The organism is Paenibacillus sp. FSL H8-0261, assembly GCF_045040645.1.
In the GTDB taxonomy this organism is placed as follows: domain Bacteria; phylum Bacillota; class Bacilli; order Paenibacillales; family Paenibacillaceae; genus Paenibacillus_AQ.
This window is the reverse complement of sequence record NZ_CP150297.1, coordinates 2,191,512-2,249,182: the sequence shown is the minus strand read 5'-3', so window position 1 is coordinate 2,249,182 and position 57,671 is coordinate 2,191,512. Positions and strand designations below refer to the sequence as shown.

Here is a 57,671-nt window from a genome sequence, read left to right as displayed (position 1 = left end):
CAGTGGCCTACCGCATAGAAGAGGGTCATCACCGCCAGAACCGGCATGGAGAGCGGAAGTACGATCCGCAGTAAAATTCTGAAATCGTGGGCGCCGTCTATCTTGGCAGACTCTATCAAACTATCAGGGATAGACTGAAAAAAGGTCCGCATCACTATCAAATTGAAGGCACTAACCGCTCCAGGCAACAGCAGCGCCCACCGCGTATCATACAAGCCAAGCTCACGGACATTCAGATACGCAGGAATTAGACCACCACTGAAAAACATCGTGAACACTATGAAAGCCATAATGACATTTCTCCCCTCCAGATTCTTTCTGGACAGAGGATAAGCACCAAGTGTAGTTAGTACCAGATTAATTAACGTACCAACAATTACATAAAAGAAAGTATTTCCGTAAGCCGTCCATATTCGCGTATCCTCAAATACCAGCTTGTAAGCATCCAGATTAAAGCCGATCGGAAAGAAGCTTACCTTCCCCGCAGCAATAGCATGAGCATCGCTGAATGAGGAGACCAGCACGTACCACATCGGGTACAGGAACAGGAAAGAACACAAGATTAGAAACAGCACATTGCAGCTGTCGAAAATGATTTCACCCATACTCCGTTTCACAACCATTGTCTACCCTCCTAAAAATCGTACAAAACTCGTATCGGAAGCTTATGCTCACCATAGGCTGCTCTCAGTTGTTTTCCGGCTGATACGGTTGGCTAGAACGAGTAATGTGAAGTTAATTATGGAATTGAATAATCCTACCGCGGCAGAAAAACTGTAATTCGCCTCCATCACACCTCGTCTATAAACAAATGTTGAAATAACATCCGCAGTGACGTACGTTCCAGGATTGTAAAGCAATATAATTTTGTCCCAGCCCACATTCAGCAGGGTACCCACATTCAGAATCAAGAGGATTAACACCGTAGGCAAAATCCCAGGCAGCGTTATATTCGTTAGCTGCTTCCATCGCCCTGCACCATCTACAACTGCAGCCTCGTACAGGCTCGGATTGATGCCAGATAATGCTGCTAAGTAGATAATTGAGTTCCAGCCTAGGCTCTGCCACATGCCAGAACCTACATAGATCGTTCGAAACCATTCCGGCAGAATCAGGAACTGAATAGGCTCCGAGATCAGGCCGATGCCAAGCAACAGGCTGTTAATAATACCTCCGGGCTTGGTGAAATCAATAATCATCCCGCAGATGACGATCAGCGAAATAAAATGCGGCAAATAAGACACGGTCTGCAGAAAGGACTTCAGCTTTTTGAGCCGCAACTCATTGAGCAGCAGTGCAAAAGCAAGTGAAGCAGGAAAAATGAAGATGAGTGAGTAGAAACTCATTAAGAAGGTATTTTTAAGCAGTCTGAGAAAATAATAGCTTTCGAAAAACTTTTCAAAATTCTTGAAGCCCACCCAAGGACTATCCGTGATCCCCAAGTAGGGGTTGAAATTCTTAAAGGCAATGATCGCCCCATACATCGGCTTGTATTCAAAAATCAGAAAATACAAAACCGTAGGAAGGAGCATAAGATAAAGATAGCGATTGGAGGCTATCTGCTTCCAGGGAATCGGACTCCTCTTGACCGGAAGCTTCCTGCTTTCAACTTTAGCGACTTTTACAGGTACAGCCATATAGTTCTCCTCTCCCGGACACTGGCGTTAGTCATAGCTATCATGTGGCGAGCGGTCACAAAGCACTCTCTGAACCGCTCGGCCCACGACAACCTCCTCACAAGCTGAATCATTTCCCTTTAAATCGCTCGTATGCAACCTGATACTCTTTTAATACATCGTTAATTCCCATCTTCTCAAGTTGCTTCATTACTTTGTCATAGTCCTCAATCTTTAGGCGCCCCATGATCATGGCATTGATTGTTTCGGCTACATAGGTCTGAATATCGGCCATCAAAGGAACAACTACATCGTTTTCCTCTGTTGTGAATTGGACTGGAGGCAACTTGCTATCAAAATCGATATAGTCACTATATAACTCGAGCGGATTCTCCGTTTGCCCGTTAGCTTCTCGGATTTGTTCAGCATATCTGGTATCTGCTACCGTAGCCCAGCTTCCGCCCCCGATCGTATGGTTCAGCAGCTCTTGCGTATTCGTGAGGCCATTGGTCGGATGAGTTACTTCTTTCTTATAAATCGGTTCTCCGTTTACCAGATCATATGACTTGCCTTCAACCCCAAAGTTGTTCAGCAGAATGCCTTCTTCTGAGTATTGATAATCCAGCCATTTCATCACTTCCTCAGGATGATCCGTCCGCGAGGAAACCGCTAATCCGTGTGCTGCTGCCTGCCAGCGGAAGGAGACATGACGTTGATCACCGTTCGGTCCTTTAGGTGGAATGGCTGGTGCAATTTTGAAGGTTGGATGTTTGCCCTCCATTAGGGTAGTGAAGTTCCCCATGTAGGAGCCAGACCAACCAAACCATGCCCCTGCCACATCGGTAGTCACCTTCTCAGTCAGCGTCTGGAATGTAGTATCTACCAGATAGTTCGGGTCAAGCAATTGTTCATCGTAAAGACGATGCAGATAGGTTACGACATCCTTGAATTTAGGATCATTCGGGCCATATTTTACTTGGCCATTATCCACGAAGAATCCGTAATCAACGCCAAAGGCAGGCGCGAATAACATCATGATATTTTCCAAGTTGACTGTGACTAGTGGAATTTCATCCTTCTTGCCGTTTCCGTTGGCATCCTGCTCCCTAAAAGCCTTGAGCATGTTATACCAATCTTCGGTAGTTTCCGGCATAGACAGACCCAGCTTATCAATCCAGTCTTTCCGTACTTGCGGGAACATTTGAGTGAGATCCTGTGAATCAAGAACGAGATTAGGCAGATAAAAAATGTGGCCTTCAGGCGAAGTAATTTGTCCCCGGATATCCGGGTTGTCGTCGAGGATTTTCTTGAAGTTTGGCGCGTTTTTCTCAATTAAATCTTCCAGGGGAAGCAGCGCGCCTTGTGTACCATATTTTCCGGAATCCGTGCCCCATAGATCATTGTAGATAATGTCCGGCAGCTTACCAGATGACATCAATAGGCTAAAGGCTTCCGCACTGGCTTCCGTACTATGCTGAAAGTCAATATGAATGTTAGTGTTCTCTTCCATTTGCTGAAAGGATAATTTCTCATTAAAATTAGTTCCTCTGAAATTGCCGCCGCTGGGTGACCAAAGTGACAGTTCAAGCTTATCTGAAACAATCGGGAGCTGCAGACCACCTACTATTTTACCTTCCTTAGCGGGAGCTTGCGTAGCCTTCTGAACTTCCGCAGTAGGATCTGCGGTATTGCCAGTCTTAGTATTCGAACCGCCGCAAGCAGATACGAGTGTAACTAATGACAACAGGACAGGCAGCAGCAGAACTAATTTCCTTTTAGCAACATTCATAATTCAACCCCCTATTAATAACTAAAAAATAAGATAATCATTATGATATATTCACTAACATCAATCAGAAGGAATCAAAGATACATTAATAAATTTTTAAATGAGTCATCACTCTGAAAATCACCTTTTATAGGGGATATCCTCCTTTCAACTGCCTTTTTTCTACTTTAATTAGAGGAAAACATCTGTTCTGACTTCTTTTTGATTTACATTTCAGAGTATCAGATCTCTTATTTCGCTAATCTGATATATATCTGATGTATTTCATTATATTTTCCAGCCTACATGATGTCAATATAATAATAAGAAATATCTCTAATAAGTGTAATCTTATATAACATGTACCTGTCGCAAAATGTTGAAATCCCTCAAATTTAATAGAAAACGCTTACATAATCACTCGTATTTAACCACTTTAAATAAACCATCTCTCATCTCATACAGATTAGGCACAATATACAACTTCTGCTTGCTTTTATTTAAAAAAATGCGTAATAATGGCCCACCAGCACCATTATCACGCTTTACTGATATTCTAAAGAGAACAGCCTTCGCAGAAAAACACCTTTTAAACCTTCTGATCGGCAGCATCCTGTTCCGAGATTAAGAGACTCAATTCCTCATGAAGCGTTTCCTCATCAATCATCTTTGACCAATAAGCGTTCAACAATTTACGAAAGCTTTTTAGAACGGCTATAGAAAGTCCTAAATCTTTAAGGTAGGAGAAAGTTGGAAATAGCTCTCTGTACATCAGATATCTCGAAGGACGATTCAAATGATCCGCCGTACTCATCTCAGCGATCCGCTTTCGAGCTGGAATACTTACTGTGCGTTCCCGAATAATTTTCTGCGCTTCTACGGAAGCAAGGAAGTTAACGAATTGACGAGCAGCTTCCTTTTGTCGTGAATTCCCGACCACAGCCGCTCCGATCGTGACCAGTAATGTCTTCTGCGGATCTTTTGTTTTCAGCCTAGGTAACGGAGCAAGATCATAGTCCAGCGTTAAGGCCTTGAATTCATTTAAATTGAAAAAGGTCGTCAGAATCATAGAAACTTGTTCTTGGACAAACAAAGAAATCGTCTCATCCTCATGATTGCCAGCAAGATATTTAGGGAAAATCTGATGGTTGTTCACGAGACGGCTATACACACTGAGACTATTTGCCGTCTCCGGACTAAGTGTACGGTGCTCGGTCCCGTCTACCACGGTTTGAATCCCGCTCTGCAGCAGGAATACAGAATAACGGTTCTCGGAAGCAGGCACAAAATAAATGGCATGGCGTCCACGTTTCTCTGCCAACTGACGAGCCGCCTCAATCAAGTCATCCCAGGTCCAATAGCTATCCGGCTCAGGAAGATCTGCTTCCCGAAAATGCGCCTTGTTGTAGCACAGCACCACGGGGGAGAAGGAAATCGGATAAGCATACAACTGTTCTTCATGATAGAAAGCTTCTGTCGCGATTGGATATAATTCAGGATCAGGATCAAGCGATTCCAGCAGCTCAGCCGAGCCATTTTCAGCCATTTCCTGAAATTGCGTGCTATTCAGCGATACGGCATCAAGCATCCCATTATTGATCATCTCTACGGCAGAATTCACATGGTCAAAATCATTTAGCGCCAGCGGAAGAATATGAATACCGGGATGCAGTCGATGAAATTCACCAATTAGATCATCCAGCAGAAAGTCCTTGGACAGCGAGGCACTGCAGCCAAAATGAATACGAATTCTCTCCTGCACGGACTCCATAACCTTGCTTCCGACACGGTCGATTTTGACGATAAGGCCTTCTTGGACTAACACATCCAGCCCTCTTCTGACCGATTTATTGCTTAACTCAAACTGCTTGGCTAGCATACTCTCTGCTGGCAGATAAGCACCTGGCTGTAGCACTCCACTTAGGATATCCGTACGAATCTTACCCACCATATGATCCAGTCGCTCTCGGAAGGAATGACGACCTGATTTATTATTCATGTACAATTCTCCCCGAAAAATTCAAATTTACATCATCTCCCTCTTATTTTGCGTCAACTCTGAATTGAAGTCAAATGGAAATTCCAGCAAATGCCATAAGAAAAGCCACCTGATTAGAGGTGGCAAACTTCCAAATTATCTATACGTAGGAGATTTCGCTATGCTAATTGTGTAATAACGAGATGAGCTGAAACAGATCTTGTTCCTCCAGCGAGAGGAGTGATCGTTAGTGCCGTTGAATTTCCTGCAGGATTTCGTACAGTGAGTATTGAGTTGATGACTGTTGTAGTCACAAGGCCCATCCCAGCGATCTGAGAAGTTCCTGTCGCTCGTCCGGCCACCGTATTAGCCAGATCAGCACCATTCAGCGTTAATATCCATTGCCCCGCTTCGGATACACTGACCTGGAACATCACCTGATAAGTCCCTATTGCCGCTAAATTAAAAGAGCTAGGACCGGTTCTGGTAATAGTAGTTCCACTAGTAGGACCATCTTGAGGAAAACTCACGTCTGTGCCCGGTGCTACAGTTGCTGCATTATCAGGGGGCATCAGGGCGAAGAAATCAGCAAATCCTAATACACTTCCTGCTGCTCCGGTCGCTCCCGTTGCTCCTGCGACTCCTGTCGCACCGGTTGCTCCGGCCGCTCCTGGTGCCCCGGTTGCTCCTGCTGCCCCTGCTGCTCCTGGTGCTCCGGTTGCTCCTGCTGCTCCTGCTGCTCCTGGTGCCCCGGTTGCTCCTGCTGCTCCGGCCGCTCCTGGTGCCCCGGTTGCTCCGGTTGCTCCTGCTGCTCCCGCGGCTCCCGGCGCTCCTGCCGCTCCAGTTGCTCCTGTCGCTCCCGCTGCTCCCGGTGCTCCTGCTGCTCCGGTTGCTCCCGCTACCCCTGGCGCTCCGGCTGCTCCTGGTGCCCCGGTTGCTCCGGTTGCTCCTGGTGCTCCTGCCGCTCCGGGTGCTCCTGCCGCTCCGGTTGCTCCTGGTGCTCCTGCCGCTCCGGGTGCTCCCGGTACCCCAGGTGCTCCAGCCGCTCCCACAAAACCTTGTAGTCCTATTGCTCCTGCAGGACCAGGTAAACCTTGCGGTCCCTGAGGACCTACGGCTCCTTGTGCACCCGGCACTCCTTGCGCACCCTGAGGACCAACGGGTCCCGCTACACCCTGTGGACCTATTGCTCCCGCTGGACCAGGTTGACCTTGCGGTCCTTGGGGTCCTGGGGGCCCACCGGCGGGACCTTGAGGTCCTTCTGCTCCTTGGATTCCTCGTGCTCCTTGGGGTCCTGGTACTCCTTGGGCCCCTTGTACTCCTTGGATTCCTTGTGCTCCTTGAGGTCCTGTAGCACCAACGACTGTTGGAGTGGTAACATTTACTTCGGGCGGAGGACATGTGACTTTTACAATCTTCTTAATAACTTTTCGACGATGTTCTTTTCTTTTTCTTTTCGAAGGAAATACAGTGGCGATTTTTTTCTTATGACACTTTTTATCATCTGGACAACTCAATACGTACACCTCCCTATAAAGATAGTTCAGTGTACGCATCTTATTAATTTTGGACATGGACCAATAACTAGTTTCTATTAGACTGGAACCTATTTCTATAAAAAAGGGCTATAAAAATAGGGGCTGGCCCTTGAGTAGATTACAATGTCCACACCAATTTGTATTGCTTTTCGTATTTTATTACTAGGACAACTGACACTTCCCTATTAGACCCATATCTATGATTTGGGTCTTTTTTTATTTTTACAAATCATCCCTCAAACTCAGTTTATATCGCTTAATTCGCTTTCTGATTTCATAAAAAACAGCCCCCAAATCCTGGGGGCTTCTAACCATTAATTATTATATTTTATCAGCAGGCTTACGAATCGCATTGCCCACCTTCACAAGAATATCAGACATCGAAGTCTCATCATTTACATCATAATCATCAATGTTCAAACGAAGCACTGGACAAGCTGTAAACTCGTTGATCCATTTCGAATATCTGCCATGCATATGTTCCCAGTAGGAAACATCCGTTTGAATTTCCATCTCGCGGCCACGTTCATTAATTCGAGTCAGGATGGAAGGCAGGCTGCCTTCGATATAAATCAGCACATCAGGGTGCGGGAAGTATGGCGTCATAACCATAGCTTCATACAAGCTAGTGTAGGTTTCATAATCTGTTTTGGACATTGTACCTTGATCTGCATGCATTTTCGCAAAAATACCGGTATCTTCATAGATGGAACGGTCCTGAACAAAACCACCGCCGAGTTCGAACATCTTCTTCTGCTCTTTGAAACGTTCAGCAAGAAAATAGATTTGCAAATGAAAACTCCATCTCTCAAAGTCATGATAGAACTTTTCGAGATAAGGATTGTGATCGACCTGCTCTAGCGAGGTTTGAAAATTAAGTCTTTTGGCCAAGGCGCCTGTTAAAGTGGATTTCCCCACCCCGACAGTTCCAGCCACGGTAATTATGGCATTTTCCGGGATATGATATGAATTCATTTCATTAGCTCCTTTATATAAGAGACAATTTCAGTGAAGTGTTCTGGATTCTCCACGAAATCGACTGCATTTCCATCAATGGTAATAATAACGGTCGAAGGCTCCTGAATGGCAAGAGCGGCCATCGCGTCATCATAATCTTTAATTAATTGCTCCAAATACGCAGTATCCATCCCCTCTTCAAAGGGCCGCCCACGTTTTTCAATTCTGTTTAATAACGTATCTAAATTGGCCTTAATATAGAGGATAATATTTGGCTTTGGCAGGTCATCCGTAAGCACATGATAAATTTGCCGATACTTTTCACGTTTCGTTCCATTCAGCGTTCGTTCTCCAAAGATCAGGTTCTTATAAATATGGTAATCCGAAATGACCGGGATCCCTTTATCTATGTATTGTGTAACGGTATCTTCAAGCTGTTTATACCGATTACAGAGAAAAAACATCTCCAGTTGAAAGCTCCAATCGTCCATGTTCTCATAAAATTTAGCTAGAAACGGATTCTCATCGACAATCTCTTTAATGATCGGTAAATTTAACTCCTCTGCTAGCATAGACGCTAATGTTGTTTTTCCAGCCCCGATTGGGCCTTCCACTGCAATAAACGGTGCATGTCTCATTGACGCTGACTTCCTCCTCAGATACGAACCTTTCAATAGCTAATCAAGCATAAACGCCTTCGGCGTCTTTATAAGGACGGTAAGTGTGTATGCGTGAAATATAAGGATAAAGTATAGTGTGAAACTTATACTTTCTTTATTTAAAACAGACTAAATTATTGTATCACATGAGACCTTTCTTGTGAGCGGGTAAATATGAAGAAACTTTTCCAGTAGTTCTAGCGTCTAAATGTAAGATAATGGATTATATCGTGAACATATCAAATTTATCTAATAAGAAAAAGAGAGGTATTCCTATGAAAAAAAAATGGATCAGCATGGTTAGTGCTCTTCTAGTATTAAGCCTCGCCTGTAACGTAAGCGCAGCTGCAGCTGCAGAGAACACAACCACGACATCCAACCTCACTTCGTATGGCGCGGATTATCTGACCAAAACAGATGGTTCCTTCTGGGTATGGGGAGGTAATCGCTCCGTCCCTACGCAAATCCATGACCTGAATGAGGTACAAGCATACTTTGGTTCCCAATATGTAATGAAGAAAGACCTTTCGGTCTGGCAATGGAGAACATCGGCATACTCTGAAGCTGTTAAAGTGTCCCCCGTTCAAGAGCTAGACAATCTGGTCGATATGTTCATGACGGGAAATAGAACGATAGCCCTTAAGGGAGACGGGACGATTCTAAGCGCCCCCCTTTCGTCCGATGGACTCACTACCTCCGCGTTCACACCCGTTTCCGGCGTCGATAACGTGACTGCTGTGGGCGGTTACTATGAGTCTGATCTTCATAAGAGCTGGACACGTTACGTGTTCTTAAAGAAAGATGGAACTATTTCTACTACACGCGATGACTTCGAAAGCTTCGAAACCATCCAGAATTTAACGGATATTATTCAAATCAAAAACAATCTTGCACTTAAGAAGGACGGCTCCATATGGAGTTGGCCAGTCCAAGATTATTACAAGAACCAAGGAGCTCCAATAGATCTATCTGCGACCCTTCTCAAGGGAATCAGTAATATTAAAAGTTTAAAAGGAAATCAGAACAGCCTATTAGCCATTGATGGGGCCTCTCAATTATGGTTCTGGGGTGCTACCATTACAGGTTCTTCAGACGGAACAACCTATCATGAACAACCACCGATTCTTCTAAAAGGGATCAAGAATGTAGTTGATGCTTACATCGTAGAGCGCTCTATTGTTGCATTAACCGGGGAAGGAAACGTCTATCAAACTTCTATTGAAAACGAAATGATGCCCGCAGATTCAAAATTCACACTTCTCGAAAAAGAAGTAAGTAGCCTAAAGAAAGGCGGACGACATCTCATCATGCAAAAGAAAGACGGCTCACTCTGGGGCTGGGGCGTCAATAAGGACGCACAGCTGGGCTATGGCGACTATGAATTCAGCCATGCCGGGCCCGTTCCAGTGCAAAAGCCTATTTCGATCTCCTTAAACGGAGAATCTATTCCACTCTCAAATGGAGTTATTACTCGAAACGGACAAAATTTCGTCCCGCTTCGATCGCTGTTCGAAAAATTAGGAGCCACAATTACCTATAAAGAGAACATTACAGCTGCGAAAACAATAGATAAACAAATTATGATCACACGAACCGCTACAGATAAACCGGCTCTCGCCATAAGTATTAACGGTGTAACTGGAGCGACAATGGTGAACAATAAAACCGTAAATCTTCCTACACTACCCTTCATCGTAAACGGTTCGATGTATCTGCCACTTCGCTTTATAAGTGAGCAACTCGGAGCAAATGTTGAGTGGCTCCCACAGGAGGAGCGCATCGCCATCACGATGCAATAACGAGTAATCAAAAAAAGGTGTCCCATCACGGGACACCTTTTTATTAATCTTAAGATAAACGTTCGCTGAAATCTTCGAAAGCGAACTGTTTGATTACTTTGATTCCCTCTTCTTCATTGTAACTAACAATGGAAGGCAGATTCACACCGTTAAACATATGGTTCTTCACCATGGAATAATGGGCCATATCAAGGAATACGAGTCTGTCGCCGTATTTCAAAGGCTCCTTGAAGGAATAATCTCCGATAACGTCTCCCGCAAGGCAAGTCATTCCACCTAATCTGTACGTATAAGGAAATTCCCCAGGTTGTCCAGCATCGATAATGTTCGGACGGTACGGCATAGCCAGTACGTCCGGCATGTGGCACTCTGCTGAGGTATCGAGAATCGCAATGTCCATCCCGTTATGCATCACATCAAGAACGGTAGCTACCAGATATCCGGTATTGAGAGCTACTGCCTCTCCCGGCTCCAGATAGATTTCCACACCGTAAGTCTCTTTCATGTGTAGAATACACTTCACCAGGGTCTCCAGATCATAATCAGGGCGTGTAATATGATGACCGCCACCGAAATTAAGCCATTTCATTCCTTTGAGATAAGGTCCGAACTTCTCTTCGACTACTTTGAGCGTACGCTCAAGTGTATCCGAATTCTGTTCGCACATGGTATGGAAGTGTAGTCCATCAATGCCCTCAAGCTCTTCCGGTCTGAAGTTAGGGAGAGTTACTCCCATTCTGGAATAATTGTAGCACGGATCATACAGCGGAACTTCGATCTCGGAATATTCCGGATTCACTCGAATGCCGCAGCTGATGTGTTTCGGTGCATTCTTAACGCGATCCTTGAATCGATTCCACTGGTCAAAAGAATTGAACACAATGTGATCGGAGTATCCAAGGTGCTCATCAAACTCACTATCTATATAAGCTGGTGCGTACACATGAACCTCTTTGCCCATCTTTTCATAGCCAAGTCTGGCTTCGAACAAGGAGCTCGAGGTTACACCATGCAAGTACTTCCCAACTAACGGATACAAGGAATGCATGGAGAAGCCTTTTTGCGCGAGCAAAATCTTTGCTCCAGTGCGTTCCTGTACAGAATTCATAATCTCAAGATTACGTGTAAGCAATCTTTCATCTACAAGGTAACATGGTGACGGGACCGCGCTGATATCTATATCCATTATCGCGCCTTAGTCTAACAGCGTTGGCGAGAAATCTTCTTGCCAAGGCAGACCATGTTTATTTAAAGCTTCCATGAATGGATCTGGATCGAACTCTTCAACGTTGAATACGCCCGGCTTCTTCCAGATACCTTTTATAATTAACATCGCTCCGATCATTGCAGGAACGCCTGTAGTGTAGGAAATGGCTTGGGAGCCAACCTCTGCATAGCACTCTTCATGATCGCAAACATTGTATACATAATAAGTTTTTGGCTTTCCGTCTTTAGTTCCTTGGATGATACATCCAATGTTCGTTTTGCCTTTTGTTCTTGGTCCCAAGGAAGCTGGGTCCGGTAAAATCGCCTTCAAGAATTGCAGAGGTACGATCTCTTTTCCTTCATACATGATAGGCTCGATAGAAGTCATGCCCACATTCTCAAGCACTTTCAAGTGAGTCAGGTAATTCTGCGAGAAGGTCATCCAGAAACGGATCTTCTTTACACCCTTAATGTTAACGGCCAAAGACTCTAATTCTTCATGATACAAAAGATAAATATCTTTTGGTCCAATTTCCGGAAGATCGTATACTTTTTTCTCGGAAAGCGGTGCAGTTTCAATCCACTCGCCATTCTCGAAATAGCGGCCATTGGCTGTAATTTCACGAATATTGATTTCAGGATTAAAGTTTGTTGCAAATGGATATCCGTGATCACCAGCATTGGCGTCTACAATATCAATGGTATGAATCTCATCAAAATAGTGCTTTTGAGCGTAAGCTGTGAACACGCCCGTTACACCTGGATCAAACCCACTACCAAGCAACGCGGTAAGGCCTGCTTTTTCGAATCTTTCTTTGTAAGCCCACTGCCAAGAGTATTCAAATTTCGCTGTATCTTGTGGTTCATAGTTGGCAGTATCCACATAGTGCACTCCTGTTGCCAGGCACGCATCCATGATTGTCAGGTCCTGATATGGGAGAGCGACATTAATAACGACATCCGGCTCAAAGCTCTTGATCAGTTCAATGACTTCGTCCGTATTATCTGCATCGACCTGAGCAGTAGAAATCTTCGTGCGGCCTCCGGCTAATTTATCTTTCAGAGCGTCACATTTCGCGACAGTTCTGCTAGCTATGCAGATCTCTTCAAATACATCCGGGTTCTGGCAGCATTTGTGAACAACAACACTGGAAACACCGCCAGCGCCAATAATTAACGCTTTTCCCAAAATAAAAACCTCCTAAAATTCCATTTGCAAAATCAACAAGGCTGATTATACATAATATTTTTGAATAAATCAATAAAAACCGACAAAAAATGATGTTTATTGTGTAAAATCTTCAAGGATTCTTGTTAATACTCTTAAATGCTCATATTTCCTCGATTATCCACCTATATATCTAATGAAAATCGCTGGAATGGAGTAAATTTCCGGAAACTAGGACAACTAGATTATTCTATCACAATAGGGGGCTACTTCATACGATTTATTTTAGGTTCAATGAGAAACCTCACCATCCTTTCAATTCCGCCTTAAGACGTTCTGTTTAGCGGCATCCTGAACGGCCATTCACCAGTTCCGATCAACAGCACTGCAATGAATATAAAGAGGCCGTAATGTATACTCTTACCCGTTTTTGTCCCAATATTACCGTTGTTCCTATGCCCATCCGTTTCAAGACCCTAATTGAATGATCGTTGGGGTTATTATACGTTGTCCCATTGATCCTATATTCATCAGCATCATGATTAAGAATTTCGAGCTGTTTTTTATTGGTTTGAATGGATTTGAACAGCATAAGCTTCGGCATCCCATTCTACCTTAGCGCCTAACATTTCACTCACCAGTCTTAAAGGTACATATACACTATCATTAATAAAGACTGGCTTTTGATCTGTGGTTATTACTTTTCCATCCACTGTCGTTTGTCCATTAACCGAATTTAAGATCAGCGTAGTAGATGTAGATTCCTTCACGACAATAACTGATCTCGAAGGAACGTCCCAACGTACATCCACTCCCATTTGCTGAAATATTCCTCTTAAAGGAACGTAAGTAGAATTGTTGAACAGTAAAGGAGGCATGGTCAGATCCATTTCATTATTGTTCAACAGCACCTGAATCGATTTCTTCACGGGCTGAGGCGTGTCAATCATAAAATCTCTAACCCCCAACCCAGTCTGTCCAAATTCATTCGTCCCCCATGCAAGAACATGACCGTCTTTTAAGAGCACATAATGATTTCTGTTCCCGCTGGTAATCGAAACTGCATTTTGAATACCACTAATCTGCTTAACATTCATCTTATTTTTATCGCCAACTGTCCACTGCCATACGGTCCCATCGGCTTTTACTGCAGAGTCCGTTGTCATCGATACGACATCAGTGAGTCCTGGAATCTGAATCGGCTGTAAAGTTCCACCCGGATTCATATCTGTGTAATTATTCCATAACCAAACGGTACCATCCCATCTCAAAGCTACTCCACTCCACCCATCAGTATCAACAGCTCTGTACTCCCCGCCGCCTTTAAGTAGGGTAGGCTTTAGAACCGCATCCTTTTTAATGCCTCTAGTTTTAGATGAGCCCCATACCCACACCTCTCCGCCGTTCCCAAGTGCCACTGAATTATTCGATCCTGCAGCTATAGCTAAAATGGAGGGTAGTCCTTTCACCTGCACCGGTATTAGCCCGTTTTTCCCCGAATTATCACCGAGTTCTCCTTGCTCATTGCCTCCCCACGCCCATACCGTTCCGTCTTTGCGAAGCGCTAAGCTAAATGTGTCTCCTGCAGAAACAGAAATCACATCCGTTAGCCCCTTCACTTGAACCGGCTCTACAAGGACTGTCGAGGACTGCGCTCCAGTGCCAAGTTGTCCATGTTCGTTCCCCCCTACTGCCCACACTGTTCCATCGTCTTTCAACATCAAATTATGACGGTAGCCACCTGAAACTTGCTTAACATGATCGATGCGCATTTTGACTGGAGTATACGCTGGCGTGGTTGCCCCATTACCAATAGAACCGTATCCACCACCCCAAGCCCAGGCTGTTCCATCCGCAGTGATGGCATAAGCGCTCCTATCCCCCGCATCCAGCCCTGTGATGCCAGACAATAACTTCTTTTCATCCGGGAAATTCACAACACTGTCCGCTTTTACTATTAATGGCGAGGCTGTAGCTAGGATAATAGCTGCCCCAACAACTACAATACCTATTCGTCTTATCTGAATTTTAATGCTTGAAATTTGTCTTCCCACTTAAGATCACTCCTTTTAGAATCGGTAGGGTCAAACTGTTGATCTGCAACAATAGAGACCCCCACTGTATTCAATCTTCTTATATAGACTGTGGAATATTATGTAAAGTTGCGAGAAACTGTAATTTTTTAAATCAATTTATACGCTTTAACCTGTAGTTTAGGATTGAAGCTGATTTTAACTGTTTATATGGCATAAATCGCTTGTTGCTGCGCTCTAGGTCTCTCGTCCGTCTTTTGACACACTAAAACTTCAAGAGCATAATAAGCATCGGCATATTGCAACGGATTCCCACAACATACAGAGTTATGCAGGATTTTAGTTTGTTTTGCACCAGGGAGGATGATTACGAGTGAAAAAAGATTTTCAAATAAAAAACAAGCCCTTTCTAATTTTTAGCTTTATCCTGCTCTTAAAATGCGCAGTGGCCTGGTTCGTAGTATTTAGTGACGGCCCTAATTGGAGCATGCTGCTCACAGAGATCCCGTTCTTCTTTATCGTCTTTGGACTTATTGAGTGGATGGCTTCCAAACGGAAGTTTCTGTATTACATGATTGCGAACTTATTAATTTCAGTGATTTATTTTGCCGTCCTGATGTATTACAAGTATTACGGCGTAATTGCTACTTACCATGCTTTGGAACAGGCAGATAAGGTAACCAAGGTCGGAGAAAGCACATACTCCTTGCTGGACCCTTACTATTTGTTCATTTTTGTGGATATTGTAGTCTTCATGTTCTTTATGTTCCGTCCCAAATATATTGCGATCTGGAAGGAAAGAGGCATGAACCGGCGTATGAACCGAACCGCCTTGCTTGGGATCCTCAGTGTTTCACTTGCGATCTGTGTCTTTAATATTTGGCCGAATCATGCCAGTATGAACGAGAACAAAAAGGCAGAGCGTATGGGGATTCTTAATTACGAGGTATATACCATTTTTGCCGACACCACAGAAAAGAAAGAAATGATCGACAGCAAAGAAATTACGCAGCAGTCTGTGGACGCTACAAAGGGAATTATGGAGCCAGTCTCACCAAAGTATTGGGCAGCGGCTCAAGGTAAAAATCTCATTGTAGTGCAAATGGAATCTTTTCAGAATTTCCTGCTTGGCTTAAGCATTGACGGACAGGAAGTAACTCCCAATCTAAATAAACTTATTTCAAGCGAACATTATTTCAATAACTTCTATACAAATGCGGGGCAAGGAACAACATCGGATGCTGAATTTGTAGTGAACACCTCGCTATATGTTCCTCATCACGAAGTAGCCACTTCGTCCAACTATATGACTAAGGAGCTTCCGAGCCTGCCCAAGCTGATGAAAGCTAATGGATACAATACGGCCACCTTTCACACCAACAGCGTGGAGTTCTGGAACCGCAAAACCTTATACAAGGTGCTAGGCTTTGATAAATACTACGATCAGTCCTTCTATGGAGACGATGATCATATCGCATTTGGATCTTCTGATGAGGTGCTGTATGCCAAGACCGTTCCTGAATTAGTCAAAATGGATGCTAAAGACGATCCTTTTTACGCGATGGTCATCTCTATGAGCGCGCATCACCCTTATAAAATGCCAGCATCAAAATATAAGATGACGCTGCCTAAACGGTACGAAGGGACCTTAGTCGGTAACTATATTTTAGCCCAAAATTACGCGGATTACGCTATTGGACAATTCCTAGATCAATTGAAGTCCAGCGGGTTATGGGAAGATAGCGTTATTGTCTTCTATGGAGATCATCAAGGTGTATCACTGTATTCCCTTGACGGCAATGAGAAATCATTAATGGAGGAAATGGTCGGACACGAGTATGGATATACAGATATGTTCAACGTTCCTTTCATAGTTCATGCCCCAGGCGTAGATCAACCCACTGTGCACACGCAAACTGGCGGTCAGATTGATATCTTACCAACTGTAGCAAATCTGTTAGGGATTTCTATGAAGGACCAGCTCCACTTCGGAGAAGACCTAATGAATCAACAGACCAACCTGCTACCTGTTAGACACTTTCTTCCCACTGGTTCTTTTATTAATGACACAAGCTTGTACTTAACTGGTGTAGATTATGATGATGGAAGCAACTATAACCTAATCGACGGCTCTGAAACTGAGGGCGGTTCGACAAAAGCGCAATTTGATGCCGTTCAGCGGCTCCTAAATATGTCTAATAGCTATATTCTGCAACGGCCGGATTTACCTTCTACGGATGATGGCGAACAGAGCAAATAATTGATATTTAATAAAAAGAATGCCCCTCAGCCATTGGCCGAGGGGCATTCTTGCGTTTATTAAAATAATTAAACCGTTGTTGCAGGCACACTCTCAAGAATTGCCTCTTGCTCTACAGGTGCGTTAACCAGCATATACACACGAGATTCGTAAGGGCGTAATGCCACTGTCTCGATTTTCTCAGCAGGGTCAACTTCATAGTTATTCAACAGCAACTCACTGGAGTCAAATTCCAAGTCAAACGGAAGATCGAACAACGCTTCCTCTGAAGACAGGTTTGACATGACCAGTAATTTCTCATTGCCAAGTGTACGAGTATAAGCGTAGATCCGCTCATCTTCAGGCAGAATCAAATCATAGGCTCCATAAACCGTAATCGGATTGGCAGCCCGCAGAGCGATAAGCTTTTTATAATGATGGTAGATGGAATGTGGGTCCTGTTTCGCACGCTCCACATTGATCTCTGTAAAATTAGGATTCACCTTCATCCAAGGCTTGCCGCTACTGAAACCAGCGTTCTCAGAGTCATCCCATTGCATCGGCGTTCTGGAGTTGTCGCGACCATTCTTCCAGATAACCTCCATGACTTCTTCATGTGATTTTCCGGCCGCTGTCTCTAAACGATACAGGTTCTTCATCGCCACATCATCATAATCATCCATCGAATCGAATCTTACATTGGTCATCCCAATTTCTTGGCCTTGATAAATAAAAGGTGTTCCCTGCATCAGAAAATACATCGTAGCCAGCGATTTGGCCGACTCCTTCCAGTACTCCCCATCATTACCCCAAGTAGAAACTGAACGCGGCTGATCGTGGTTCTCGATAAAGAGTGCATTCCAGCCTTTACCCTCAAGACCTTTTTGCCAACGGGAAAGTGCTGATTTCAGCGCAAGAACATCCAAGCCACCCGTAACACTCTTATTCCAAAGAGCTAAATGCTCGAATTGAAAAATCATATTGAATTTGCCCTGCTCCTCGCCTACCCACATTTCCGCTTGATCGACACTAACACCACTCGCTTCACCAACGGTCATAATGTCATAACGATCAAATGTTTCCTGTTTCAGCTCCTGAAGAAAATCGTGAATTCCTTCCCGATTCATATGACCCGCGCCGGACGAAACGAACGGAAGATTATCTGGATTTGGCAGATCAGGAAGACCTGGAATTTTCTTAATATGTGAAATAGCATCCACTCGGAAGCCGTCGATCCCTTTATCTAGCCACCAATTGACCATACCGTATAATTCCTGACGCACTTCAGGATTCTCCCAGTTGAGATCAGGCTGTCTTTTGGAGAAGACATGCATGAAATATTGCTCTGTAGCAGGGTCAAGCTCCCAGATCGAACCGCTAAAAATACTCTCCCAGTTATTCGGTTCCTTTCCGTCCTTAGGATCTCTCCAAATATAATAATCGCGTTTCGCATTGTCCTTGCTGGAACGTGCTTCTACAAACCAAGGATGTTCGTCAGAAGTATGGTTAATGACAAGATCCAGAATCAGCTTCATGCCCCGTGCATGAACCTCGCTTAATAGCTGATCGAAATCAACCATACTGCCGAACTCCGCCATAATATCCTGGTAATCTGAAATATCATATCCATTATCATCGTTCGGGGATTTATAAATAGGACAGATCCAAATGACATTGATGCCAAGGTCCTGTAAGTAATCAAGTTTTGAGATGACTCCCTGCAGATCTCCAACACCATCGCCATTGCTGTCCATAAAGCTCCGTGGGTAAATTTGATACGCTGTGGCTTCTTTCCACCATGTTCTGTTCAATGTATGCAGCTCCTTCGTATTCATATACCCTCTCAGGAAAATATTTTCCTATTTAATTCACGAATTAGTGATTTTCATAATAAAAATTAAGATTATCGACTAAAAAACTATCTATTTAGGGTTTATTCAAGGAAATTATTTTCCTATGCGATCATTATAGGATCTTTTATTTTCCCGGTCAATAACAATCTTTTGGATTCTTGAAGCTATCCGTGATATGCTTGCGATATATTCTAGAACGAATACAAGCTTGGAAAGTTATGGTGATATTCTTGAAGGTAAAAATTAAAGATATAGCCAAAATGGCTGACGTTTCAATAGCTACCGTTTCAAGGGTTGTCAATAACAGCAAACCAGTAAACGAGGAAGTTCGTAAGCGTGTATTGGAAGCCATGAAACAAATGAATTACCGCCCTAATGTCATCGGTTCAGATGCAGGTAGACCGGATACACCTCTGATTGGTGTCATTATTCCGCAGAACAGTAATACCGTGCTTGATGATTTCAATATTGGCATACGTGATCTCGCCGAGCTATATGGTTATGATGTTTTGGTCGGGTTAACAGACGGAAGTGTTAATAGTGAACTTCATTATTTGAACTTATTCCACCATATGGGGACTGAGGGTTATATATATGTAGGCTCGGTTCCGAGTAAGGAGCATTTGGAGATTATCCAGAAATCCGGGTCACCTTGCGTGTTAGTTGGAGAACAATCTCAGATTGATTCGATCCCTTCTGTCCATCTGGATAATGTTACCGCCTCCTATGAAGCCGTTACTTATCTGATTCAAAAAGGACATAGAAGCATCGGCATGATCCGGGTATCTGGAGATAATGCAGTGGGTGGCGATCGATATCGCGGCTATCAACAAGCACTTATGGATGCAGGCATTACCTTAAGAGAAGAATGGGTAGTAGAAAGTGGAATGGCCGTAGAAGATGGAAGTGACGCTATGCGCCGGATTAAGGATAGCGGGGAGCTACCTACTGCGGTTTTTTGCTCCACAGATTGGATAGCTGTAGGGGCGATGAATTTTCTGATTGATAACGGTATTCGGGTGCCAGAGGATGTTGCGGTGTTCGGATTCGATAATAGCTTTATCGCTTCTGTCGTTCGTCCCAAGCTGTCCTCGGTGGAATACTCCGGAACGGAGATTGGAATGACTGCTACCCGAACTTTAATCAAGCTGATTAAAGGGGAGACTGGTATTCAGCATCATGCAAATGTTGCTCATTATTTGGCAATTCGTGAAAGTACGGGTTAGGGAAAGCTTCCCTAACCCTATTTTTAAATCTGATAATGGTTATTGTGTAAATCCTACACGGGCGCGTTCCCGTCCTTTAGTATCTAGTGTGATGGAACAGACGGATGTCATGGGAATATAAAGCTCCTCGAATTCTGTCCGATATTTAATAAACTTCTCAGTTACCGTTTCCAAAATGCCTTTTCTAGCGTTAGAGCCATCTACAAAATAAATGGTTACCTCTTTGCCCTGCAAAGCTTCCAGCATCATTCACTTCACTCCTTCGACTTACAGATTTGTGATAACTTTGTCGATAATCCCGTACTCCACTGCTTCCTCGGCTGACATGAAATAATCCCGATCCATGTCTTGTTGTACCTTCTCCACCGTCTGTCCGGTTCGGTCCGCTGTAATCTGGACAAGCACTTCCCGTAGCTTCAAAATACGTTTGGCTCTAATCGCAATATCACTGGCCTGCCCCTGCGCACCACCATGTGGCTGGTGAATCATAATCTCACTATTCGGCAGCGCATAACGTTTACCTTTAGCCCCAGCTAACAATAGAAGTGAACCAAAGGAAGCCGCCATACCTGTGCAGATCGTATTTACTTGCGGTTTAATGAGCTGCATTGTGTCATAAATACTTAATCCCGCTGTTACGGAGCCCCCTGGACTATTGATATACATGTGTATATCTTTATCTGGATCCTCAGCTGATAAGAACAGCAACTGGGCAACAACACTATTCGCTAATTGATCCTCAATCTCCGCCCCTACAAACACAATTCGGTCCTTTAAGAGCCGCGAATAAATATCGTAGGATCTTTCCCCTTGATTCGTTTGTTCAATGACATAAGGAATGTACGCCATGCGTATGCGACCTCCATCCGTTTATTTTATTTGAAATCTACCCTGTAAACGGATTAGTCTATGGATAGGATACGTTAAGCGGGCAAAATATTATTTTTATTATTGCGTATCTTAATTTGGAGCTCATTCGTTTATTATTAGAAGTAACCGAAAGCACTTTACCGGAAAAGGGGTTATGCAGAGTGATCAGCCTTGAGAAGCTTAGCGCCGGCCATGAACCGGATGAGAATCATACCATGTCTTTGCAAATGGCCCTGAAGCGGTATTGCCTTGCACTGACACAATCCCCGTGGGAAGCCGAAGATTTGGCTCAGGATACGTGGGTCAAAGCACTGGGCTATATGAAGACTTCCAAACATTCGAAGCTGAAGAGCGATATGAACGATACAAGTCAAATGAACAATAATTCAGAACATACAAGTCGTACGAATTTCAGCTCGCTAACGAATCATCCGAATCCTGAGGCGCTACTCCTGCGGATTGCCAGAAATACCTGGACAGATATTATGCGGCGAAAAGCCACGTTGTCACGAGTGCTGGAAATGGATCAACCACGGACAGAGGAAGCAGCAGAGTATGGTTTATTTGAGATTGAGGCTGCTTTTCAAGCCTTACAGAAACATCTGTCTCCACTGCAGCAAGCGGTGTTCCTGCTCCGCGATGTATTCGAGCACTCCGGAAGCGAAGCTGCCGAAATCCTCGACACCACAGAAGGAGCCATCAAAGCTGCTCTGCACCGAGCCCGCCAAGCCCTCCCTGCAGTCAGACAAGAGCTTCTTCAATCTAACGGCCCCTCCATACTACAGGATACGGAACTACAGATTGCCTTGAATCGTCTTGCATCCGCCTATGAACAAGGACAAATCGCCGAGTTGATTGAGCTTGTCCTTGCAGATGAAAGTCAAGAAACTGTAATGGCCGTGTCCAGCCAAAGCTTCCAGAGCTTCCAAAGCGTTCAACCTTTCCAATCTGGCGGATTCAGCTCTATGGGCTGGAACTATTCCGAGCCAGGAATGCGGATGGTGGCTTAGTCTTTCGTGACGCTATTTCGTAATACTGAAGTACGTTTAGCTAAATGAAGCACATTACTTTACGTTATAACCGAACAAATATTAGTTTTGAAAAGTGTGAGTTTGATGAGATCGGTATGATTGTGAGTTAGGTCAGTTTGATGAGTTGTATAGTTGAGTGATGTTTTAGCTTTGAGCTAGTGACGTTGCAAAATGTGCAACAGAATCCATGAAATCAACGCTAAAAAACGAATCTACTGCACTATCTGCAATAGATTCTTAATAAAAGTGACTTTTAAGTCGATTTCTCATCTTTTGATTGTATAAAGTGCAATAGAATCAAATTATGTCCTATATAGTTTAAATTCTATTGCACAAAGTACAATCACACTAATGAAATCTCCTCACATATCTTTATGCTTCATTCATCACCACTCATCACTCTTTAAGGTACAATTCCCCTGCTTTCTATGGAAACCTTTAATTAGACTTATAAATAAACATTAATGTTAGTTAGGAGTGATATTTTTTGAGGAAAATTCTTATCTTAGGCGGCACGCGCTTTTTTGGAAAAAGGTTAGTTGAACGATTGCTACAAGATTCCATAAACGACGTAACAATACTTACACGCGGGGAAACTAGCGATTCCTTTGGAGATCACGTTCAACGGATCCATGCGGACCGTTTCCAAGCAAACGAGCTCGCTCAGGCGGTAGGAGATACACTATGGGATGTCGTGTTCGATAATATTTGTTATTCACCGGACGAAGCGGATCAGGCACGCCGGATTTTTGATGGTAAAACGGAACGGTATATCCTCACCTCAAGTTTATCCGTTTATGATTTCAGTGAAAAAGCGCTGACCGAGGACATTTTCGATCCTGAAACTTACCCTATCCGCCACGGAGGGCGAAATGATTTCACCTATCAAGAAGGAAAAAGACAGGCGGAAGCCGTCTTCATGCAGCAGGCTAGCTTTCCAGTCGCCACGGTTCGCTTTCCAATTGTGCTGGGAATAGATGATTATACGCGAAGACTTCATTTTCATATTGAGCATGTCCGTAATGAGTTGCCTATTGGTATACCGAATCCCGAAGCACATATCTCCTTTATCCGTTCGGATGAAGCTGCTGATTTCCTATATTGGCTCGGCTGCAGCTCTACTATGACAGGACCGTTCAACGCTTGCTCAGACGGTACGGTTAGAATTAAGGATATTCTCACAATGATTGAAGAAGAAACAGAGAAACACGCCATCATCCAGAAGCAAACCGCAGACGAGCATATGTCACCCTTCGGAATTGAACAATCCTGGTTTATGAATACGACAAAAGCCCAGTCGGCGGGGTACAAGTTTCTCAATATAAAGAACTGGCTCCCAGAGCTAGTTAGCTCTCTGAACAAAACCTACGAGTAATAACTTCTCCCACACACACAAGCCCTCTTCACTCATTCATCTATGTGACAAAAGCTACCCCTAAGTAGATATCTTCTACGAAGGTGGTAGCTTTTTCATTTTACATAACCACTGCGAACATTTCAGATTACTGCACTCTATACAACTAAATCAAGCTAGCCAAGCTTATTCTCGACTTTAGTTGTATTCAGTGCAATTAAAAACTAGCTAAACACCACTGACAGTCATTTCTCGGAGAAATAACTGCACTAAGTACAACTAAACTCTCATAGAGGAAATCACATCCTTAAATAGCTGTATTAAATACACTTAACGCGCAAAAAAGGTAGTTAGAAAGGCTCCCCCTCTACGCTACCTTTTTACGTTACTGAATTATTGAATCAAGTCGCTTCCGATGTGCGGGCAGTCAATCAAACCTTCCCCTAAGCGGAGATTGTCAAATAAGAGCGCTCCTCAGGCGTTTCATCGCCAGGTGAGTCACTGTCATCCCCAGCGATAATCTCGTCATCTATGTCCAAATTAATCTTGAAGACGTTGATTTCCTTGAATAATTTTTGCGAAATCTCATTAATCTCAACGGCTTGGCGGGCAATGTCGTGGATCGCGTTGTCCTGTTGTACGCTAGAGGCATTCACTTCCTGAACCCCTGCCGCAGTTTCCTCAGCAATGGCAGCCACGTTGTGAACAGACTCTGCGAGTCTACGATTCATAGTCTGTGTCATATCTACCTTGTCATGGATTTGCCCAATCTGCTTACTAATCTCAGCGATCGACTGATCTATCGCTTCAAAAGACGACAACGTTTCTGCCACTTTTTGATCCTGCTCTTCAAGATTTCCTTTGGTCTCCAGCATATATTGCTGGAATTCATCCATCCCTGCTTGCAGCTCGTTAATAATCTGACTGATATGTACGGAGGACTCTTTGGTCTGATCAGATAATTGTCTCACTTCATCTGCTATGACAGCAAAGCCCTTCCCATAAACTCCCGCCCGCGCTGCTTCAATCGCTGCATTTAGTGAGAGAATGTTGGTCTGGTTTGAAATGTTTGTGATCGATTTGGTAATTCTGGAGATATCCTTCGATTGGTCGCTCAATTTGGTTAAAGCAAGATATACTTTATTCACAGACTCACGTGAGTGCTCTGATACCTCGCGCAAAGCGATGACGGACTCGGAACCTTTTCGAGTATTGTGATTAGCCGTTTGACTTGTCGAGAGCATAACCTCGGTATATTCCGTAATTTCATGAACTTCCCGTTCCAATTCCTGAATCAAGCTTGCGCTCTGCTCCGATTGTCCGGCTTGCTGCTCAGCGCCTATAGAAATTTCCTGTATTGTGCTTACGATTTCTTGGTTCGTATGAGCGGTGATCGATGAAGATTGTTGAAAAGAGTGCGAATAAGTCGCGAGCGAAGAAGCTACCGATTGGGTCTGCTGAAGCATCTCTCGAACCCGCAACACCATATGGTCGAAATGATGACTCAGACTTCCTAGCTCATCATTATATGGCGAATTAATCTGCTGCCGCAAATCTCCCTCAGCAATTTTACGTAGAGCTACTTGCAGCTTATTTATAGGGTTCAGGAAGGAACGAATAAGCATAACAGCAATAATAAGTGTGAAAATGAATACTAGTATTGCTGCATAAGCCCCCATAGAACTAGTCAGATTTAACAAATCAAAAGAATAGTCTTGAGCCTTCTCTGCGTTCTCTGCTGCTGCTGTATATAGTTTCTCATTGGTCTCCAGCATAGCTTTATTCATAGCCAATGCCTTCGTATGTAATTCATCAATTCGTTCCAGAACGGCCATGGGATCAAGCTGCTCATCCTTTAGGGTATTCACTAATCCGTCAAAATTGCCTGTATATCCTCCAACTTGATTATGTAATTGTTCTAACTCCTTAGACGCTGGCGAATCTGCTTCAAACTTCACTTTGCCCAATTCTTCCATTAACTTTGTCTGTTTGTCTTTAAAAGGCTGAGTAAACTCTAAATCGCTAGAACCCGCTAGAGAGGTCTCCACACTGTTCATTTCTTGAAGCAGTTGAGTAATGGTGGATACTGTAATTCTTTTTTCCATCTCCATTTTTTGTGTTTCCATAGAGATTTCTACTTGATTGATTTTATAGTTTTGGTATAGCGCTACCCCTAGAAAGAATAGTACCACGGCAGAAAAACTCAAGATCAACTTCCACTTCATTGATAGATGCATAGACCTAGCCTTCAACAATATCATCCTCCGTATAAAGCCTCATATGGCAATAGGTACTTTTTACTAATATCTAAATTGTAGAAGCTGTACATTAAATACCGGACACAGTTTTGTATGAGAAATGTAAATTTTGTCGAGTACACGTTCACAACTATCCTATTGCAATTGACGTAACGTTAAGTGCTAAAATACTTCTCATAGGGCGCCTTATCAATCTATAGAACGGGAGTTGTCTATGAGTGGATTTGTGACCATTGATAAGCTTTCTACGCAAATCGGACTGACGAGTCGGACGTTGCGTCACTGGGAGGCACAAGGATTATTTGAAAGTCACCGTGAGGCTAGCTCGGGTTGGCGAATTTATGATGAACACGCAATCCTTGCCATTCAAATTACTGCATTATTAAGAAAGCTTGATATTAGTATTAAAGATATCGGAACCGTTCTAAAGAACATGTCCGTACATTCCTTGTATGAAACACTTCTTCAACAATCCGCTTCAATTCATAATGAGAAATCCGAGCTAACACAAAAAGATCGCGAAATCCGCTTCTTATTACAATTAATATCCGCACGTACGGAGGAGTCCATAACTAACCATTTGTTATTAGAGCTGAATGAAGAATCATGCAATACATTGGATGATTTGAATGAGAATGAGGAGGTTCTATCTATGACAACAATTAAACACTCTCCACCTATCCATGTAAGATTCATTACACTTCCACCTATGAGATTCGCTTATAACATTGCAGTCAGTACATCCCCAGAGGATGAAGCTATGCTACCTGTCTTGGAATGGTTGGAAGCTAGCCACCTCTTGGGGACGGCACGTTTATTTGGCGGGAATACAAATCCGCATCCTAGTGGTGAGAATAACCCTTATGGCTATGGATTCTGTGCCTCCATTCCTGAAAATGTAGAAATACCAAGCCAACTTAAAGAGATGCGGTTCAACGGCGGTCTCTATGCGATGACGGAAAGCAGTGATGATATCTACGGCTCATGGCAAGCACTGATGAGTTTTTTGGATAATAACCTTGATTATCAAGCTGACCACGATTCAAGATTATGTCTTGAGGAGCATATCCGTAACGATAGTCCCAAAGGCAGCGGAAATGAGTATGTATTAAATCTGCTCGAACCTGTAAAAAAGAGAGCATAAAACAAAACGCTCTCCTTTGCCCATCATGGCATTGGAGAGCGTTTCTATTGTCATCAAAAATATGATGATCGCTTATGATTGACTCAGCTTTAACAGCTTCGCTAACATTTGAGCTATTTCTTCACGAGACGCTGTATCTTTTGGAGCAAAGTTAAGCCCCGTACTTTCTGCAACAGGCTTGCCTGAAATAATTCCTGCCTGCTGAGCAGCTGCGGCTGCTTCAAGAGCATAAGAGCTTATCGACTTCTGATCTGCAAAAGCTGAACTGTCGCCACTTACAGGCAATGTCCAGTTCATAGCTTTCGCTAATCGCACGATCATGACAGAGAGCTGCTCACGAGTTACATTTGCCCGAGGATCGAACTGTCCATCACTCACGCCGGTAACAATTCCCTTGCGATTAGCCCACGCTACCGCTGCCGCATAATAATCGTCAGCCTTAACATCTGTGAAGTTTCCTGCTCCTTCTGCGCCCAGATTAGCACCAGCCAATCGAGCTAGGAGTAAGGTAACATCTGCTCTGGTTAGTTGACTCTTAGCTCCGAACTTACCTTCACCAATGCCGGTAATTACATCACGAGCTGCCAAATACGTAATAGAATCTTTAGCAAAGCTGCTGCCAATATCAGAGAAGCTCACTTTGTTGTACCCTACTGCATACGTGGAGAATTGTGAAGTTTGGAAATTCAGTTGTCCCTTTGCTGCGTTATAGCTACTGCCTGCTAGTACAACCGCTTGCCCCGCATTCGTCAAATCATAAGCTACGACTGCATTAGCATCTTCATTTGCTCCTAGTGTATACGGCACTGTTATTGTCGCAAAACCAGCACCTAGATTAGATAGACGCTGACTGCCAGCTGAAATCGCCAGGTTTATTACTGGACGACTGCCAACCACAGCTTGAGCTTTGCCTTTCCCATCCGTGTCCGTACTGCCGATGGACAGCTTAATGTCCTCACCCTTTGCTGCTGTGTGCACAGCCGAGAGTGCATTATGATCCAACGTTATCGTACCAGCTCCTGCTTCAAATACAACTGACTTTGCAGTACTACCTGTCAGTGCCGCAAAAGCACTCGATGGGAAGTTAAGTAGAACTTCACCTGAAGCTGCATCAACCTTAGAGCGGAATATCAACTGACCATTAGCATTATTCGCCAGAGACTTAAGTCCCTCTGTAACCATATCCAAAGTAACGGAGGCAACTAACTTACCTTCTGCATCCGCTGAAGCCTTAACCTCTACGATAATCTTATTACCTTCTGTGGTTACAGCTGGTGTTGTCGCCTGTTTAACTGGATCTTTAGTCGTTACCGTTGTACCAGGTCCCGGATTTGAAATAACCGGATCTGCTGAAGATACGGTCACTGTAGATTCAGCTACGCCATAACCATCTGCGCTATAGGCGGAGATAACCGCTGTCCCCTTTGCCAAGGGAGTGACCTTTCCGTTGTTATCAACGGAAGCAACACTTGGATTCGAAGAACTCCAAGTTACCACATTCGATCCACCCTCAGCAGGAACTACGCTAGCCTCAAGCGTTGCTGAAGCTTCGCCAACCTTCAATGACAAAGAAGTCCGATTCAGTGTTACCTTCGATACATTCAATTGATAAATGGCCACAGTACCACCAACTTCATTCGCTACGAGTACTAATGGCAATCCAGTCGGGCTTGATGTTGCCGAAATAAATTCGATACCTTCTGGACCAGTGTCCGTTTCAATGGTGTTCGCAGGTGTGAATTGACGTGTATTAATATAGTTCACAAAATTCGGTTCCTCTGGATTCGTCACATCATAAGTCATCAGACCACCGATTCGCTCAAGACCAATAAAGGCCAGCGCTTTTTGTCCAACCTTGCCTACCTTGACATACTCAGGCTCCGGTCCTTTTTTGGTACTACGGTTATCCATGGTCGTGTTACTGTTGCTTGCATTGAAATATTCTGGCAGGCGTTCTCCGGTAATCTTTTCAAAGTCGCTGCCACTATCGTAGACCTGTTCCATAGAATCTGCTTCCCAAATGGAAAATGAACGGCCACCGTACAAGTAAATTCCATCATTGCCCATGTCAGACATAACTTCTACACTATCATATTTATCTTTATTTTTATTCAGAAACTTAGCCGCATCTGATTCCGGATCTAATGAGCCCTTCATTTTTTTGACTGAGCTCACGTTCACTTTACTATCCCATTCCGTTGCGTCACCTTCGTTGGCCGTAAACAGATAAGTTTTACCTCCGACCGTGTACTGATCTATACCATCAGGCATATACGTACCGAAGAATGGAACATTTTCTAAATTCACTTTATTATCTTTTACCAGGTCCAGAGCATTGTTAGGAAGGCTTAAATCCTTGAAACCTAATCCTTTAACCCATAGAACCTGCTTGGAGGCAATATCGATGGCAGCAATAGCATTATTCTCTTGAAGCGCTACATAAGCAATGGTCTGGTCATCTGAAAGCACCACAAACTCCGGCTCCAGATCACGTATCGCATCCTTTTTTTCACCTTTGCCCGTAATCTGTTTAGTTACCGGATCAGCTACTCCACGAATATGGACAAGATCGTCAATTACATCAGGGTTATCGAACTTCACCTGAATCGAAGTGTCCTTGAGCGTATCAATGATCGTTACACTACCTTCAGGATCACCGACAGTCGTGCGTGGTTCAGCTTCGTCCGCTGTCAAAATGTAACGGCCATCATCGGTATACTTCACCATGTCCGGTTGTACTCCAGCTTCATAAGAAGCCAACAATTTACCATCATAATCGAGTACAAGAACCTTACCGTTCTTCATAGCATCTTCTTCTTGAATGGCTACAGCGATCCGTTTAGTAGCGGTGTTGATATCTACACTCGTCAGGTCTCCGTATGTAAATCCATCCACTTCGGATAGCTGTTCTACGTTAATACTATATTCTTTTTGCGGATTGGAAGGGTCCTTGAGATTCACAATATCGACTGTTGCAGGGTGAGATGAACCATTAACGAGGTAGAACTTGCCGTTATCACGGTTAAACTTCACGATCTCCGCCACGCCGCCATCTTTATTGGTCACGCCTACAGCGTATCCGCCGATCTTAGTTACACTAAGTAGATCTGGAGTCAAAGGCGCTGCGGCTTCCGCCACATTCAGTGGTACTATAGCTTCTGTCTTCTTCCGGGGTGCCGAACTGTCATACACTGCGATACTTACGGTGGCCGCCCCTACTTTCGTCGGAGTTCCACTAATATTCCCAGATGCTGCATCCAGTGATAGTCCGTCCGGTAAACCCGTAGCTTCAAAAGAATAAGGTTGTACTCCCCCATAAACGGACAATGTTACCGAATAAGGCGATCCGAGTTTTGCTTCTGAAAGATTCTGAGTTGCGATGCCTAAATCAGGCGCTTTAACCCCCCAAGGTCCGTCCGCACTGCTATGCGGTTTAAATAATGCCAGGGTAGAAGCATCCAGAGTATCAAAAGAAATTTGTTTAAAATCTGCTTTGTTATTATCTGAATCCACGAAATCCACTCGACGAACTGACTTTTTCTTAGAGATACCTCCGGTATCGCCAGTTGGGTAATCCACTTCATACCCATCGATCGTTGCATTTTTATTGTTGGACGCTGCACCAATCATATCCACGTAGTTACTTGGCATTGTTTGAAATGGATTTGTTACCTGTAACAAGTCTGTACTTCTTAGCAGAACAACCTTCATACCATTGTTATTAAAATACATCCCCGGCCAGGACTGATCGCCTTTGGCACTGATATCGTTTTTGTGATCCTTGTTGTTGGCATCATCGGTGATGAGATAAGAAGAATGAGCTTTAATGGTTCCGTTCAAATCCAACTTGCTCCATTGTCCAGCGAGCTTAGGATCCGAATATTGTACAGACCAACCTACTAAACTCACATCGGAATCGGTTGGGTTATATAATTCAATGTAACCTTTCGAGAAAAATCCACCTGATGCATCGGCAGTGTTGCCCCCACCATAAACTTGATTAACAATAATATGAGGAATCTTCACATTGTATTGACCGTCTGCCGTATAGGGCGTACCTGATTGAACGGATGCAGCCACTGCTGGACCTGCCATCCAAGCGGAACCTAACAACATCTCAGCTGTTAGCATAAGAGAAACAATAGCTTTACCTGTGGGTTTCAAGTAGATTTTCACTCCTATTGATAGTTTCTATCAATATAGAGTAATAGTATTACCTAACCTGCAGATTTGCGTAATGGTGATGTAAACATTCTCTATGCAGTAGCAGGAGTAATTTTCACAAATATAAATCGTGTAAGAGGCCCGACTAATAGAATTTGCAGTGGAAGTGCAACAATGAAATTCTTACCTATCGCAGACAGATAAGCCATCGGTAGTTCTGAGGTGAACCCTACATGAAGAAGTGCGCCATAGAAGGACATAAACAGCACCATTCCGGTCACCATAAAAAAGGAGATGAACATGATTTTTTTGATCATCGGATCATTCTCTTTTACCAGCTTATGTGCGATCCCTTTCGCAACTTTCCCTACAATAAAGACATCCAGAATAAATGCAACTACAAACGCAGGTACGTAGCCGATGATCACATCTTTAACTAACGTACCTGACCAGCCCTTCATCAGCGCTACATTGTAAATGCTCATACCCAGCACCATCAAAGCACACATGATGAATGTAAATAATAATGCTTCTTTTTTGTTTCTTCCCATCTTCAAGCTCCTTTTATCTTTCAGTATTGTCAACCTGGATTACAATATCACAGCCATTCCAACTAAGTCAACCAAGTTGACAATGAATACAAATGACTTATACTTGGATTAATGAGCGATGATTTAGGAGTGTTCACATGGATAACCATCTGCAAGAAATGAATCTTATTGATTTACTTAGTGAGAAACATCTAGCCCTACGTAAAATAGTGACTGACCAAGACCCGGACCAAATTAATAAGACTGAATCCCATATCCTAGCAGTTCTTGAAACACATCAAATGCTCACGATCTCGGAAATCAGTAGAATTATTCATATTTCAAGACAGGGTACGCATAAAAGTATTCAAGGACTGTTATCCCGCAACTATGTAGAAGCCGTGGAGGTCAAAGGAAATCAACGTGACAAAAACATCATCCTTACCCAGAAGGGTATCGAATGCAATCAAAGAATGATGATCACCAAAATCGAATTAGAGCAAAGAATCGCTAACAAGCTTGGGGCAGCTAACGTAGAGCATCTCAAATCTTTGTTAAAAGAGGAATGGCTCTAAGCTCAAGCAAAAAAGACGCAGGGCTCTCCACCCTGCGTCTTTAAAAATCTTCAATTATTTTCCGGGAAATTGTCGTTAATTAGCTGTCAAAGCACTGTTTGCCGCGCTCTCCCCGCCAAGACGACCTGAGGTAAAGGAGTACCCAATACCAACGCCGTTTCCAACATAAGTATCGTTAAACAACACGCCTTCAGATTCAAGACCCACAGCAAACAATCCTTTCACTGGCGTCCGTTTATCATTCAGAACTTGGAACTTTGTATTTACTAGCAAGCCCCCAACAGAACCCAAGTTATTGATTTCAGCAATGATTGCATAATATGGACCTTCTTCACCCATAGGTTCTAAATACTCAGCAGCTTTACCAAATTCAGAGTCAACACCAGTTTTTGTCGCTTCTTTATAACTATTGTAATTTTCTACAAACACGACAACATCCATTCCTGCATTCGTAGCTAATTCTTCAATCGTATTTCCTTTGAAGCCATCTCCGTTCTCCACCATCGAATCAAATACTTTCCCGACATTTGCCCAAGGGTTCTCAAGTGTAAATTGATCCGCAAATTCAGCATAGAATTCCGGTGGCATTCCTGGAAGACTTGGTGCATGAACACCGTTCATTCCTTTGGTCTGAAGTGCATCCAATTGGGATTTCGAGACAATAACCATATGATAGGGTCCATTAAATGCACTTGTATTCGCTGCTGCAACCGAAGTTAGAGTCGCTGCTTCATCTCTAAATCTTGCGCCAGAAGTACCTACATTCATGAAATTCGGAAGATAAGTCAACATTAGTGGATAACTTGCTTCAAAAGGCTCATATTGTGCTTTTAGACCTTGTGTTGCTCTAGCTAATGTTTGGTGAAGCATTTGTCCACCGAAGTTGTCCGGTACCTTAGCTCCAGCTTCCCATGCCATTTCGAGACCTTCCCCTACGTTTTGTCCTAATCCACCGTTAACCCCTTCGAAACCAAAAGCCTCTTTAACCATCTCTTTATTTGCAGCATAACCACCCGTTGCCATTATGACACTCTTCGCTGAGATTTCTAGCGTTGTACCGTCTGCTTTCTCAGCGACTACTCCCGTAACTTCTCCAGCTTCATTCGTAATCAGCTTCTTGGCAGTCGTTTCTGTGATCACTTGTCCGCCATGTTGTTCAACCGATTCGGACAACATTTTCCGAAGGGTCTCTTCACGGGTTTCATAAGCCGGCAGCACATGTAGTTGTTCACCGAAGAAGTTCAGGAAGCTAGTTTTATATCCTTTTTCGGCTAACCAATCGTAAGTTTCACCGGATTTAGTAACATATTGTCTAATCGCTGCTGCATCCACTCTCCAGTGATTGTTGACAATCCAATCCGCAATTTCTTTTTCCACATTTACTTTTAGATTATTACTAGTAGCAGCAGAGGAGTTGTAGAACTTACCTGCCCAAGACAGATTACTTGCGCCCCCGATGACACCAGTTTTTTCTATAATAATAACCTTCGCACCTTTATCAGCTGCTGTAACCGCCGCAGATACACCGGATGCTCCAGCGCCCACTACAACAACGTCGGTTTCCAGTTTTTCTGTTTTCCCTTCACCGGCTTTTTTGACACCTCCAGCTTTAAGGACTTCTAGATTACCTCCACCTTTGGTTACGGCATCCTCTACAGCGGCAAGCATGGCTTCACTGGAAAGACTGGCACCACTAACAGCATCAACCACCAAGGTTTGTCCTTCTAGAATTTGTTCTTTCATTTTTTCAAGTGCGCTATCGCCTAGGCCCCCTGTTTCCGACTGGCTTACAATCTTAATATCTTTAATTTTATCGGGCTCATCCATAGTTACTTCTACCTTAATAATTCCCTCTTTACCTTCCGCTTCCCCAATGAACGTACCCGCTTTAAAGGACGATGACGACGAATTAGCCGACTCCCCATTTCCCGTACATCCGCTCAGCATGGAAACGATCAGCACCATACAAAAAGATAACATGAGCATTTTCTTGACGAAATTTCTGTTACGCATTCTGTTCTCCCCCAGTGTCTAATATCTTATAACCTGAAACCGATAACGTGATAATTTTCACAAAGTTAATTGTTAATCAACAACGTAATCCGACAGGCTATATACCGAAGTGTAAACCTTGGTGCTGCACCAAGGTCAATGTATACTTTGTCCAACTAGAAAAAAACACCCGCTCAAAGAGCAGATGTTTAATAAGAGAAGCTATTGGATTGGGATATTCACTTCCAAATAAGATCTATTCTGGCCTTCAATTTTCTCAGTAAGCAATAATTTCCCGACCACATCTCCCGTTATGGCATAATGATTAGCCTCAATATAGTCGATCATGAACTGCAAAGAGTTCTTCGTGATATATTTTTCATCCGGACATAATATGGTAGCTGAGATACAATGACTTGGGCTAATATACTCTGCATATTCTTCGCTATCCATTTCGAATTTTTGCGCTTCTTCCTCTAGTAAGGTAAGGCCCCAGCTGTAATCAAAATTATTGTTTTCGCTGACAAAGTTATCTGTATCTTCAATTCTAAAAGAATAAAATGCATAAGGAAGTAAATCCATCCAAGTGTTGACCAAGTTTTTAACCATATCATTTTTTATTAATGCATTCTTATCCGTTTGCTTTAGTCTGTACATACCTGGCAGTTGTTTAAGTTTACACGTATATAAAGAGGACTCTAATCCCCTGAGTTCTTTATGAATTTCATTCATCTTATTAAGCAGCATCGTCTTCTGCTTGATCTCTTCTTCTAAATTCAACGCTGTTTCTTGCATCCTACCCATAACTTGCTCTAAAGAAGACTCCTTCATGAGGTTTGCCACTTCCGGTAATGGAATTCCCATACTTCTGTACCATCTACTCATAAGCAAATCTCTTGCATCTAAATCATTAAAATATCTGTAATTATTGCTGTTATCTTTAGTGGGTCTAACAATATCATGTTTCTCGTATAACCTCAGCGTATCCGCAGTCACACCGAGAATGGAAGCAAATTCCCCTATGCAATATTTCAACTGATGTCCCTCCATCCATATCATGCATACCCAGCCACATGAAATGATACACAGAAGGACCATTTTTAGATATGAAGTAGTTCATTTCTTACGATTCTAATGTATGCAAAAGATCACGCCAGACCAAACCAGTGAACTAATGTAAATCCAACTAAGGACAACAAGACCGAACCTATAAGCCCTGCTGCAAAAGACTTCATCCCCAGTCGTCTAAATGCCGCCAAGTCAACGTTTAAACCAAGTCCAGCCATCGCCATAGCGATTAGCATATAAGCTATCGTTACAATTCCATTTGCCACTGATGCTGATACGATCCCTAATGAATTCACACCACTGACGAGTAAGAAGCCTAGAATAAACCAAGGAATAGGAATGCTTTTCCATGAGGCTTTAGACTGTCCACCTTGCACTTTTCTTTCTGCACGATTGGTCCAAACCCCAATTAAGATAGCGACAGGAACGAGTAAGGCCACCCGAGTCAATTTAACGATAACCGCCATATCTACTGCTGCGCTCCCACCTGCATCTGCTGCTGCGATGACGTGAGCAATTTCATGTAAGGTAGCTCCAGAGAAAACCCCATAGCCTAGATTCGATAAGCCTAGTAAAGGATACAAAAAAGTGTATAGCAACGTGAATATTGTACCTAATATTGCAACTATCGCTGCGCCAATCGCAGTTTCGTCGTCTTTGGCTTTGATTTGTGGAGCAATCGCCACCACCGCTGCCGCACCGCAGATCGCTGTTCCGCAGGCTGTTAAAATACTGAGTCGCTTATCAACCTTGAATAGTCGGGCAAGTCCGTATACAACAGAGATCGTAAATACGATCACAATCACAGCCAGTAGAAATACCCGTGGACCTGCAGCAACAATATCCATTAAATTCAACCGCATACCGAGCAGGATAATCCCTAGACGTAGCAGCTTTTTGCTGGAAAAATCAGTGCCATAGGTGATCGTACCCGGCACTCCAACGGTTGCCCGCCAAATAATTCCGATTAAGATGGCAATGACCAATTGGCCCATAATAGAGAGAAATGGAAAGCCTGCTAAATATTTTGCGACTAATGCAATGATTAAGGTTAACCCAATCCCAAGTGCAAAACCAACTTGTTTCTTATTGTTCGATTGGTATAATCCCTGTGAATCCCCCATGTCGTGTACACCCCTTGTATGAATCTCTAGATGACGGAGGTATGTATTTCCCTTCCCCCATGAATCAACAATAATACGCCATGGCTCGAAAGTTAAATACCAATATACTATCCGTAAGATTAGTATTCCTTATGCTTGAATCCTTGCAAAAACTCATTTATGTACATGAGCGCCATTTCATTATTAAATGTTATTCGCTCTCCCCATCTGCGACTGACAATGGTCCGGTATACACTTATCCAATCCATGACCGAATTAGTGAATTCCTGTTAAAGTACATCAAATGTTCTGATATCCTCTTTCACATCGGTAAATACTGCAAAAATACAGCAATCCCCCCGCTTATCACTTGAAAATGAATTCTGACGCAAGTATTACTGCAGATCCGCATGAATAAGTCGGTTAGCGATTGCTTATATAAATAAAAGATGTATTTTTGCAGGTTTATCCTCTACCCGTCATCTCAATTAGCTACTTTATTTCCTCACATTCACACAAAAAAGCTCCTTCGAGAAGGAGAATGCCGAAGCATCCACCTCTCCAAAAGAGCAATTGTGTTCCTATATTAATTTTTTAAATTTACACTTCAAGCTTCTGGAGCTTAGTTCCCTTCGGGAGTACAGAAGTTATATACTCGTGAACGGGATGTTGTCCTTCAGCTTCCGCAAGTACCGTCACAATTCCTTGGTCCGTACCCGTTCTGATCAGACGTCCCATTCCTTGTTTAAGTCTTAGCAGCATGTAAGGTAAATCCACATCTTCAAAAGGATTGGAAGTCTCCGCACGTTTTGCCATAAATACAGGGTCAAGCGGAGGATAAGGCAGCGACCAAATGATCACATTAGATAGTGAAGGTCCTGGTATATCTAATCCTTCCCACAGCGTCACCGCACAAAGCACACTATGCTCATCCCGCTGAAAAGCTGAGATCAGATAGCTGATCTCTTGATCCCCCTCATAGAGGAAAGAATACTTGCTGGATTCTGCTCTCTGCGAGCTGAGCTGCTTGAACTGCAGAAGTTCTTCGCGAGTACGGAATAACAACAGGGCTCTTCCTTCTGTCTGCTGGATAAGCTTCAGGGAGATCTTCATTTTCTCAGCAAAATCACCGCTCTGAAGCTCAGGTACATAGATACTCATCTGGTGCTCATAATCATAAGGTGAGTCTACAGAGAAAGACAGGAAGTCGTGTATCCCAAGACTATCCTTCAAGTATTGGAATGATTTATCCACGGATAATGTAGCCGAAGAGAATACGATTGGCATTTTTTGCGTGAATAAGCTGTCTTGAAGTACTTCCTTAACATTACGCGGCATGACCGACAGCGTTAAGCCATCGCTATCTTCTGTCGCCCAGCAGATTAATGCACCTGAATCCTCAAACAACCTCAATGCGATCTCTATGGTCTCCAAACGTTCTTCCACAATCCGCAATTGATATTCATCAATCGTGTACAGTCCACTTTCGAATACTAATTCTTCTTCAATAGCGGCAATTACACTACGCATGCGATGCACCTCACGGATTAGCGATGCATTTAGCTCAATGCTTTTTCGATCCGATCCAGGAATGGTGCGGCATTGACGACGAATGTGTTTAAACATTTGCTCACTTTGCATAATCGCTTCATCGATAAGAACAGCAAGCGTTTCACGAATCTCATTCTGTAACAGACGAGAGATTAGTTCTTCAAAGACAACATGCTTCATTTTATAGCCTAACGCCTTCATGGCGGCAGATTCTAACAAATGCCCTTCGTCAAACACAACTGCACAATGCTCTGGAAGCAGAGGAATTTGACCCTCTCGTTTACGCGCTTCATAAGTCCAGACATGCTCCATGTAATAATCGTGGGAACAAATGATCAGGTCGCTTGATTTCCGGTAATGATCACGGGACAACGTTTGTCCACAGCGATGACGCATATCACAAGTAAAACAATCCTGAAACGTATCCCAGTTGATCTTATTCCATTGTTCATCATTCAGATCTGGATAATCCCTACGGTCGCCATAGGCATGGAACTGCTGCATCGGTGCATGAGAATGTACAAAATCAGGTAAAGTACCATATAAACTCTCCAGCGGCAAGCTCCCATCATCATTGTTGCGAGCATGATCCAGCTTTTTCAGACACATATATTTATCTGGAGATTTCGCTAGTCTGGCATCAATATTCATATTCAGATGCTTCGCAAGCTTGGCAATATCACCCTCTGGCTTCACCAACTGCTCAATCAAGGACTCGTCCGCACAGGCGATAATCGCAGGTTTGCCCATATACCGTGCATAACAAATGCTATACAACAAATACACTAAAGTCTTACCCGTACCGACCCCTGCCTCAGCAAAAATCGTCTTCTTCTCAGCAAAAGCTCGCTCCACCTGAAACGCCATGTAAATCTGTTCATCACGAACTTCAAATCCTGCCTCAGGAAGAATTTCATAGAATACATCGCCGACCCATTCCCCTACTTGCTCCATAAAAGGTCTGGTCCGATCATATTCAAAAGGATACTGTGTCGCCAACAAGCCTACCTCCAATATTTGATCAGGCATATCACGTTATGCCATGAAAAATAGAATCAACGGAAAAACTCTATTATCTCATAAGATTGGAGTAATTACAAAGTAGTTCATTCGAAAATATGTTAGATATCGAGTTTACGAGTACCAATCCATTTCACCATTTCAGGATCCCGATGTGAAAAGAACAAACTCTGATTCGTATCTAACGTAGCAATGGATGCCATATCCTCTTGGCTTAATTCAAAATCAAAGATATTGAAGTTTTCGATAATTCTTTCTTTACGAACTGACTTCGGAATCACAACGATTTCTCTTTGTGTGAGCCACCGTAAAATCACCTGAGCCACGGATTTATTATACTTTTCAGCTATGGATACCAGTAACTCATTCTGGAACAAATTATTTTTCCCTTCAGCAAAAGGTGCCCATGACTCGATTTGAACATTATTTTTAGTCATAAATTCCGCATTTTCGATTTGCTGGTTGAAAGGATGCGTTTCAACCTGATTTACAGCTGGGACTACTTCATTATGAAGAATTAAATCAATCAAACGATCCTCATGAAAATTACTAACGCCGATAGCACGGATCTTGCCCTCACGATATAATTCCTCCATAGCTCGCCATGAGCCAAACACATCGCCAAATGGCTGATGAATTAAATACAAGTCCAAATGATCAAGCTGTAATCGGTTCAGTGATTGTTGAAATGCTTTCTTTGTGCGTTCATAACCCGTATCTTGAACCCAAAGCTTTGTAGTGATAAATAATTCCTCTCTTGCCACGCCACTCCGTTTAATCGCCCTGCCAACTGCTTCTTCATTTAGATAAGAGGCGGCAGTATCAATCAGGCGATAACCTGCCATAATAGCGTCATAAACGCTTTGCTCACATTCATTTGCATCTTGAATCTGATAAACACCAAAACCGAGTATAGGCATTTCAACATTATTGTTCAAAACTACTTTTTGCATAATATTACCCTCCAAGTTTTCAATGATTAAGTGTAAATCCTCTTTCTGTTTGCATATCCTTATTATGTACCTGATGACAAAGCGACCGTTATCCCATTCTTGCCAAATGTTTGCCTAATCCTCTCACTAACACTTATGTAAGGGATGAATATAGACTATAATCAGACTATAAAGAGATAACGAAATGAGAGGATCAAATGCCTGAAATAATCACTAAACAGCAGAATGAACTCGTAAAAATCATTGACCATTACACAGAAAAAGATGGTGTTCACCAAACTGCTATTCCCTCTTTATTTTTCATGCGTGACTCGAATGCGTCCATACCAAGGCATGGAGTTTACAAACCTTCCTTATGTTTGGTGGTACAAGGGGCTAAGGAGGTATGGCTGGCACAGGAGCGTTTTAGATACACCCCCTCCGATTACCTCATTGCATCCGTTCACCTGCCAGTTACCGCCCAAGTCACTGAAGCCACTTCCGATGTTCCATACTTAGGGTTCAAGCTTGAATTTACACCAAGTCAAATTTTAGAGGTTTTACAGGAATCTGAAGTTCGAGTTTACGCTAAAGAAAATCCTAAGCGAGCTATGTTTGTTAGCCAGATGGAGTCTTCCTTAATGGATGCGGTCCTACGGTTAGCTCGTTTGTTAGATCAGCCTAAAGACATTCCAGTGTTAGCTCCATTATTTACAAAAGAGATTCTTTATCGGGTGCTACAAGGGCAAAATGGGATTGCATTGGAGCATATTGTAATGGAAGGAAGCTCAACTCATCTAATCAAAGATGTTATTGAACATATCATGAATAACTATGCTAGTTCTTTTAAGATTGAGGAGCTTGCCGAAATAGCGAATATGAGTGTTTCTTCGTTTCATCGGTACTTTAAAGAAGTAACTGCAATGAGCCCTATTCAGTTCCAAAAACATCTGAGACTTCAGGAAGCCCGCCGGTTATTACTAACCGAGTCAGCAGATGCCACCGATGTGGCATTTCGAGTAGGCTATGAAAGTCCTTCGCAATTTAGCCGTGAGTATTCCCGCATGTTTGGTTTTCCTCCTAAACAGGATGTAAAGCGTCTGAAGGCATAACACGTTTAGATAAAACCTAATCTTAAATAGTAACTGACCCAAATAAGGGCGAGCATAGCTAACTGTAAGAAACGATAACTTAGTAAGACTAGTAGGCAGCCGGTCATCACGACAGCCAGATGCCGCAAGCTTGCAGGTCGATCAATACCTCGTAGGGTGCCAATAACGGAACTTCCGTCGTTGCGACTCTGAAATTCTGCGGTCCAAAGACTCTAATTTGTTTCATATGCCCCTCCATTAAGTAGTTCAATTATTTTGTTAGTTTTATTATGTAATAACAACATTAAAATAACTAACAATATGCTATCAAATTTATTATTTACAGTGTAAAATAGGATATAATCTATCTTTATTCTGATAGCATTAGCAAATTAACTACTGATTACAAGGAGGGCTTATTATGGTAAACGTACAAGGACGATGGGCACTTATTACGGGGGCAAGCAGAGGCGTCGGTTATGAGACAGCGATTTTCATGGCCAAGCAAGGGTGTAACCTTATTCTACATAGTCGAAACTTAGAACATACCAAGAAAGTGAAGGAAGAGGTACAAGCGCTTGGTGTTGATGCATATTGCGTACAAGCCGAGCTTGCCAATCACGAAGAAGTAGTTGCCATGCTAGATGACATTGAAGCTAAAGAAATCCCTGTTGATATTATTTTCAACAATGCAGCCGTGCAAATCGCTTACAGAAGAGATTACTGGCAAACTCCTGTGGAAGACTTCGATTTGAGCTTCCGAATTAATTTCATTTCCATTGCGACGATTTGCCACCGATTGATTCCTAAGATGATTGAACGGGGCTTCGGACGTGTCATCAATACAACAAGCGGAATTAAGAATGAACCAGAGCAGGCAGGATATGCAGCAAGCAAAGCAGCCCTTGATAAATTTACGAAGGATTTAGCATCGAGGCTGGAAGGCACCAACGTTATGATTAATATTACGGATCCAGGGTGGTGCAGAACCGATCTAGGAGGCCCGAACGCACCTGGAGCAGTGGAGAACGTTATTCCCGGAATCGCGGTAGGTGCTTTTGTGGATGACAAGAAGAGCGGACGATTCCTCCATGCGCAGAATTTTACTGGCATGACATTGGAAGAAGCCGTTGCCAAAGCGGAAACAATCGAAGCTAATCCCTATATTATATAATCTATTAATTCTAGAAGGCCAGTGAGCTCAAAAAGAAGCCAAGAACAATTTTTGTTTATGGCTTCTTTTTGGCGGGTCATAAGCAATGGAGTCAAATCCTGATTTGTAATTTTGAATTTTCATTTTAACTTTCGTGGACATTTGCATCCAATCAGTTTCGCATTTAATTAAACTTATTGAACGAATGTATTTTATTTGTTTAATGATGGCTAGTTTTCAATCGCATTGTATTCATTCTTCTTAGACAAAATAAAAACTCCCCTTCAAGTAACGGTTATTAATTAAACCCTTGTCTACTTGAAGAGGAGCTTATCAAAATCGGTAGCCTGTTACGTAATTTATAATAGTGAGGTTACGAACTTCACCTCCGGAAAGCCGCTATTCGGTCCTTTCATTAAGATTCCGCCTTTATTTTTCAGATACATATCGAAGAAATCAAGCATATAGGCATTAATAACGGAGTTTGCTCTTTCGGGAGCAATCTTTCCGGTAACGCCCAGTATTTTGAATATCGGAGTAATGAACTGTACGTCGGTGAAATTCAAATGCTCCGTATTTTCGATATAGAGAACCTGTCCCCCTTCGTCGACTGTCTGGCGCATCCGTTCAAGTTCTAACTTTTTATCTTCCGTTACTTTATCCTCCCACTCTCTTGTTGAGCCCATACGGTTAAGCTCTGAATCCGTGTAGACCCGGTTATCCATCACCATTTTTAATTTTTCAAATTCGCTTTCCGAGTGGATGAACAAAAACGGCTTACGCAGACCCTCTCTTTCACGCAAACGATAAAGCCCTCCATCAAAGTCTATTCCAACCGCGATTCGCGGATCGTAAGAGGCGTCATAGGCCGTCGCTCCGCCGATGGAATGACCGAATACACCGACATTGCCGAGATCAATTTTCCCTTTTAGATGACTTGGAATCTTCCCCGATTGGATGAGCTCGAATTGGTCCAGCACAAACGCCACATCGTCGGTTAAAACTTTACCCAACTTGTCGCGATTACCTCTTTCCGTCTGGTAATCATGGTCAGGCGAGAATAAATCGTTAGTTGTGCTGGTCGTGATTCGACCGTCTGGAAACTTGGTTGCAAATGTATTGTAGGTGTGGTCAATCACTGCCACGATATATCCGTGACTCGCGAGATATTCAGCTTGCGCCGTGTGGAGGAACCTGGAAGAGCCGAAGCCGGGATTCGCAAGGATCAGTGGGTATGAAGTCTGTGCAGAAGAGACTTCAGCCCCCGAATAAGCCTGACTGGATACGTACTTTAGGTGTTGTAAAGTAAACCCGGGAAGGCCATAGTTCGTAGCCATATAACGTAAAATCTGGGTATCTGGAATAAAGGGAGCGTACTTGCCAGTGCCATCTTGAGCCGGATACCATACCTGAACCATCAATTCTCTCTTGCCTGTCGCGGTTTTGCTAAATGTTTCCTCCCGGTTTTGGTCTATGAAATGAAAGATTTTCGTGCCTACCTGCAACTCGCCGGTTGGCGCCGGAAAGTCGAATACAGGAAACACATATAGGAAGCACCCCGTTACGATTAGCCCAATCACGATAAAAAGGCGGCCCAGCACCCTACGAATTCGCGAGGCAGTCCGAGCGACGTTCGGCTTTATGAAAACGTCTATAAGCGAAAGCATAAGCATCAGGATCGTAAATCCGTATAAAAATACAAGCTGAACCCTGTATCCTTCGACAAGCAAATGTATCACTAAAAAAATGGAGCCTGCTCCGCTTGTCAGGAGCAAAGCAGATCTTCGAATACGTTGATTTAAAATGAACAGGAGTGCCAAAAAACTAACATTTGAAAAGAATAACAGCATTTCAAAAAACCTCACGACCAACTCCCCCTTAAAAATAATCCTATCAATGGGTTAGTATAGAGGAGCTGCTAGGTTGATGCCATTGATCTAGATGACATTTACCTAACACTTTTGTAAGGTTTCGTGACGATGGCGCAGTGCAATATGCTGTTATGTAGGGGAAAGAAAAGCCCCTTCCGCCGCATGTCATGCCCAAGGGATTTTGACAAATTTAATTACTGAACATGTATTTCTGATTTGATATCATGTTGACTTAAAAATTTCATTAAATCATTACTAAGCTGCACAATCTCATTGTTAGCATTATTCGCATAATCCGGCAACATCATATCTCTAACCATTTTAGTTCGTAGCCATGTCATAAAGAAAAGATCCAACAATAAGTTTGGAAATTTAAGCACCATTTTAAGCATTGGTGGGTCAATTAAAACACCAGCTTTTTGTATTGCCCTTAGATATGCTTTTAAAGTGACTGTTATTTTGCGTGCCGTCTTTCTGGTTCTGGCTGTTTTTTTGTCAATGATCTTATTTTCTGAATGCAAAAAGCTCAACAAGGCAATGTCTGATACGGAATGTGTGATTAGATACGACTGCATATCCTTTTTAATAACGTAGGGAAGCTTTGCTAATTTAAATAATTTTGCGAGGTTTTCTATGCGTTCTGTCACTACACCATTAATTTCTCCAAATGCAGTTGCCGCTATAATCTTTGGTAGAAATCGAGCATGCAATACTTCATCTTTAATCTGTCCACCGAAGCCAGGAAAAGCTGGTAAAAGTCTATCCCCTACGATATCCAGCCACGAAGAAAATCCAATTGAATTACTAGTCATCGTAACTATATTTTTGCTTTGATTATCTTTGAGCGCTAACAACACTGCTTCGGACCGATCATAACGAACGGTAACGAAAATAAAATCGTATACATCGTCATTTTCGAGCGTATCAATGACATTCACTTGTATCGATCTAACTGTACCTTTTTCTATATACTGCAGGCCATTTTCTCTTAATGATTTATATCTATTCGAATGTGCAAACAAGCTAACGTCAAACCCAGCTTCAATAAGCTTAATTGCGTACATGCTCCCGATGACACCTGCACCAAAAATTAAAATTCTATCTTGTTTTGCTGACATATAAACCACCCCTACTTATTAATATTCCCTTTTGATTATCCGACAACATGTTGTATGATGTGATTATAAATCTTCATTATTCCTTGATCAACCATCAGTTTTTTATGATTTGTCGGATGATATTCTTATTCACTAGTAGGAGGGAAACATGAAAAAGCAACCCCAAATAACGGAGAAAACAAAACAAAAGTTTGTAGAAGTTTTTTGTGAGTTATATAGCCAAAAGCCGATTGAGAAAATTTCGATTCAGGAAATTTCGAATAAGTCAGGATATAACCGCAGCACCTTTTATCAATACTTTACTGACATTTACGAATTGTTAGACTCTGTTGAAAATGACCTATTGAATGAAATGAAAAAAGAATTGGCAAATAAAGAGCTATCGTTGGATACGGTTCAAGACACGCTCTATTGTCTGGATAAAAATGAACATCTCCTGGTTCTTAATGCCCTTTTGGGTGATTATGGAAGTGCCCGTTTTTTAAAACGCTTAAAAAAAGAAATCACTTTGGATCAATTAGAATTAAACGTTCCGCAAAACCAATCCTTAACGCCATACTTCATTGAGTTTTACCTGACAACTGCCCTTTCTTTATTTCGTCTTTGGCTCCAGCGTCAAAAGGATTTATCGTCAGAAGAATTTTTCAAGTTAGTAGAGAACCTATATTCAAGAGGGATTACACCCTATTTTAAAGAATGAGTCTGGCATTCAAAATAAATCCATATGTTGTAAAACAATAAAAAAGCGCGCATAGGCTTGTTTACACAATATACTCCATAAAGACTGACCTACTCTTAATGGTCCGCATTCTGTAAATACAGACTTCTGCAAGTTTTTCTTCAGAGAAATTGCCTCTATTTGTGATACGGTTCACCGCGCTGTCTGTAACGGCAAGTTTTTGAGCCATCCTTTGCGGGAGTGTCGTATTTTTCCAAATACGCAGTCCCGCCGACACGTGCCCACCAGCAAATCCGGTCAACTAATAGCCGAGATATTGGATATATTCCGCCTGACATGTGATGGGGTCCAAGCTAAACAAGCCCGGCACAGTGTTTCGTGCATGGGCTTGTTTTGTTATTTGGGATGAGAACCCCATATTAGGCTTTACGTATGCTAATGGATCAGCTGCCATAAACTTCGAACTCATAAAGAGAATACCAGTCGCCTGTGCCTCGATCTGTCGCATGCATCCTTATATACCTTGCATTTACCGGTTCAAAGTAGATATCGTCTATACCACCGTCTCCATTCGTTGTCATGTATATATCCGTCCAGTTGGTTGCATCGTTCGACACCTGAATCTTATAGCCCTTAGCATGAGCATACTCCCAGTTGAGTTTGACATTGTTGACGCGGGTTTCCTGTCCGAGGTCTACATAGATCCATTGCGGATTTGAATACAGGCTGGCCCATCTTGTCGTTACATTACCATCCACCGCTTTATCGGCCGTTAATGTGGATGTCTCGTTGGAAGAGGATGTTGCCGATTTGTTTAACGCTAGATTCGGTTTGCCATAAACCTGGAATTCATATAAAGAATAGCCATAGAAGGAGTAAGCTCTTTGGGTTCCGTACATTCTTACATACCTTGCATTTACGGCAGTAAAGAATATATCGTCAATCCCCCCGTCTCCATTCGTTGTCGTATACACATCCATCCAGTTGACAGTGTCATTCGATACTTGAATCTTGTAGCCTTTGCCATAGGCAAGCTCCCAATTCAATATAACTCGATTTATGTTATAAGCTTGCCCAAGGTCGATCGTAATCCATTGCGGGTCTGCAAACTGACTGGCCCATCTTGTCGTCACGTTACCGTCAACCGCATTATTCGGAGAAAGAGCTGCCTCTTGATTGGAAGATGACGTAGCTGTATTATTTAACGCCAAATTTGTTGTAGTAGCGGATCCGACGCTGTCTCCATATACTTGAAACTCATAAATAGAGTAACCATAGCTCGTGCCCCTCTCTGTTGCGTGCATTCTCACGTATCTTGCCGTTGTAGGCACAAAGCCTATATCGTCTACACCTCCGTTGCCTGTCGTTGTCGAATACACATCGGTCCAATTGACCGCATCATTCGATACTTGAATTTTGTAGCTCTTGCCGTAAGCATACTCCCAGTTAAGTTTAATGCGTTTGATGTTATTAGCTTGCCCGAGATCGACGTAAATCCACTCTGTACTTGAATACTGTTGGCTTGACCACCGTGTACCCGGCAAATTGTCAACAGCTTTAGCAGCGGATAGAGAAGAACTTTGGTTGGATGAGGCTACTGCCGATTTACCGCTTGCAAGATTAACTGGAATGGTATACGTTCCTTTAACAAATTTGTAGATATCTTCATACATCTGTCTCCCGTCATAAACTCCGTTTACACCGTTGTTATTCTTGTTTTTATACAAGTTGTATATCCCAAAAATATCTTGATACCAACCCTTGACCGCTCCCGTCATGTATCCGTATTCTACGCCGGCCTTTAAGTAATTATCGAATCTGTTTTTAAAATCGGGGTCGAACATCGCTCTTTCGTCAAACTCCATTTCGATGCCCTTATTATATGTTTGAGCTTGGGTCGATACATTCGTCATTCTCGAATAATCAGTCTCCGGAACGAAATAGTGATTGGGCTGCTGGATGCTAAAATCGATTGCATAATTATTCCGGTTGTTGCTTTGTCCGGCACCAAAGTATGGAATCCAGGCAAGTTTCAGACCAAGCGTATGAAGATAGTTACCAGAGTTATTAATTGCATTTACTTCACCCGGATTGCCGGGATCAATATCTTCATGGAACCAGTAGAAGCCTTTTAATTCAAGGTTGCTGTATTGGGCTTGATTCCATCTGCTTAATACGGTGTCGATATACCATTTGGTTACCTTCGTCATATTGCTAGGCATCGAATTCAGATTTTCGCTGATTCCGTCGTTATCGACATCTCCGAAATTGGTGATTTCGCTATTAGGATAAGGCAGCATAATATATACTTTGGATTTGTAATTTGTTAGGTTTAGTGTGGTTGCAACTTGCTGGGTTGCTTGGTTGAGGGCATCGAGCTGTTGATTAGAGGTGAAAATGCGGTTTATATACCATTCCCAATCCGCCTTATAGGTCCACTTGGCAGGGTCCGCTGTATCACCAAAATCTCTATAGTCAGATGTGTTGATTCCTAGAAATAGAAATGAATCGAAAAAGGTGTCATCCATCACATTATTACTGTTGTAGTGCGCAACATAGGGCAAAAGCGTATTCTTGTCATACGTGCCGATTTCTCTTCCCTCGTATGTCGTTCGTCCACCGTAATATCCAGTATAAAGCAAGGCCATGTTCTTCACATTCCCAGATGCCGCGGTATTTGGTGGGAAATATCCTGTTGCAGCAGCAGCGGCAAGCGGCTGTTCTAAGTTAGACTGGGGTTGTTGCTCGAGATCAGGATCGGACTTTTCTTGTTGTCCCTGCTGATTAGGAACTTCAAGTAAAGGCTGTTGATCCTCCTGCCCCTGCGAAATCTTCGGCGACCTATCCCCTTCTCCCTTCACTACTGATGGTTGAACAGAAAAAACAATCGATAAGATTAACACAAATGATAACAGCAAGGAACTTCGTCTTGGATACCTCTGACTTCGCTTCATCTTTCATCCCCATTTCTTAGGTTTAAATGATTTTAACAAGTCTGGTACATGGTCTTGATCCGAGTGTCCATTTTATCCAAGCTCCAAACGGCCCCTTTACGACTAATTCTATGAGGCAATTTTATGCTTGAAAATAGATATCTGTTTACTTTCATATACACCTTTTTACAAATCAAAAAATGAACCGATGCACCTTTCTCTTGTTTCTTCGAAATGTGACCTACGCACATATATTCAAACCCATACGCCGCAAGGAATTCCAAAAAAAACTTGCCCTTATTTGTGGTACGGTTCTCCGAGATTGATCTTAAACCTCCTACCCATTAGCTTAATGAACCACTCCATTTATTAACAATTATATTGCATATTCCACAAAGAAAAATCTAATGCCATTTTTTTGCGCTATTTTAATCAAATCGGAGCTAACTTTAGAAGAATTAAATAATTTATATTCAAAGTATCGCGAGAATGAGTGGAGCTACGTAGTTGAAAAGCAAGTGAGTAATAACATTACCTTTATTGAACATCGTGATTTGAAATTCAAAGCATTGAAAGCAGAGGAACAACTAATCAGCTATTATATTGTTTATACTTGGGGCAGTAGTGACTATCCATTAAGTGATCTTGATATACGAGGGCATTAACACTTAAAGCAACAAGATATTTTTTTAGTATTAAGTAAAAGGGCGGAGAAGAAATGCATTGGAAAAAGTATTTTATTCTATTGCTACCAACGATAATAATTGGGCTATTTTTATTTTACATTCTTCCAGCAATCCAAAGGCCTTATGTTTTAATAGTTCCTATGGTATTTTGGTTGATCTATTACTTTTGGAGATATATTGAAAGAAAACAAAAGAATAAATGATAAAGCGCTCATTCATTAAAAAACGGCAGCCTAGGACTTTGTTTCACTCGTCCAGGGCTGCCTCTTTTTTTAGACAAGTCAATTACAGTACCTACTTCCAAAAATCCGACCCAGCAAAAACAAACTTTTTATCCAGCGCTTCTCCCCCATCCTCAAAGCAATCTGCCCAAGGAACACGCTTCTTACTTAGGAGCGCAGCATCCTTCACATCATATTCCTGATATCTTACAGTTTGCTCATTCGCTGAGTTATTCCAGTTGTCCCAGCCCAAAGGATGAATATGCGAACCCATCTGACAACCCACAAATACAGTCTTAGCGTACTCACGCCAAGGACGTCCTAGAAACACTGAAGTAATATCAGGGTCGGCTGTTAAGAAGCAATTCTTGAAAATAAAACCATGTGACTGTCGCTCGGGTGTCGAAGCTGCTGTTATATACCCTGCTTGATTCTTGCTATGACGCAAGCTTCGGATCTCACATTGATTGAAATAAGCCGTTGCACCGCCAAAAATAAAATCAACCGTTCCTTCTATATAACAATGCTGATACAACTGGCGATAATGGATATGATGATCTCTCAGTGGAATGCCTCCGAATGCCCCTCGCTCTCGTGGAGCAGGCGGCAAAGGTCCTGTAAATAACGTGTCTTGATACCCTTTGAAGGTACAATGTCTGAACACGGTTTGGTCGCAATGTGCATAAACGGCTACCGCCTGACCAATATGTTCTCCCTGCCCAGCACTGTTGGTAATCACCAGGTTCTCTAAGACCAGGTCGGTACCTCCCAGAAATAACGTTGGTGTAGCAAACGTATTGATTTCTTCACCCGCTTCATCACGCTCTTTGGCATAACGATTCATGGTTATTTCCACGGTTCCAAGTCCAATGATCGTAAGATTAGAACGGTAAATTCTAACTGTCTCATGGTAGACACCTGACAAAATATAGAGCGTATCCGCTTGGCTAATTGGCTCACGCTCTAGCGAATTTATCGCCTCTTGAATCGTGTGATAATCGCAACAGGATTCTTTGCCTACTACTAGCATCGGTGGCTAAGTTCCTTTCTATGGATTTTAGAGATGCTTCGCCAAAAATTGCTGCCATAAAGTCCGCATTTCCAAGGTCTCCATATGCCCACCACTAGAAATGACAGGTTGCCAATGTTCTGATTTCCCTGCCGTTTGATAAGCTTCGGACAGCCCTCTATCCAAGAGTGCTACTCCTTCAGTGGGACATAGCCGATCATTTCTGCCTACTAGGCTCATTCGCGGGCGGGGAACGATCCGCTTTTGAATATCGAGCGTTGTGAAATACTTCAATAACCCGGGCACATAAGAATAGTAACCATGGTGATCTAGTCCTCTTACCGCAATTAGGGTATGTGCATCTACTTGACCACAAATATCGACAATCACCCCGACTCGTTCGTCTAATGCAGCCAGCCACCATGCCATCAAACCACCCATGGACATACCGATTGTTGCGATTCGTGACGTATCAATATCCTCACGTTGGCACATGTAATCTAGCATACGAATATTGTCATATAGCATCATGCCCCACATGACCTGCCCCTGCCACAGCATTTCCTTCACTAACTCACTCTCAGTTCTGCCACCACGCTCATTAAATCCCCACATGTCGATACAGCAAGCAGCGTAACCCATCTCTGTTAAGACTTTAGCAAAAGAGGGCTGTTGCAAATAGGAACTACTCTGAACAAACTCGTTACGTCCATTCGTGTAATTCCCTCCATGAGAATGATTAAAGATAACTAGTGGAAACGGCCCTTCCTTATCCAAAGGGATTGCCACATAAGCCGGCACCTGTTCAATTCCATTAAGATCCAGTAAAAGAGATACCAGACTATATCCGTCCCGCTCCTCTTGGTTCATCACAGTTACGGCAAACGGCTTATCCGACGGAAGATCGCCCAACAGTTCCTTCAGTTTATCACGCTCCATGGTTCCCTCCCTTACGGACACACATTCTGTTCTGTGGGCGAAACTGTAACTTGTTCTACTAGTTTTTCAGGCTTGCTCGTGTTCTTCGAATGACAATTCATGATCTCAATCGCTTCGCCATTTTCAATATAAAAAGCAGGCCCTTCATGATTCTCGATGGTCACCTGATGAAATTGCACATCCCTTGCATTGCCCAGAAAAAATCCGCGATTGTTCATGTTCTCGATCCCTGTCATCATATCCGGATGCCCGGGAACTGCATTGCGTGCCATGGAGATATCAATATTTGTAAAAGTAATCTCCGAAACATACTGCTCCGCAAGTCCATATAAGAATCCCGCAGATGCATGAACATTACGTGCGGTAATATTGGCGAAATGAATTCGTCTAAAGCATGGCGTTTCATCTGTAATCGGATAAGGATTTTTGTCCCACACATACTTCTCTTTCCCGCGTGGTCCACAGAAATAGTATAGATTTAGTGTGAACGGACAAATGACTTCTTCCATTACAATATTACTGATCCGAATATCTTCAATCGTCCCTCCGCGTCCACGTCTTGATTTCATGCGTATGCCACGATCGGTTTGTTTAAAGACACAGTTACTAATGGTTACATTACGAATATCTCCGCTCATTTCACTTCCGAGTACAACACCCCCATGCCCATGAACCATGGTACAATTGGTGATCGTGATATTCTCGCATGGAATGCGCTCTTTCGTATCTTCAGTTCCCGCTTTGATAGCAATACAGTCATCACCTACATCAATATTACAGTTACTAATCCGAACATTCGTACAAGATTCTGGATTAATACCATCTGTGTTCGGAGAATCAGCCGGGTTCAAAATAGACAGATTATCGATCGTCACATTGTAGCAGCCCACAGGATTAACGGTCCAGCTTGGAGAATTCACTAGCGAGACATCCTTAATCGTTACCCGCTGACAGCTATCAAATCCAATCAAAGTTGGACGGGGATATTCGAGCTCTTCCCGACGGTTCCGAAATATATCCCACCATGCTTTGCCATTACCATTAATAGTTCCGCTTCCGGTAATCGATACATTGACTAAACCTTTGCCATGAATACAAGGCGTATGAACCTGCTGCTTCACTCCTTCCCATCTGCATTCCACCGCAGGATAATTCACCGGATTCGTACTGAATGAAAGAATCGCTCCTGGATTTAAATTTAATTCAATATTGCTTTTCATAACAATCGCACCCGTATAGAAAGTACCTGCTGGCACATAAACGGTTCCTCCACCAGCCTCACTTGCCGCTTCAATCGCATGCGCAATCGCCCCTGTCGCTAACATCCCGCTATTCTTAAGCGCGCCAAAATCCTCAATATTATATACGGACATTTTATAGCACTCCTATTCTATATCAGATCCAGCCTCTTAATTGTTCGTACTCCACACAGGCTTGCAAGAAAGCACCGACACCCTTTTGGTCGTTAGTGACAATAGGCTCACTAATGTAATAAGCGAACGTGCCGTCTCGTTGATCTGCTCCACCTAACCCTGCTACTTGGCAATTCTTATTTAGATTGACCCATCCTTCTTTGGTCTCCAGAACAAACTCTGAGATAAGTCCTTGGAAGGCGAGATCTAACGGTTCGTACCAACTAGCCTCTAATACGCCTAATCGAATACCTTTTGCCATAGCATACACAATCATGCTAGAAGCAGAAGCCTCTAAGTAATTCCCTTTGCGTTGCCCCAGATTCACTACTTGATACCAGACGCCAGATTCAGGATCCTGATATTTCTTCACAGCTGATAAAGTATCGTTTAGAATACGCACCAGCTCTGGATAATCGGAATGCTCACTCGGCAATAACTCTAGAACATCTACTAAAGCCATAAGATACCAGCCAAGTGAACGCGCCCAAAAGTTTGGAGAGCATCCTGTTTCGCGGTCACACCAAGGTTGAAGATGCTGTTCATCCCATGCATGATATAACAGACCTGTTTCCAAATCCTTCGTATGCTTCTCACACAAGATAAATTGTTTCGTAACATCTTCAAGCCCCTGCCCATCTTCAAAAGCTAGCAAGTAGGCTAAATAGAAAGGCGCGCCCATATAAAGACCATCTAACCAGATTTGATAGGGATAAATATTTTTATGCCAAAAAGCACCTTCCGAGGTTCGCGGATGTGTCTCAAGCTGCTTTCTAAATAAGGTAGCCGCTTGTTTATATTTTTCCTGCTTGGTTTCTTTATATAGCGTAAATAATAATTTCCCGTTGTTAATGTGATCGATATTGTATTCATCTAGGCGATAACCCTTAACGCTGCCATCCTCCTGAATAAAGTTATCCATCTGATCTTGAATGAATTGCAGATACTTCGCATCACCGGTTTGCTTCCAAAGCCATTCAAATCCATTCAATACGACACCATAGTCATACGTCCAGCTTCCGTTGTAGCCTTTATCTTCATAGAGCTTTGGTGTCCTCGCCATGATTGAGTCTGCTGTGCGGATTGCCCAATGTGATCTCTTCATCCCAACCCCCTGATTATCATTAAATTTAAGAATATCTTTCCCACAAAATAATAGGACTTGATTCTCAGTCCCAGAGAATCAAGTCATTGTCTAGTAAGATTTCAATCGAATCACCCTTGGATTAAGCTCTCCATCTCAACACAAGCCATCACCAACGCGCCTACGCCATGTAAATCATTTTTAACTTTAGGTCTAGTGACGTAACTCTCGTAATCTCCAGCCGAAGTACCGATACAGATGTCCGGCAAAATCAACCTATCCTGCTCATCCCACTGAATGATTTGGATTAACCCTTCATAGCCTTTTCTAGCCGAGGCTGTAGCGACTTCCACATCGCTTACAATGCCATGCTTCACTGCTTTGGCAATCGTGTAGACGAATAAACATGAACCTGAGGTCTCCAGCCAATTATCCGGCTCATGCCCCTTATCTACGACCTGATACCAAAGTCCACTTACGGGATCTTGATAACGAATAAGGGCATCAACAAAATCACGTAAAGTAGAAGATAATTCAGCTCGGGCTGGGTCTTGGACGGCCAACAGATCAAGAAATTGCGACAATGCGAGACCATACCAGCCCAGCGATCTGCTCCAAAATTCCGGTGAGCACCCTGTCTCCGGGTTTGACCATGGCATCCGGCGGCTCTCGTCCCAAGCATGATACAATAACCCGGTTGTCTCATCTTTCATATACTTACGCATTAACATCTCTTGATGGAGAACTGTATCACGCAAGCTAGGATCGCCATAGACATTAGCATATTTTAACGAGAATACGCCTGCCATATAAAGCCCATCTAACCACATTTGGTTAGCATATTTATCCTTATGCCAATACCCACCTTCAGAGGTTTTGTTTAACGTAAGCAATAAATTCCTCAGCTTCTCCGCAGCAATGTGATACTTGAGTTTACCTGTCCGTTTATGAAGAATAAACAGCAGTTGTCCAGCTTGAACAGCATCCAGCTCATCGCGGGCGAAATAAAAGTTACCATATTCATCTACCAAATCATCCACGTATTCCTGAATATAGTTAATATAGCGGTCTTCTTGATAAGCATTCCACAAAAGCTCCATACCACACAGAAATACACCTTGATGGTAATGCCAACGATGTGCTGGAGGAAGCTCTCCCGCTCTATAAGTATCCATTAAAGAATCGCATGCCTTTTTTGCCCAATCCATTGGTGTTGTTGGTATCCTGCCAGTCATCTCCAAGCTCCTTCCAAAGAATAATCTCTATCTTCCTCTTATTAGCCCTTCATAGAACCTAACATGGCACCTTTGGCAAAATGCTTCTGTATGAATGGATATACACAAACTATTGGTAAAGTAGCAACAACGATAACAGCCATTTTAATTGTTTGGTCTGGCGGTGGAACAGTTGTATCCAGTGTAGAGCTGTGATCCATACCGCTGGCAAGGACAACAATTTGTCTGAGCAGAACCTGTATTGGCCACTTCGAACTATCATCCAAATACAGAATCGCATTCATGTAAGTATTCCAATACGTAACCGCATAGAACAATCCGATAGTCGCTAACGCAGGTAAGGATAATGGCAATACAATTCGAAATAATATTCCGAAGTCGTTGCAACCATCAATTTTGGCCGACTCCTCCAAACCTTCAGGTATATTCTGGAAAAAATTCCTCAAAATGATCATGTTAAACGCACTAATTGCTGAAGGAAGAATAAGCGCTGCATAACTGTCTATTAGTCCCAATTCCTTTACCACGAGGAAGGTTGGGATCATTCCACCATGAAAGAGCATCGTGAACACAACCATAAAGTTAACCACTTTACGTCCATCCAGATCTCTTCTGGTAAGAGCGTAGGCCATCAAAGAAGTTATAAACAAACTGAGGAAAGTACCGACTGCCGTAACACCAATGGAAACACCCATGGCTTTAAATATTGTATTCGTTGAAAAGATGAACTTGTATGCTTCCAGACTCCATACCTTTGGGATCAGTACAAACTTACTAGAAGCTAGTTCTGCACTCGTTGTGAAAGAGCCTGCTACAACGTGAACAAGGGGGAGCACAGTTATTAAAGCAATGATCGCAAGCAGCGTGAAGTTTATAGCAGAAAAAATTCTGCCACTGATTGTTTTATCTTCTACCATTTCTATTCCTCCCACAACATATCAATAAACGCCTTCTTCTCCCATTTTCTTAGATGCTTTATTCACCAACATAACCATGATCAAGCCGACAATTGATTTGAAGAATCCAATGGCTGTACTGTAACTAAACTGCCCCTGTCTCAGACCAGCAGTATATACATACGTATCGATAATTTCCGCAACTTCTCGATTCATGGAGTTAAGCAGCAGAAACACATGTTCAAATCCAAGATCCAGAACGGAACCAATTTTCAAAATAAATAATGTGATAATTACGCCTCTAATCGCTGGAAGTGTAATATGCCAGACTTGTCTGAGTCGTCCAGCTCCATCCATACGTGATGCTTCGTAAAGTCCTGGATCAATGGCAGCTATGGAAGCTAAATAAATAATCGTTCCCCAGCCTGCTTCTCTCCAAATCACCTGAATAATATACATGGGCCTGAACCATCCAGGATTCAGCAGGAAATTAATTTTTTCAAATCCGAAATAGGAAAGTAGCTCGTTGATAATTCCTCCATCCATCGTAACCATTACAAAAGAAATGGAGACGATGATAACCAACGACAGAAAATGGGGCAAATAGAAGATCGTCTGAAAGGTTCTTTTGAAAAAGCTGCCTTGAAGTTCATTCAACATCAGGGCAAGAATAATCGGCATTGGGAAATAGATAAGAATGTTTAATCCGAAAAGCACAAGTGTGTTCACTAAAATATTTAAGAAATCCGGCTCTGTGAACAACCTGCTGAAATGCTTCATTCCTACCCAGTTACTGCCTGTTATTCCTTGATAAGGTTTGTAATCTTGAAAGGCGATAATTAGTCCGTACATAGGAAAATATTTAAAAATAATAAAATATAGCACTCCCGGTGTTAGCATGACGTAGAGCCATTTATTTCTCCACAGACGCTTTTTAAGTTCACTGCTGCTCTTGTAAGTCTCACGCTTTATTTGTGGAGCTGGACTGGGCTGTGCGGTGAGTTCCTGCATGATTCTCTTCCTTTCTCCTTCTTTATTCAAACTCTTTATTTCTCCATGTGACTATGAAGAGAAAAGGTTGTTGAAACAAAATCAACAACCTTTTCAGCTAGGTTTTATTTCTTATACAATGCGTTGTACTCATCAATAATCTTAGCTCCGCCACGGTTCTTCCAGTTCTCAACTTCTTTTTCGAACCCTGCTTTGTCGATCTGTCCATAGATATATTTATAAGTTGCATCGGTAATAATCTGTTGAAGCTCAACACCTTTTTCTGTGTACGTAGCCGAATCCATCGCAGCTGTTGGATCTGGTACCCCCACCTTGACATTCTCAAGAACCAATTGATCCGCATGAATTCTTCCTGGCAGCGTGTTATAGTTCTCGTACATTCCATTGGTTTCAGCTTCGCCGATAACGCTGTCCTTATATCCTTTTACTTCACGTTCAATCAATTCTTTGTCATCTGTAGCTTTCGCTTTACCGTCTTCAACGGTATAGTGAGTACCCTCGATTCCCCAATACATCAAATTAGCTACTTCTGGGGTCATCATTTGATCAAAGAAAGCAAGAATCTTCTTGAGTTCTGCCTCATCCTTTACAGCAGATTTTGGGAACAAGACAACATTGTTATAGCCTGGAATCATCCATTGAGCATACTTTCCATCTGGACTTGCAACCATACTATGCGCATCCAAAACAGCATCAGGGTT

The 57,671-nt window shown here is 42.8% G+C and carries 43 protein-coding genes (2 of these 43 cut by a window edge); 11 read left to right on the top strand and 32 right to left on the bottom strand.

What is annotated here, in order from left to right; translation table 11 throughout:
• The 7 genes from MHI27_RS09580 to MHI27_RS09550 all read right to left on the bottom strand — a co-directional run.
• A protein-coding gene (locus tag MHI27_RS09580) for a carbohydrate ABC transporter permease (protein ID WP_405176131.1) crosses the window boundary here: on the bottom strand, positions 1-623 show its 5' portion. 256 nt of this gene lie to the left of the window's left edge; the window shows 623 of its 879 coding nt (coding positions 1-623); it begins with the start codon at positions 621-623; the stop codon falls past the left edge of the window.
• A gap of 48 nt (positions 624-671) precedes the next feature.
• The gene (locus MHI27_RS09575) at positions 672-1,637 is read right to left on the bottom strand and encodes an ABC transporter permease (protein WP_405176130.1); all 966 of its coding nucleotides are present in this window, start codon (positions 1,635-1,637) and stop codon (positions 672-674) included.
• A 109-nt stretch (positions 1,638-1,746) separates the two neighbouring features.
• Positions 1,747-3,405 (bottom strand): extracellular solute-binding protein, encoded by a 1,659-nt coding sequence (locus MHI27_RS09570; RefSeq protein WP_405176129.1) that lies wholly within the window; start codon positions 3,403-3,405, stop codon positions 1,747-1,749.
• Between the two features lie 568 nt (positions 3,406-3,973).
• Positions 3,974-5,383, bottom strand: coding sequence for an extracellular solute-binding protein (locus MHI27_RS09565; protein ID WP_339246772.1), 1,410 nt, complete (start codon positions 5,381-5,383; stop codon positions 3,974-3,976).
• Positions 5,384-5,541: 158 nt separating this feature from the next.
• On the bottom strand, positions 5,542-6,888 hold the full coding sequence (locus MHI27_RS09560; RefSeq protein ID WP_405176128.1) for a collagen-like protein: 1,347 nt from the start codon (positions 6,886-6,888) through the stop codon (positions 5,542-5,544).
• A gap of 333 nt (positions 6,889-7,221) precedes the next feature.
• Positions 7,222-7,875, bottom strand: coding sequence for a deoxynucleoside kinase (locus MHI27_RS09555; protein WP_042186705.1), 654 nt, complete (start codon positions 7,873-7,875; stop codon positions 7,222-7,224).
• Positions 7,872-8,495 carry a deoxynucleoside kinase gene (locus MHI27_RS09550; RefSeq protein ID WP_076283243.1) on the bottom strand — a complete coding sequence of 208 codons (624 nt, stop codon included), beginning with the start codon at positions 8,493-8,495 and terminating at the stop codon, positions 7,872-7,874. Before MHI27_RS09550 ends, MHI27_RS09555 begins: the two co-directional genes overlap by 4 nt.
• A gap of 296 nt (positions 8,496-8,791) precedes the next feature.
• Here MHI27_RS09550 and MHI27_RS09545 point away from each other — a divergent pair, with 296 nt between their 5' ends.
• The gene (locus MHI27_RS09545) at positions 8,792-10,315 is read left to right on the top strand and encodes a stalk domain-containing protein (protein WP_405176127.1); all 1,524 of its coding nucleotides are present in this window, start codon (positions 8,792-8,794) and stop codon (positions 10,313-10,315) included.
• A 49-nt stretch (positions 10,316-10,364) separates the two neighbouring features.
• Here the strand turns inward: MHI27_RS09545 and nspC are convergent, their stop codons facing one another.
• The 3 genes from nspC to MHI27_RS09530 all read right to left on the bottom strand — a co-directional run bounded on the left by nspC (position 10,365) and on the right by MHI27_RS09530 (position 14,743).
• Positions 10,365-11,501 carry a carboxynorspermidine decarboxylase gene (gene nspC, locus MHI27_RS09540; RefSeq protein WP_405176126.1) on the bottom strand — a complete coding sequence of 379 codons (1,137 nt, stop codon included), beginning with the start codon at positions 11,499-11,501 and terminating at the stop codon, positions 10,365-10,367.
• Positions 11,502-11,510: 9 nt separating this feature from the next.
• Entirely contained in the window at positions 11,511-12,710 is a 1,200-nt protein-coding gene (locus MHI27_RS09535) for a saccharopine dehydrogenase family protein (protein WP_042126167.1), read from the bottom strand.
• 542 nt (positions 12,711-13,252) lie between these two features.
• Entirely contained in the window at positions 13,253-14,743 is a 1,491-nt protein-coding gene (locus MHI27_RS09530) for a stalk domain-containing protein (protein ID WP_405176125.1), read from the bottom strand.
• Positions 14,744-15,095: 352 nt separating this feature from the next.
• Between MHI27_RS09530 and MHI27_RS09525 the strand changes: the two genes are divergently transcribed.
• On the top strand, positions 15,096-16,982 hold the full coding sequence (locus tag MHI27_RS09525; RefSeq protein WP_405176124.1) for an LTA synthase family protein: 1,887 nt from the start codon (positions 15,096-15,098) through the stop codon (positions 16,980-16,982).
• Between the two features lie 68 nt (positions 16,983-17,050).
• On the opposite strand, the gene MHI27_RS09520 is transcribed toward MHI27_RS09525, so the two are convergent.
• On the bottom strand, positions 17,051-18,772 hold the full coding sequence (locus tag MHI27_RS09520) for an alpha-glucosidase (protein WP_405176123.1): 1,722 nt from the start codon (positions 18,770-18,772) through the stop codon (positions 17,051-17,053).
• 272 nt (positions 18,773-19,044) lie between these two features.
• Between MHI27_RS09520 and MHI27_RS09515 the strand changes: the two genes are divergently transcribed.
• Entirely contained in the window at positions 19,045-20,040 is a 996-nt protein-coding gene (locus tag MHI27_RS09515) for a LacI family DNA-binding transcriptional regulator (RefSeq protein WP_339802246.1), read from the top strand.
• Positions 20,041-20,079: 39 nt separating this feature from the next.
• Here MHI27_RS09515 and MHI27_RS09510 read toward each other — a convergent pair whose 3' ends face one another.
• Complete coding sequence (locus MHI27_RS09510; RefSeq protein ID WP_231573413.1) at positions 20,080-20,289, bottom strand: hypothetical protein; 210 nt, start codon at positions 20,287-20,289, stop codon at positions 20,080-20,082.
• Between the two features lie 18 nt (positions 20,290-20,307).
• Positions 20,308-20,889 carry an ATP-dependent Clp endopeptidase proteolytic subunit ClpP gene (gene clpP / locus MHI27_RS09505; RefSeq protein WP_042186692.1) on the bottom strand — a complete coding sequence of 194 codons (582 nt, stop codon included), beginning with the start codon at positions 20,887-20,889 and terminating at the stop codon, positions 20,308-20,310.
• 182 nt (positions 20,890-21,071) lie between these two features.
• On the opposite strand from clpP, the gene MHI27_RS09500 reads away from it, so the two are divergent.
• Complete coding sequence (locus MHI27_RS09500) at positions 21,072-21,920, top strand: RNA polymerase sigma factor (protein WP_405176122.1); 849 nt, start codon at positions 21,072-21,074, stop codon at positions 21,918-21,920.
• A 508-nt stretch (positions 21,921-22,428) separates the two neighbouring features.
• Entirely contained in the window at positions 22,429-23,316 is an 888-nt protein-coding gene (locus MHI27_RS09495; RefSeq protein WP_405176121.1) for an NAD-dependent epimerase/dehydratase family protein, read from the top strand.
• 422 nt (positions 23,317-23,738) lie between these two features.
• On the opposite strand, the gene MHI27_RS09490 is transcribed toward MHI27_RS09495, so the two are convergent.
• A complete protein-coding gene (locus MHI27_RS09490; protein WP_405176120.1) occupies positions 23,739-25,502 on the bottom strand; it encodes a methyl-accepting chemotaxis protein in 1,764 nt (587 codons plus the stop codon).
• A 265-nt stretch (positions 25,503-25,767) separates the two neighbouring features.
• On the opposite strand from MHI27_RS09490, the gene MHI27_RS09485 reads away from it, so the two are divergent.
• A complete protein-coding gene (locus MHI27_RS09485; RefSeq protein ID WP_405176119.1) occupies positions 25,768-26,697 on the top strand; it encodes a MerR family transcriptional regulator in 930 nt (309 codons plus the stop codon).
• A gap of 72 nt (positions 26,698-26,769) precedes the next feature.
• Here MHI27_RS09485 and MHI27_RS09480 read toward each other — a convergent pair whose 3' ends face one another.
• Both MHI27_RS09480 and MHI27_RS09475 read right to left on the bottom strand, forming a co-directional pair.
• Complete coding sequence (locus MHI27_RS09480; protein WP_405176118.1) at positions 26,770-30,861, bottom strand: choice-of-anchor I family protein; 4,092 nt, start codon at positions 30,859-30,861, stop codon at positions 26,770-26,772.
• A gap of 92 nt (positions 30,862-30,953) precedes the next feature.
• Positions 30,954-31,412 carry a DUF2798 domain-containing protein gene (locus MHI27_RS09475; protein WP_405176117.1) on the bottom strand — a complete coding sequence of 153 codons (459 nt, stop codon included), beginning with the start codon at positions 31,410-31,412 and terminating at the stop codon, positions 30,954-30,956.
• Between the two features lie 137 nt (positions 31,413-31,549).
• Here MHI27_RS09475 and MHI27_RS09470 point away from each other — a divergent pair, with 137 nt between their 5' ends.
• Complete coding sequence (locus MHI27_RS09470; RefSeq protein ID WP_076283253.1) at positions 31,550-31,966, top strand: MarR family winged helix-turn-helix transcriptional regulator; 417 nt, start codon at positions 31,550-31,552, stop codon at positions 31,964-31,966.
• A gap of 75 nt (positions 31,967-32,041) precedes the next feature.
• Here the strand turns inward: MHI27_RS09470 and MHI27_RS09465 are convergent, their stop codons facing one another.
• From MHI27_RS09465 to MHI27_RS09445, 5 genes are all read right to left on the bottom strand, one after another.
• On the bottom strand, positions 32,042-33,979 hold the full coding sequence (locus MHI27_RS09465; protein ID WP_405176116.1) for an FAD-binding protein: 1,938 nt from the start codon (positions 33,977-33,979) through the stop codon (positions 32,042-32,044).
• A gap of 201 nt (positions 33,980-34,180) precedes the next feature.
• The gene (locus tag MHI27_RS09460) at positions 34,181-34,993 is read right to left on the bottom strand and encodes a MerR family transcriptional regulator (RefSeq protein ID WP_405176115.1); all 813 of its coding nucleotides are present in this window, start codon (positions 34,991-34,993) and stop codon (positions 34,181-34,183) included.
• Between the two features lie 113 nt (positions 34,994-35,106).
• Positions 35,107-36,150: a YeiH family protein gene (locus tag MHI27_RS09455; protein ID WP_405176114.1), complete on the bottom strand. Its 1,044-nt coding sequence runs from the start codon at positions 36,148-36,150 to the stop codon at positions 35,107-35,109.
• Between the two features lie 579 nt (positions 36,151-36,729).
• A complete protein-coding gene (locus MHI27_RS09450; RefSeq protein ID WP_339802232.1) occupies positions 36,730-38,709 on the bottom strand; it encodes an ATP-dependent DNA helicase in 1,980 nt (659 codons plus the stop codon).
• Positions 38,710-38,801: 92 nt separating this feature from the next.
• Positions 38,802-39,653, bottom strand: coding sequence for an aldo/keto reductase (locus MHI27_RS09445; protein WP_405176113.1), 852 nt, complete (start codon positions 39,651-39,653; stop codon positions 38,802-38,804).
• A 197-nt stretch (positions 39,654-39,850) separates the two neighbouring features.
• On the opposite strand from MHI27_RS09445, the gene MHI27_RS09440 reads away from it, so the two are divergent.
• Both MHI27_RS09440 and MHI27_RS09435 read left to right on the top strand, forming a co-directional pair.
• Positions 39,851-40,744, top strand: coding sequence for an AraC family transcriptional regulator N-terminal domain-containing protein (locus MHI27_RS09440; protein WP_405176112.1), 894 nt, complete (start codon positions 39,851-39,853; stop codon positions 40,742-40,744).
• A gap of 400 nt (positions 40,745-41,144) precedes the next feature.
• Complete coding sequence (locus MHI27_RS09435) at positions 41,145-41,897, top strand: SDR family NAD(P)-dependent oxidoreductase (RefSeq protein WP_405176111.1); 753 nt, start codon at positions 41,145-41,147, stop codon at positions 41,895-41,897.
• Between the two features lie 338 nt (positions 41,898-42,235).
• Here the strand turns inward: MHI27_RS09435 and MHI27_RS09430 are convergent, their stop codons facing one another.
• Both MHI27_RS09430 and MHI27_RS09425 read right to left on the bottom strand, forming a co-directional pair.
• The gene (locus MHI27_RS09430) at positions 42,236-43,741 is read right to left on the bottom strand and encodes an alpha/beta hydrolase family protein (RefSeq protein WP_405176110.1); all 1,506 of its coding nucleotides are present in this window, start codon (positions 43,739-43,741) and stop codon (positions 42,236-42,238) included.
• A gap of 200 nt (positions 43,742-43,941) precedes the next feature.
• Positions 43,942-44,865 (bottom strand): ketopantoate reductase family protein, encoded by a 924-nt coding sequence (locus MHI27_RS09425; protein WP_405176109.1) that lies wholly within the window; start codon positions 44,863-44,865, stop codon positions 43,942-43,944.
• Between the two features lie 148 nt (positions 44,866-45,013).
• On the opposite strand from MHI27_RS09425, the gene MHI27_RS09420 reads away from it, so the two are divergent.
• A complete protein-coding gene (locus MHI27_RS09420) occupies positions 45,014-45,565 on the top strand; it encodes a TetR/AcrR family transcriptional regulator (RefSeq protein WP_405176108.1) in 552 nt (183 codons plus the stop codon).
• Between the two features lie 422 nt (positions 45,566-45,987).
• On the opposite strand, the gene MHI27_RS09415 is transcribed toward MHI27_RS09420, so the two are convergent.
• On the bottom strand, positions 45,988-48,498 hold the full coding sequence (locus MHI27_RS09415) for a DUF4855 domain-containing protein (protein ID WP_405176107.1): 2,511 nt from the start codon (positions 48,496-48,498) through the stop codon (positions 45,988-45,990).
• Positions 48,499-48,884: 386 nt separating this feature from the next.
• On the opposite strand from MHI27_RS09415, the gene MHI27_RS09410 reads away from it, so the two are divergent.
• The gene (locus tag MHI27_RS09410) at positions 48,885-49,142 is read left to right on the top strand and encodes a hypothetical protein (RefSeq protein ID WP_405176106.1); all 258 of its coding nucleotides are present in this window, start codon (positions 48,885-48,887) and stop codon (positions 49,140-49,142) included.
• A 315-nt stretch (positions 49,143-49,457) separates the two neighbouring features.
• On the opposite strand, the gene MHI27_RS09405 is transcribed toward MHI27_RS09410, so the two are convergent.
• From MHI27_RS09405 to MHI27_RS09370, 8 genes are all read right to left on the bottom strand, one after another.
• Positions 49,458-50,414, bottom strand: a complete 957-nt coding sequence (locus MHI27_RS09405; RefSeq protein ID WP_405176105.1) for a pectinesterase family protein — start codon at positions 50,412-50,414, stop codon at positions 49,458-49,460.
• A 27-nt stretch (positions 50,415-50,441) separates the two neighbouring features.
• Positions 50,442-51,332, bottom strand: coding sequence for a dienelactone hydrolase family protein (locus MHI27_RS09400; protein WP_405176104.1), 891 nt, complete (start codon positions 51,330-51,332; stop codon positions 50,442-50,444).
• A gap of 11 nt (positions 51,333-51,343) precedes the next feature.
• Positions 51,344-52,705, bottom strand: a complete 1,362-nt coding sequence (locus MHI27_RS09395; RefSeq protein WP_076283265.1) for a glycoside hydrolase family 28 protein — start codon at positions 52,703-52,705, stop codon at positions 51,344-51,346.
• A gap of 22 nt (positions 52,706-52,727) precedes the next feature.
• A complete protein-coding gene (locus tag MHI27_RS09390) occupies positions 52,728-53,849 on the bottom strand; it encodes a glycoside hydrolase family 105 protein (protein ID WP_076283266.1) in 1,122 nt (373 codons plus the stop codon).
• 110 nt (positions 53,850-53,959) lie between these two features.
• Positions 53,960-55,063 carry a glycoside hydrolase family 105 protein gene (locus tag MHI27_RS09385; protein ID WP_076283267.1) on the bottom strand — a complete coding sequence of 368 codons (1,104 nt, stop codon included), beginning with the start codon at positions 55,061-55,063 and terminating at the stop codon, positions 53,960-53,962.
• 41 nt (positions 55,064-55,104) lie between these two features.
• A complete protein-coding gene (locus MHI27_RS09380) occupies positions 55,105-55,980 on the bottom strand; it encodes a carbohydrate ABC transporter permease (RefSeq protein ID WP_042186649.1) in 876 nt (291 codons plus the stop codon).
• 21 nt (positions 55,981-56,001) lie between these two features.
• Positions 56,002-56,970, bottom strand: a complete 969-nt coding sequence (locus MHI27_RS09375) for a sugar ABC transporter permease (RefSeq protein ID WP_042186647.1) — start codon at positions 56,968-56,970, stop codon at positions 56,002-56,004.
• Positions 56,971-57,074: 104 nt separating this feature from the next.
• A protein-coding gene (locus tag MHI27_RS09370; protein WP_042186645.1) for an extracellular solute-binding protein crosses the window boundary here: on the bottom strand, positions 57,075-57,671 show its 3' end. The gene runs 966 nt beyond the window's last position; only the last 597 of its 1,563 coding nucleotides appear in the window; its start codon lies beyond the right edge, outside the window; the stop codon is at positions 57,075-57,077.

Excerpts from the sequence above, each read along its gene's own strand:
- MHI27_RS09440 (WP_405176112.1), top strand. The coding sequence starts at position 39,851 with ATGCCTGAAATAATCACTAAACAGCAGAATGAACTCGTAAAAATCATT.
- MHI27_RS09400 (WP_405176104.1), bottom strand. The coding sequence starts at position 51,332 with ATGGAGCGTGATAAACTGAAGGAACTGTTGGGCGATCTTCCGTCGGAT.
- MHI27_RS09465 (WP_405176116.1), bottom strand. The coding sequence starts at position 33,979 with ATGCGTAACAGAAATTTCGTCAAGAAAATGCTCATGTTATCTTTTTGT.
- MHI27_RS09435 (WP_405176111.1), top strand. The coding sequence starts at position 41,145 with ATGGTAAACGTACAAGGACGATGGGCACTTATTACGGGGGCAAGCAGA.
- MHI27_RS09570 (WP_405176129.1), bottom strand. The coding sequence starts at position 3,405 with ATGAATGTTGCTAAAAGGAAATTAGTTCTGCTGCTGCCTGTCCTGTTG.
- MHI27_RS09565 (WP_339246772.1), bottom strand. The coding sequence starts at position 5,383 with ATGAATAATAAATCAGGTCGTCATTCCTTCCGAGAGCGACTGGATCAT.
- MHI27_RS09390 (WP_076283266.1), bottom strand. The coding sequence starts at position 53,849 with ATGAAGAGATCACATTGGGCAATCCGCACAGCAGACTCAATCATGGCG.
- MHI27_RS09425 (WP_405176109.1), bottom strand. The coding sequence starts at position 44,865 with ATGTCAGCAAAACAAGATAGAATTTTAATTTTTGGTGCAGGTGTCATC.
- MHI27_RS09470 (WP_076283253.1), top strand. The coding sequence starts at position 31,550 with ATGGATAACCATCTGCAAGAAATGAATCTTATTGATTTACTTAGTGAG.
- MHI27_RS09475 (WP_405176117.1), bottom strand. The coding sequence starts at position 31,412 with ATGGGAAGAAACAAAAAAGAAGCATTATTATTTACATTCATCATGTGT.
- MHI27_RS09375 (WP_042186647.1), bottom strand. The coding sequence starts at position 56,970 with ATGCAGGAACTCACCGCACAGCCCAGTCCAGCTCCACAAATAAAGCGT.
- MHI27_RS09405 (WP_405176105.1), bottom strand. The coding sequence starts at position 50,414 with ATGCTAGTAGTAGGCAAAGAATCCTGTTGCGATTATCACACGATTCAA.
- MHI27_RS09415 (WP_405176107.1), bottom strand. The coding sequence starts at position 48,498 with ATGAAGCGAAGTCAGAGGTATCCAAGACGAAGTTCCTTGCTGTTATCA.
- MHI27_RS09385 (WP_076283267.1), bottom strand. The coding sequence starts at position 55,063 with ATGACTGGCAGGATACCAACAACACCAATGGATTGGGCAAAAAAGGCA.
- MHI27_RS09420 (WP_405176108.1), top strand. The coding sequence starts at position 45,014 with ATGAAAAAGCAACCCCAAATAACGGAGAAAACAAAACAAAAGTTTGTA.
- MHI27_RS09545 (WP_405176127.1), top strand. The coding sequence starts at position 8,792 with ATGAAAAAAAAATGGATCAGCATGGTTAGTGCTCTTCTAGTATTAAGC.
- MHI27_RS09485 (WP_405176119.1), top strand. The coding sequence starts at position 25,768 with ATGAGTGGATTTGTGACCATTGATAAGCTTTCTACGCAAATCGGACTG.
- MHI27_RS09410 (WP_405176106.1), top strand. The coding sequence starts at position 48,885 with ATGCCATTTTTTTGCGCTATTTTAATCAAATCGGAGCTAACTTTAGAA.
- MHI27_RS09380 (WP_042186649.1), bottom strand. The coding sequence starts at position 55,980 with ATGGTAGAAGATAAAACAATCAGTGGCAGAATTTTTTCTGCTATAAAC.
- MHI27_RS09395 (WP_076283265.1), bottom strand. The coding sequence starts at position 52,705 with ATGTCCGTATATAATATTGAGGATTTTGGCGCGCTTAAGAATAGCGGG.
- clpP (WP_042186692.1), bottom strand. The coding sequence starts at position 20,889 with ATGGCGTACATTCCTTATGTCATTGAACAAACGAATCAAGGGGAAAGA.
- MHI27_RS09575 (WP_405176130.1), bottom strand. The coding sequence starts at position 1,637 with ATGGCTGTACCTGTAAAAGTCGCTAAAGTTGAAAGCAGGAAGCTTCCG.
- MHI27_RS09450 (WP_339802232.1), bottom strand. The coding sequence starts at position 38,709 with ATGCCTGATCAAATATTGGAGGTAGGCTTGTTGGCGACACAGTATCCT.
- MHI27_RS09445 (WP_405176113.1), bottom strand. The coding sequence starts at position 39,653 with ATGCAAAAAGTAGTTTTGAACAATAATGTTGAAATGCCTATACTCGGT.
- MHI27_RS09510 (WP_231573413.1), bottom strand. The coding sequence starts at position 20,289 with ATGATGCTGGAAGCTTTGCAGGGCAAAGAGGTAACCATTTATTTTGTA.
- MHI27_RS09455 (WP_405176114.1), bottom strand. The coding sequence starts at position 36,150 with ATGGGGGATTCACAGGGATTATACCAATCGAACAATAAGAAACAAGTT.
- nspC (WP_405176126.1), bottom strand. The coding sequence starts at position 11,501 with ATGGATATAGATATCAGCGCGGTCCCGTCACCATGTTACCTTGTAGAT.
- MHI27_RS09555 (WP_042186705.1), bottom strand. The coding sequence starts at position 7,875 with ATGAATTCATATCATATCCCGGAAAATGCCATAATTACCGTGGCTGGA.
- MHI27_RS09550 (WP_076283243.1), bottom strand. The coding sequence starts at position 8,495 with ATGAGACATGCACCGTTTATTGCAGTGGAAGGCCCAATCGGGGCTGGA.